This window comes from Edwardsiella piscicida (genome assembly GCF_001896205.1).
Lineage (GTDB): Bacteria > Pseudomonadota > Gammaproteobacteria > Enterobacterales > Enterobacteriaceae > Edwardsiella > Edwardsiella piscicida.
Genome location: NZ_MPNU01000001.1, coordinates 1,853,200 through 1,910,870, shown reverse-complemented (window position 1 = coordinate 1,910,870; position 57,671 = coordinate 1,853,200). Strand labels below are relative to the sequence as shown.

General features: G+C 64.0%; 41 protein-coding genes (1 of these 41 running past the window's edge). 16 read left to right on the top strand and 25 right to left on the bottom strand.

All coding sequences use genetic code 11. The annotated features are described in order from the left end of the window. The 3 genes in view from purR to BRD58_RS08795 are tightly spaced (at most 4 nt apart) and all read left to right on the top strand, a layout consistent with a single transcriptional unit that may run on beyond the window. On the top strand, positions 1-191 hold the 3' end of the coding sequence (purR, locus tag BRD58_RS08805; protein ID WP_012848516.1) for an HTH-type transcriptional repressor PurR. 835 nt of this gene lie to the left of the window's left edge; the window shows 191 of its 1,026 coding nt (coding positions 836-1,026); its start codon lies beyond the left edge, outside the window; its stop codon occupies positions 189-191. A gap of 4 nt (positions 192-195) precedes the next feature. Beyond that, on the top strand, positions 196-1,818 hold the full coding sequence (locus tag BRD58_RS08800; protein ID WP_073382413.1) for an ABC transporter permease family protein: 1,623 nt from the start codon (positions 196-198) through the stop codon (positions 1,816-1,818). Further along, on the top strand, positions 1,805-2,428 hold the full coding sequence (locus BRD58_RS08795) for an ATP-binding cassette domain-containing protein (protein WP_073382409.1): 624 nt from the start codon (positions 1,805-1,807) through the stop codon (positions 2,426-2,428). Before BRD58_RS08800 ends, BRD58_RS08795 begins: the two co-directional genes overlap by 14 nt. Here BRD58_RS08795 and punR read toward each other — a convergent pair. Continuing rightward, positions 2,409-3,323, bottom strand: a complete 915-nt coding sequence (gene punR / locus BRD58_RS08790) for a DNA-binding transcriptional activator PunR (RefSeq protein WP_012848513.1) — start codon at positions 3,321-3,323, stop codon at positions 2,409-2,411. The two genes, BRD58_RS08795 and punR, sit on opposite strands and share 20 nt — an antisense overlap. A gap of 139 nt (positions 3,324-3,462) precedes the next feature. Here punR and punC point away from each other — a divergent pair, with 139 nt between their 5' ends. Next, on the top strand, positions 3,463-4,677 hold the full coding sequence (gene punC / locus BRD58_RS08785) for a purine nucleoside transporter PunC (protein WP_012848512.1): 1,215 nt from the start codon (positions 3,463-3,465) through the stop codon (positions 4,675-4,677). A gap of 202 nt (positions 4,678-4,879) precedes the next feature. Continuing rightward, positions 4,880-6,031, top strand: coding sequence for a cyclopropane fatty acyl phospholipid synthase (gene cfa / locus BRD58_RS08780; RefSeq protein WP_012848511.1), 1,152 nt, complete (start codon positions 4,880-4,882; stop codon positions 6,029-6,031). 29 nt (positions 6,032-6,060) lie between these two features. Here cfa and BRD58_RS08775 read toward each other — a convergent pair whose 3' ends face one another. The 4 genes from BRD58_RS08775 to BRD58_RS08760 all read right to left on the bottom strand — a co-directional run bounded on the left by BRD58_RS08775 (position 6,061) and on the right by BRD58_RS08760 (position 12,394). Beyond that, entirely contained in the window at positions 6,061-9,228 is a 3,168-nt protein-coding gene (locus BRD58_RS08775) for a CusA/CzcA family heavy metal efflux RND transporter (RefSeq protein ID WP_073382405.1), read from the bottom strand. Next, entirely contained in the window at positions 9,221-10,534 is a 1,314-nt protein-coding gene (locus tag BRD58_RS08770) for an efflux RND transporter periplasmic adaptor subunit (RefSeq protein WP_073383889.1), read from the bottom strand. The genes BRD58_RS08775 and BRD58_RS08770 overlap by 8 nt, the downstream gene beginning before the upstream one ends. 97 nt (positions 10,535-10,631) lie before the next feature. After that, positions 10,632-10,979 carry a copper-binding protein gene (locus BRD58_RS08765; RefSeq protein ID WP_015461450.1) on the bottom strand — a complete coding sequence of 116 codons (348 nt, stop codon included), beginning with the start codon at positions 10,977-10,979 and terminating at the stop codon, positions 10,632-10,634. A 32-nt stretch (positions 10,980-11,011) separates the two neighbouring features. Continuing rightward, positions 11,012-12,394, bottom strand: a complete 1,383-nt coding sequence (locus BRD58_RS08760) for an efflux transporter outer membrane subunit (RefSeq protein ID WP_073382401.1) — start codon at positions 12,392-12,394, stop codon at positions 11,012-11,014. Between the two features lie 200 nt (positions 12,395-12,594). Between BRD58_RS08760 and BRD58_RS08755 the strand changes: the two genes are divergently transcribed. The 3 genes from BRD58_RS08755 (at position 12,595) to BRD58_RS08745 (ending at position 15,228) form a co-directional block, all read left to right on the top strand. Continuing rightward, on the top strand, positions 12,595-13,278 hold the full coding sequence (locus tag BRD58_RS08755) for a copper/silver response regulator transcription factor (protein ID WP_073382399.1): 684 nt from the start codon (positions 12,595-12,597) through the stop codon (positions 13,276-13,278). Next, entirely contained in the window at positions 13,268-14,731 is a 1,464-nt protein-coding gene (locus tag BRD58_RS08750) for a Cu(+)/Ag(+) sensor histidine kinase (protein ID WP_073382395.1), read from the top strand. The genes BRD58_RS08755 and BRD58_RS08750 overlap by 11 nt, the downstream gene beginning before the upstream one ends. 221 nt (positions 14,732-14,952) lie before the next feature. Beyond that, a complete protein-coding gene (locus BRD58_RS08745; protein ID WP_073382392.1) occupies positions 14,953-15,228 on the top strand; it encodes a silver resistance protein in 276 nt (91 codons plus the stop codon). A gap of 39 nt (positions 15,229-15,267) precedes the next feature. Here the strand turns inward: BRD58_RS08745 and putP are convergent, their stop codons facing one another. Then, entirely contained in the window at positions 15,268-16,782 is a 1,515-nt protein-coding gene (gene putP / locus BRD58_RS08740) for a sodium/proline symporter PutP (RefSeq protein WP_073382390.1), read from the bottom strand. A gap of 492 nt (positions 16,783-17,274) precedes the next feature. Between putP and putA the strand changes: the two genes are divergently transcribed. After that, entirely contained in the window at positions 17,275-21,204 is a 3,930-nt protein-coding gene (gene putA / locus BRD58_RS08735) for a trifunctional transcriptional regulator/proline dehydrogenase/L-glutamate gamma-semialdehyde dehydrogenase (RefSeq protein WP_073382387.1), read from the top strand. A gap of 96 nt (positions 21,205-21,300) precedes the next feature. Here putA and htpX read toward each other — a convergent pair whose 3' ends face one another. The 5 genes from htpX to BRD58_RS08710 form a co-directional block, all read right to left on the bottom strand. Beyond that, positions 21,301-22,188 carry a protease HtpX gene (htpX, locus tag BRD58_RS08730; RefSeq protein ID WP_012848501.1) on the bottom strand — a complete coding sequence of 296 codons (888 nt, stop codon included), beginning with the start codon at positions 22,186-22,188 and terminating at the stop codon, positions 21,301-21,303. Positions 22,189-22,407: 219 nt separating this feature from the next. Continuing rightward, entirely contained in the window at positions 22,408-24,441 is a 2,034-nt protein-coding gene (locus tag BRD58_RS08725; protein WP_069578594.1) for an alpha-amylase, read from the bottom strand. 144 nt (positions 24,442-24,585) lie between these two features. Then, a complete protein-coding gene (gene prc / locus BRD58_RS08720; protein WP_015461431.1) occupies positions 24,586-26,628 on the bottom strand; it encodes a carboxy terminal-processing peptidase in 2,043 nt (680 codons plus the stop codon). Positions 26,629-26,647: 19 nt separating this feature from the next. Continuing rightward, entirely contained in the window at positions 26,648-27,352 is a 705-nt protein-coding gene (proQ, locus tag BRD58_RS08715; RefSeq protein WP_012848497.1) for an RNA chaperone ProQ, read from the bottom strand. Positions 27,353-27,453: 101 nt separating this feature from the next. Next, positions 27,454-27,945, bottom strand: coding sequence for a GAF domain-containing protein (locus BRD58_RS08710; RefSeq protein WP_015461430.1), 492 nt, complete (start codon positions 27,943-27,945; stop codon positions 27,454-27,456). Between the two features lie 226 nt (positions 27,946-28,171). On the opposite strand from BRD58_RS08710, the gene yebS reads away from it, so the two are divergent. Then, a complete protein-coding gene (yebS, locus tag BRD58_RS08705) occupies positions 28,172-29,416 on the top strand; it encodes a membrane integrity lipid transport subunit YebS (protein ID WP_069578593.1) in 1,245 nt (414 codons plus the stop codon). Next, positions 29,376-32,015: a PqiB family protein gene (locus tag BRD58_RS08700; protein ID WP_073383886.1), complete on the top strand. Its 2,640-nt coding sequence runs from the start codon at positions 29,376-29,378 to the stop codon at positions 32,013-32,015. Before yebS ends, BRD58_RS08700 begins: the two co-directional genes overlap by 41 nt. 15 nt (positions 32,016-32,030) lie before the next feature. On the opposite strand, the gene BRD58_RS08695 is transcribed toward BRD58_RS08700, so the two are convergent. From BRD58_RS08695 to dsrO, 3 genes are read right to left on the bottom strand one after another with little or no spacing between them, the layout of a single operon-like run. Further along, positions 32,031-35,117, bottom strand: a complete 3,087-nt coding sequence (locus BRD58_RS08695) for a tetrathionate reductase subunit A (RefSeq protein ID WP_073382383.1) — start codon at positions 35,115-35,117, stop codon at positions 32,031-32,033. Beyond that, entirely contained in the window at positions 35,110-36,165 is a 1,056-nt protein-coding gene (nrfD, locus tag BRD58_RS08690; RefSeq protein WP_073382379.1) for an NrfD/PsrC family molybdoenzyme membrane anchor subunit, read from the bottom strand. The genes BRD58_RS08695 and nrfD overlap by 8 nt, the downstream gene beginning before the upstream one ends. Then, positions 36,162-36,926: a sulfate reduction electron transfer complex DsrMKJOP subunit DsrO gene (gene dsrO / locus BRD58_RS08685; protein ID WP_015461425.1), complete on the bottom strand. Its 765-nt coding sequence runs from the start codon at positions 36,924-36,926 to the stop codon at positions 36,162-36,164. Before dsrO ends, nrfD begins: the two co-directional genes overlap by 4 nt. Before the next feature lie 192 nt (positions 36,927-37,118). Here dsrO and BRD58_RS08680 point away from each other — a divergent pair, with 192 nt between their 5' ends. The 5 genes from BRD58_RS08680 to BRD58_RS08660 all read left to right on the top strand — a co-directional run bounded on the left by BRD58_RS08680 (position 37,119) and on the right by BRD58_RS08660 (position 41,213). Continuing rightward, the gene (locus BRD58_RS08680; RefSeq protein WP_073382375.1) at positions 37,119-38,891 is read left to right on the top strand and encodes a sensor histidine kinase; all 1,773 of its coding nucleotides are present in this window, start codon (positions 37,119-37,121) and stop codon (positions 38,889-38,891) included. After that, complete coding sequence (locus BRD58_RS08675; protein ID WP_012848489.1) at positions 38,888-39,511, top strand: response regulator transcription factor; 624 nt, start codon at positions 38,888-38,890, stop codon at positions 39,509-39,511. The genes BRD58_RS08680 and BRD58_RS08675 overlap by 4 nt, the downstream gene beginning before the upstream one ends. 57 nt (positions 39,512-39,568) lie before the next feature. After that, positions 39,569-39,847: a DUF134 domain-containing protein gene (locus BRD58_RS08670; RefSeq protein ID WP_015461422.1), complete on the top strand. Its 279-nt coding sequence runs from the start codon at positions 39,569-39,571 to the stop codon at positions 39,845-39,847. A gap of 10 nt (positions 39,848-39,857) precedes the next feature. Continuing rightward, positions 39,858-40,331, top strand: coding sequence for a NifB/NifX family molybdenum-iron cluster-binding protein (locus BRD58_RS08665; protein WP_012848486.1), 474 nt, complete (start codon positions 39,858-39,860; stop codon positions 40,329-40,331). Positions 40,332-40,403: 72 nt separating this feature from the next. Further along, positions 40,404-41,213 (top strand): hypothetical protein, encoded by an 810-nt coding sequence (locus BRD58_RS08660; protein ID WP_073382372.1) that lies wholly within the window; start codon positions 40,404-40,406, stop codon positions 41,211-41,213. Between the two features lie 26 nt (positions 41,214-41,239). Here the strand turns inward: BRD58_RS08660 and BRD58_RS08655 are convergent, their stop codons facing one another. The 11 genes from BRD58_RS08655 to BRD58_RS18375 all read right to left on the bottom strand — a co-directional run bounded on the left by BRD58_RS08655 (position 41,240) and on the right by BRD58_RS18375 (position 57,664). After that, positions 41,240-41,599, bottom strand: a complete 360-nt coding sequence (locus BRD58_RS08655; RefSeq protein WP_078057724.1) for a YcgJ family protein — start codon at positions 41,597-41,599, stop codon at positions 41,240-41,242. A gap of 87 nt (positions 41,600-41,686) precedes the next feature. Then, complete coding sequence (locus BRD58_RS08650) at positions 41,687-42,244, bottom strand: Ail/Lom family outer membrane beta-barrel protein (protein WP_012848483.1); 558 nt, start codon at positions 42,242-42,244, stop codon at positions 41,687-41,689. 1,210 nt (positions 42,245-43,454) lie between these two features. Further along, positions 43,455-50,819, bottom strand: a complete 7,365-nt coding sequence (locus BRD58_RS08645; protein ID WP_073382368.1) for an LPD38 domain-containing protein — start codon at positions 50,817-50,819, stop codon at positions 43,455-43,457. An 86-nt stretch (positions 50,820-50,905) separates the two neighbouring features. Further along, positions 50,906-52,333: a cytokinesis protein SepA gene (locus BRD58_RS08640; RefSeq protein WP_073382364.1), complete on the bottom strand. Its 1,428-nt coding sequence runs from the start codon at positions 52,331-52,333 to the stop codon at positions 50,906-50,908. 23 nt (positions 52,334-52,356) lie between these two features. Further along, a complete protein-coding gene (locus BRD58_RS08635; protein WP_073382359.1) occupies positions 52,357-52,617 on the bottom strand; it encodes a bacteriocin in 261 nt (86 codons plus the stop codon). Beyond that, a complete protein-coding gene (locus BRD58_RS08630; RefSeq protein WP_069578585.1) occupies positions 52,617-52,997 on the bottom strand; it encodes a hypothetical protein in 381 nt (126 codons plus the stop codon). Before BRD58_RS08630 ends, BRD58_RS08635 begins: the two co-directional genes overlap by 1 nt. A gap of 27 nt (positions 52,998-53,024) precedes the next feature. After that, a complete protein-coding gene (locus tag BRD58_RS08625) occupies positions 53,025-53,600 on the bottom strand; it encodes a hypothetical protein (RefSeq protein WP_073382355.1) in 576 nt (191 codons plus the stop codon). 10 nt (positions 53,601-53,610) lie between these two features. Continuing rightward, positions 53,611-53,982, bottom strand: coding sequence for a hypothetical protein (locus BRD58_RS08620; protein WP_069578582.1), 372 nt, complete (start codon positions 53,980-53,982; stop codon positions 53,611-53,613). Then, positions 53,979-55,529: a phage tail tip fiber protein gene (locus tag BRD58_RS08615; RefSeq protein WP_073382352.1), complete on the bottom strand. Its 1,551-nt coding sequence runs from the start codon at positions 55,527-55,529 to the stop codon at positions 53,979-53,981. Before BRD58_RS08615 ends, BRD58_RS08620 begins: the two co-directional genes overlap by 4 nt. Positions 55,530-55,572: 43 nt before the next feature. Then, complete coding sequence (locus tag BRD58_RS08610; RefSeq protein WP_073382350.1) at positions 55,573-57,201, bottom strand: hypothetical protein; 1,629 nt, start codon at positions 57,199-57,201, stop codon at positions 55,573-55,575. A 76-nt stretch (positions 57,202-57,277) separates the two neighbouring features. Continuing rightward, positions 57,278-57,664 carry a tail fiber protein gene (locus tag BRD58_RS18375; RefSeq protein ID WP_408731673.1) on the bottom strand — a complete coding sequence of 129 codons (387 nt, stop codon included), beginning with the start codon at positions 57,662-57,664 and terminating at the stop codon, positions 57,278-57,280. Positions 57,665-57,671: the final 7 nt, after the last annotated feature.

Genomic DNA, 57,671 nt, shown 5'->3' with positions numbered 1-57,671 from the left:
ACGCCCGCTACTTTACCCCGGCGCTGACCACCATTCATCAGCCCAAAGAGCGCCTTGGCGCCATGGCATTCGACATGCTGCTCGATCGCATCACCAGCAAGCGCGAAGACGCCCAAACCATCGAAGTGCATCCTAAGCTGGTTGAGCGTCGCTCCGTGGCCGACGGGCCGTTCATCGACTACCGCCGCTAAGCGCGTGTCCCGGCTGGTCCTGTTTCCCGCGCTGGTGCTGCTGTCCGGCGCGCTGCCGCTGGCGGCGATGGTTCCGGCGACCCTACTGCCGCTGACCGAGCAAAATGCGGGACAGGCGCTGCTGCAGCTGCTGCAGTGGCCCGCGCTGGGCCGCAGCCTGGCTCTGTCGCTGTGGATAGCGCTAGGCGCCTCCGGCGGCGCCCTGCTGCTGGCGCTGGCGCTGGCCGGGCTCACCCTACGGCGTCAGCGTCAGCACACGCTGGCGCCGGCGCTGCTGCTGGCAGCCCCCCACATCGCCCTGGCCACCGGCCTGCTGATGCTGCTGGCGCCAACCGGCCTGCTGTGGCGCCTGATGGCGCCGCTGTTTGACTGGCAGCAGCCGCCCGATCTGCCGCTTCCCAACGATCCCTACGGCCTGAGCCTCTCGCTGCTCCTGCTGTTAAAAGAGACCCCCTTTTTCTATCTGCTTACCCTGAATCTGGCCGCCCGCTGCGCCGCGCAGCGGCAGCTGCGCATCAGCGCCGCGCTGGGCTATCCCCCGGCGCAGGGCTGGTGGCGCATCGTGGTGCCGCAGCTGCTGCCGGGGCTACGCCTGCCCATGTTCTGCGTCCTGGCCTTTGCCCTGTCGGCGCTGGATCTGGCGCAGCTGCTCGGTCCGCAGCGGCCACTGCTGTTTGCGCAGCTGCTGTGGCAGTGGATTGCCGACGGTGGACAGACGGCGCTGGCGGCCCTCGGGGCGCTGCTGCTGATGCTCTTAAACGCGCTGGCGCTGCTGCTCTGGTATGGCATTGAACGCCTGTGGGTCGCCGTGGGTCACCGTCCCCCGCGACGGCGCGTCGCCCGCGGTGGGCCTGCGCCCTACGCCGCCTTTTGGCCTTTGGCGCTGGCGCTGGCCGCCGCGGCCTACCTGATGCTGGTGCTGATTTCCCTGGCTCAGCGCTGGCCCTTTGCGCAACGCTGGCCGCGGCAGTGGCGCTATGACAGCTGGCTGTACAGCGTCAGTGACTGGAGCGCCCCGCTGTGGCATACCCTGTGCATCGCGCTGGCGGTCAACCTGCTGGCGCTGATCCTGGCGCTCGGCACGCTGGAGTGGTATACCCTGAGGCGACGGGCCCCCGGCGCCTGGCTGCTGCTGCCGCTGCTGCTGCCGCAGATGGGGCTGATCTTCGGTCTACAGTATTTCGCCGCCCGCAGCCAACTGCTGGGCAGCTACCCGCTGGTTATCTATGGCCAGCTGCTGTTCGTCACCCCCTACTACCTGCTGACGCTGTCCGGTGCCTGGCTGCGTTTCGATACGCGTCAGACCCAGGTGGCGCTGGCGTTGGGTAAGACGCCCTGGCAGGCCTTTTACCGGATTAAGCTGCCGCAGATGCTGCCGGCGCTGCTGCTGGCGATGGCCTTTGGCCTCGCGGTCAGCGTCGGCATGTATCTGCCGACGCTGGGGCTGGGCGCCGGGCGGCTGCCGACGCTGGCCACGGAAACCGTCGCCTATGCCAGCGGCATCGATCGGCGCCTGGCCGCCATCGGCGCCCTATGGCAAACCCTGCTACCGCTGCCGGCATTTTTGCTGGCGCTATGGCTACCGCTGCGCGGTATACGAGGAGCAACGTCGCATGGCCACCCTTAATCTCAACCAGCTGCGCGTCGAACTGGCGGGGCGCCCCCTGCTGGCGCCGCTGACCTTGACGGTGTCGCCGGGGGAGCTCGTCACGCTGATGGGCCCCAGCGGCTGCGGCAAATCCACCCTGCTGGCCGGGATCGGCGGCCATCTACAGCCGCCGCTGTTCGTCCGCGGCGAGGTCTGGCTGGATCGGCGCAGCCTGAGCCGCCTGCCGCCCTGGCAGCGCGGGATCGGGCTGCTGTTTCAGGATGATGTTCTGTTCCCCCACCTGACGGTGGCGCAAAATCTGCATTTCGCCCTACCGCCGGGGGCGTCGAAGGCGGCGGTGACGCAAGCGCTGCAGCAGGCGGAGCTGACCGAGCGGGGCGACTGCTATCCCGCCGCCCTCTCCGGGGGACAGCGGGCGCGCATCAGCGTGCTGCGTACCCTGTTGGCCGCGCCCTCGGTCCTGCTGCTCGATGAGCCCTTCTCCCGTCTGGACGCCCCGCTGCGCCGCCGCTTTCGCCGCTGGGTCTATCAGCAGATCGCCGAACGCGCCATTCCCGCGATCCTGGTCACCCACGATCGCGCCGACGTTCCGCCCGGCGGACGGATCGTCACGCTGGCTGCGGCATAAGCCACTCCTGGTTCATGGTGCGGGTATCGCCCAGGTAGGCCAGCAGCCACTCTAGGGCCGGTGAGCGGCTGTGATCTTGCCAGGTCACGCAGCAGGCGCTGTCGGGAAACGACTGGCACAGCCGCAGCGCGTGCAGACGCCCCGCGGCAATCAGCGGCTCGGCGGCGTGGGCCGGCATCAGGCCGACGCAAAGCCCGGCCTCCAGACAGTCGATGGCGCACGGCCAGTCCGGCGCCACCAGACGCCGCTGATTATCGAGCAGCCAGGTATCCCGCTTGGGTAACGTCCGCGAGGTATCCTCGATGCTCAGCGCCGGAAAGGGGCGCAGGCGGTCGTCGTCCACCTCGCCGTCAAACGCGGCCAGCGGGTGGTCGGGGCTGACCACGCAGCGCCAGCGCAGAAAGCCCATATCGCGGAAAGCATAGCGCCCGCCGGCGGGCACCGCCCGCGTCGCCCCGATCGCCACCTCGACCCGCCCGTTGATCAGGGCATCCCACACACCGTTAAACACCTCGCTGTGGATCATCAGCTCCATATCGGGAAAGTGACGATAAAAGTCCACTACCAGCTGCTGGCAGCGCTGCGGACGCACGATGCGATCCACTGCGACGTGGAACTGACCGCGCCAACCGTTGGCGACCTGCTGACACTGACGTCGGGTGGCATGCATTTTTTTGATAATACTGCGGGCTTCATCGACAAAAAACGCCCCGGCCTCGGTCAACTCAACGTCACGGTGACGTCGTTCAAACAGCGGTACCGCCAGCCAGTTCTCCAGCTGACGTACGGTATAGCTGACGGCAGAGGGCACCCTATGCAGCTCCTGCGCTGCCGCGCTAAAGCTCCCGGTGCGGGCGACCGCATCCACGACCTCCAGCGAATATTCTGACCACATGCTCAGCCCCTCGCCATTCTGCTTTCAAAAATTTTCATCCATCATGCCAAATAATAGCGTTTCACAACGCTGACGTCAGCCCATAAACTCTCACTCGTCACATTCTCCGCCTGCAACATATTCATAACGAGTCAAAATAATGAGAAGTAAATCAGGTTTCATGGTCTATCTGGCTGGCCTCAGTATGCTGGGATATCTGGCCACCGATATGTATCTGCCCGCCTTTGGTGCCATGCGCCACGATCTGGGCGCCTCCGCCGGCGCCATCAGCGCCAGCCTGAGCATCTTTCTGGCCGGCTTTGCCTTTGCACAGCTGCTGTGGGGGCCGCTCTCCGATCGCATCGGACGCAAGCCGGTTCTGCTGCTAGGGCTGGGCATGTTCGCGCTGGCCTGCCTGGGGATGCTGTGGGTCGGCAATACGACCCAGCTGCTGATCCTGCGCTTCGTGCAGGCCGTCGGGGTCTGCTCCGCGGCGGTCACCTGGCAGGCTTTGGTTATCGATCGCTACAGCAAAGGGGTCGCGAACCGCGTCTTCGCGACGGTTATGCCGCTGGTGGCCCTCTCGCCGGCGCTGGCGCCGCTGCTCGGCGCCTGGCTGCTCAACCACTTTGAATGGCAGGCCATCTTCGCCGTGCTGTTCGCCATCACCCTGCTGCTGATGATCCCAACCCTGCGTCTGCAGGAGCACCGGGCGGCGGCGAACCGTCAGGCACCGCGCATCGGTTTCCTGCGCCTGATGCGCTCCAATATCTTTAGCGGCAACGTCCTGATCTACGCCGCCTGCTCCGCTGGCTTCTTCGCCTGGCTGACCGGCTCGCCGTTTATTCTGGGCGAGATGGGGTACAGCCCGAACGATATCGGCCTGAGCTATGTGCCGCAGACCATCGCCTTCCTGCTGGGTGGCTACGGCTGTCGGGCGCTGCTGAGCCGCATCGGCGGTACCCTGCTGCTGCCGTGGCTGCTGGTTATCTACTCGCTGAGCATGCTGGCGATGCTGGTGATGGCCCTCAGCTACCAGCCCGGTCTGCTGGCGCTGCTGGTACCGTTCTGCGTCATGGCGATGATGAACGGCGCTATCTATCCCATCGTGGTGGCCAGCGCCCTGACGCCCTTCCCGAACAACAGCGGCAAGGCGGCGGCGCTGCAGAACACGCTGCAGCTGGGCGTCTGCTTCCTGGCCAGCCTGCTGGTATCGGCGCTGATCCACATGCCGCTGCTGGCGACCACCGCCATCATGGCCGGCACCATTCCGCTGGTGGTGCTGGGGTATTGGCTTAAAAGTGACAGCGTCACTACCATGCTGGAAAAACGCCGCGAGATGCAGCAGGGCCAACACTCCCTCTCCCGCCGCTGATTTCCACGCCGGCGCGCTGGGGTCTCCCCGCGCGTCTGGCGATGTTTCCCGCCTCCCTTGAGCCCCCTTTCCCGCCGTCCTATACTGAACAGAATGTGACCAGTCCTGCGTTTTGCGCAGCCCGGCAACGGCAGCCCTCCGCTCGCTGAAGCCGGCGATACGATTAGGCTGACCGTCCATCTGATTTGGCAAGGGAGACACTATGAGTTCATCGTGCGTGGAGAGTAGCGGCGTGCAGCGCGATGCCGGGTACCGCATCGTCAGTGAGATGCTCAGTCGGGCCGGTATCCGGGTTAACGGTGATCGCCCATATGATATCCGCGTTAATCACCCCCTCTTTTTCAAGCGCGTGCTACAGCAGGGGTCGTTGGGGCTGGGCGAAAGCTATATGGACGGCTGGTGGCAGTGCGATCGACTCGATATCTTCTTTGATAAAGCGCTGCGCGCCGGTCTGCAGCAGCAAATGCCGCACCATTTCCGTGATACCCTGCGCGTCGTCGGCGCCAGGTTGGCTAACCTGCAGTCCCGGCGCCGGGCGTGGCAGGTCGGGCGTGAGCACTACGATCTGGGCAACGATCTGTTCAGCCTGATGCTCGACCCCGCGATGCAGTACTCCTGCGCCTACTGGAAACAGGCCGATACCCTGGAGCAGGCACAGCAGGATAAGCTGCACCTGATCTGTGAAAAGCTGCAGCTGCGACCGGGCATGACGCTGCTGGATATCGGCTGCGGCTGGGGTGGTCTGGCGGCCTACGCCGCTCGTCGGTACGGGGTGCGCGTGCACGGCGTGACCATCTCGGCCGAACAGCAAAAGCTGGCCGCCGCGCGTTGCCAGGGGCTGGAGGTACAGATCCTGCTGCAGGACTACCGCGATCTCCACGCCCGCTATGACCGCATCGTCTCCGTGGGCATGTTTGAGCACGTGGGGCCGAAGAACTACGACGCCTACTTCGCCGTGGCGCGGCGAAATCTGAAGGATGACGGGCTGTTCCTGCTGCACACCATCGGCGCCAACCACACCACCCCGGATGTCGATCCCTGGATCAATAAATACATTTTCCCCAACGGCTGTCTGCCGTCGCTGCGCCATATCGCCGACGCCAGCGAAGCGCGGTTCGTGATGGAGGACTGGCACAACCTCGGCGCCGACTACGATCGTACCCTGATGGCCTGGCAGCAGCGCTTCAACGCCGCCTGGCCCCAGCTGAAGGCGAACTACTCCGCGCGCTTCTTTCGCATGTTCAACTACTATCTTGCCGCCTGTGCGGGCGCATTCCGCGCCCGCGACATCCAGCTTTGGCAGGTGCTATTCTCCCCGCAGGGCGTCTGCGGCGGCCTGCGCGTCGCGCGCTAAACGCCCGAGCGACACGGCGGTGCGTCTATTCACTCGCGCGGATCGGCCGCGCAGGACGCGCCGAGGTGATGGCGACGCAGCCAGATCAGCTTATAGGCCGCCGGAATGATGAACAGCGACAGCAGCGGCGCGGTGATCATCCCGCCGATCATCGGCGCCGCGATGCGGCTCATCACCTCGGAGCCCGCCCCGCTTCCCCACAGAATCGGCAGCAGACCGGCGATGATCACCGCCACGGTCATCGCCTTGGGGCGCACCCGCAGCACCGCGCCGTGGTACAGCGCCTCATCCAGCGCGGCCGGGGTAAAGCGCTCGGCGTGGCTCAGCGCCGGATCCTGCTCGATGGCCTGGCGCAGGTACATCAGCATCACCACGCCAAACTCGGCGGCCACGCCGGCCAGGGCGATAAAGCCGGTGCCGGTGGCAACCGACAGATGGAACCCCTGCCAGTAGAGGAACCAGATGCCGCCCACCAGGGCGAAGGGCAGGCTCATCAGGATCAGCAGCGCCTCTTCTACCCGCCGAAAGGCCAGATAGAGCAGTACGAAGATGATCACCAGCGTCATCGGCACCATCAGCATCAGCTTGCGGTTGGCGTGCTCCAGCAGCTCGAACTGACCGGAGAAGCTAACGCTGGTGCCCGGCGCCAGAGTGACCTGGCGCTGGATCGCCGTCTTCAGATCCTCGACCACCGAGACCATATCGCGCCCGCGGGCATCGATATAGATCCAGCTGGCCGGACGGGCATTCTCCGTCTTCAGCATCGTCGGCCCGGAGACCACGCGCACCTCGGCCACATCCCCCAGGGTGATCTGTTGCTTTAGGGGCGTCAGGATCGGCAGCTGACGCAGCGCCTCGGGCGAGTTCCTCCACGCCTGGGGATAGCGGATCGCAATCGGGTAGCGCGCCACCCCTTCGACGGTCTCGCCGACCATCGCCCCGCCGATGGCCGATGAGACAAACAGCTGCACGTCGCCTACCGTCATCCCATAGCGGGCGGCCCGCTGGCGCTGGATCTGAATATCGATGTAGCGCCCTCCCTCCAAGCGCTCCGCCAGCGCCGAGACCACCCCGGGGACCCCCTTCGCCACCGCCTCGATACGCTGGGCCGTGGCGTCGATGTCGGCTAACACGGTGCCCGATACCTTGATGCCGATCGGGCTCTTGATGCCGGTGGAGAGCATGTCGATGCGGTTGCGGATCGGCGGAACCCACAGGTTGGCCAGCCCCGGCAGGCGCACCGTGGCGTCGAGCTCGGCGATGATCTTGTCCATCGTCATTCCCGGACGCCACTGACCCTGCGGCTTCAGCTGAATGGTGGTCTCGATCATTTCCAGCGGCGCCGAGTCGGTCGCGCTCTCCGCCTTCCCGCTCTTACCAAAGACGCTGGCCACCTCCGGCACCTGCCTGATCAGCTTATCCGTGGTCTGTAGCAGCTGCGCCGCCTGGGCCGGCGAGATCCCCGGCAGCGTCGAGGGCATGTACAGCAGATCGCCCTCATTGATGTTCGGCAAAAACTCGCCGCCGATGCGCTCCAGCGGCCAGATCACCGTCACCATCGACAGCGCCGCCGCCAGCAGGGTGAGCCGCGGCCAGCGCAGCACGGCAAGCAGCAGCGGGTGATAGACGCGGATCAGAAAACGGTTCAGGGGATTACGGCTCTCCGGCGGAATATCGCCCCGGATCCAGAACCCCATCAGGATCGGGATGACGACGATCGCCAGCGCCGCCGCGCCGGCCATGGCGTAGGTCTTGGTGAAGGCCAGCGGGCCGAACAGCCGCCCCTCCTGCCCTTCGAGGGTAAAGATCGGGATGAAGGAGAGCGTGATGATCAGCAGGCTGATAAACAGCGCCGGCCCCACCTCGACCGCGGCATCCGTGATCACCCGCCAGCGGGTCGCGTTGTCGATAGGCCGCTCGGGATGACGATGCGCCCACTCCTCCAGACGCTTATGGGCGTTCTCGATCATCACAATCGCCGCATCGACCATCGCCCCCACCGCGATGGCGATCCCCCCCAGCGACATGATATTGGCGTTCAGCCCCTGGTAACGCATGATGATAAAAGCGATGCACAGCCCCAGCGGTAGGGAGACGATCGCCACCAGCGCCGAGCGTACGTGCCACAGAAACAGGGCGCAGACCAGCGCCACCACGATAAACTCCTCGATCAGCTTGGCGCTCAGGTTATCGATGGCCCGATCGATCAGCTGGCTGCGGTCATAGGTTGTCACCACCTCCACCCCCGGCGGCAGACTGCCCTGCAGTGTGGCCAGCTTCGCCTTCACCGCCGTGATCACCTGACGGGCATTCTCACCCGAGCGAAGGATCACCACCCCGCCGGCCACCTCGCCCTCGCCATTCAGCTCGGCGATCCCCCGGCGCATCTCCGGCCCGATCTGGACCCGCGCGACGTCCTGCAGATAGACCGGCACGCCATCCGGGCCGCTCTTTAAGACGATGTGGTTCACATCGTCGAGGGTGCGCAGGTAGCCGCTGGCCCGCACCATATACTCCGCCTCGGCCAGCTCCAGCGACGCGCCGCCCGCCTCCTGGTTGGATGAGCCGACGGCCTGCTTCACCTCCGCCAGACGGATGCCGTACTGCGCCAGCTTCAGCGGATCGACCTGGATCTGATACTGCTTCACCACCCCACCGACCGAGGCGACCTCGGCGACGTTGGGGATGGTCTTCAGCTCATACTTCAGGAACCAATCCTGCAGCGAGCGCAGCTCGGCCAGATCGTGCCGCCCGTGCTTATCCAGCAGCGCATACTCGAAGATCCAGCCGACCCCGGTGGCATCGGGCCCGATCTCCGCGCTGACCCCCGCCGGCAGCTTGCCCTGCACCTGATTCAGGTACTCCAATACCCGCGAGCGCGCCCAGTAGAGGTCGGTGCCATCGGCGAAGATCACATAGACATAGGAGGTGCCGAACTGGGAGAAGCCGCGCACCGTCTTGGCGCCCGGCACCGACAGCATGGTGGTGCTCAGTGGATAGGTAACCTGATCCTCCACCAGCTGCGGGGCCTGCCCCGGGTAACTGGTCTTGATGATCACCTGGACGTCGGAGAGGTCGGGCAGCGCATCCACCGGCGTGTTAGCGATGGTCCAACCGCCCCAGAGGCTGAGGAACAGGACGCCCATCATCACCAGGAAACGGTTCGCCACCGAGCGTCGAATAATCCATTCAATCATGGCGTGCGTCTCCGTGTCCGACGTGCGACGCGATGGGCTCCGGTGCGACGGCGGATGAGGCGGTCTCCCCCGCGCTCGCCTGACGCATACGCGCCAGCGCCCCGCTGATGCTGGCCTCCGAGTCGATCAGGAACAGGCCGTTGACCACCACCGACTCTCCCTCCGTCAGCCCCGCGGCGATCCCCGCCTGCTGCTGCGCCTCCTGCGCCACCGCGACGCGCTTCGGCAGGAAGCGCCCGTCCTGCGTCACGGTGATCACATGCTGCTCGTCGCCGCTATCGACGATCGCCTGGGCGGGGATCAGCAGCAGCGGCGGGCTCTGCGTCTCAAGACGCAGCGTGGCGTTCATCCCGGGCTTCAGCCTGCCGTCGGGATTCGCCACCGCCAGGCGAATCTGCAGGGTGCGCGTCGTCGGATCGGCGCTGGGCAGCGTGCGCCAGTCGCGCACCGAGAAGCGCTGCTGTGGATAGGCCGGCACCGCCAGCTCGAAGCGGCTATCCGCGTTCAGCTGCGCGGCCATCGCCTCCGGCAGCGCGGCGCTGACCCAGACCGGGTCGATACCCTGGATCTGCGCCACCGTCTTATCCTTGGAGAAGTTCATCCCGGCGCGCAGATCGAAGGCGGTGATCACCCCGTCGATCGGCGCGCGCAGAGTAAAGCGCGTCTGGATGCGCCGCGCGGTGCGCAGGCGCTGAATATCCTCTTCCGGCATCCCGCTCAGGCGCAGGCGCTCCAGAACGCCCTGGCGCTGCGCCGCCTGATCCTCCCCCGATGGGCTCAGCAGCAGATATTCGCTCTGCGCCTCGACCCAGGCCGGGAGGGTGATATCGACCAGCGGGCTGCCGCGCGCGATACGATCGCCGTTGGTCAACGGGTAGACCTTCTCGACAAACCCCTCCGCTCGCGCCTGCACGATCGCGTATTGATACTCGTTAAAGCTGATGGTGGCGGGCAGCGTCAGGGCGTCGCGCAGCGTCCCCCGGCGCACCGTGGCCGTCTTCAGCCCCAGATTCTGCCGCTGGGCGGGATCGATGCGAACCCCGCTCTCTTGCCCCGCGTCGCCGCCCTCGTCGGCGTATCTCGGTACCAGATCCATGTCCATAAAGGGGGATTTACCCGGCTGATCGAATTTGACATCGGGCTTCATCGGGTCATACCAGAATAGTACGCGGCGTTCGGCGGGCGCCGACGTCGCGGTGGCTGACGACGTCAGATTCAGATATGGATACAGGGCAACGGTGATCGCCGCACCCAGAATAAGGCCGCCGGCAAGCGCCGCGGCATACTTTATATTTAGAGCAGGCATGACAATCCCCATTCGCGCGCCGGTCATTCACGACGGCCGCAGAGTCGAACGGCCGGTGCGCCCTCGAGGATCACCGGCATAAATAGCATCGCCGCGGTCAGATGACATGAATGGCGGTCAACCGAGAGATCGCGCCTTGCTGAACAAATGAAAACGTCACCCGATCGCCGACCTTTAGCCCCGCCACCTGGCTCTCCTGGTCGAACGTAAAGCGCATGGTCATCGCCGGCCAGTCCACTTCGGGTATCGCCGGATGGCTGAGAGTGATCTTGTTACTCTGCAGATCGATCGCCTTCACCTCGCCGCGGGTCGTGATCTGCGGCGCCGCAGAAAGATCGGCGGCCATCGCCTGGTCGTGCTGATGGGCGCTCTGCGCCGCCAGCGCCGGGGCACCGCTCGCCATGACCAACGCCGCGCATAAAGTTACTTTAATCATCGTTTTCATCGAGTTCACTCCATAGGATTAAGGGAAAAGGGTTATGCCTGCCAACCGCCGCCCAGGGCGGCAAAAAGCGCTATCTCGTTCGCCTGCTGGGCATAGCGCAGATCGAGCAGCGTCTGCTGGGTGGTAAATAACGCGCGCTCGGCGTCCAATACCTCGAGATAGCTCAGCGCGCCGTGGGCGTATAAGCCGCGGGCGCGCCCTACGGTCGCCTGCAGCGCGTCGAGATAGCGCTGCTGCGCCGTTAATTGCTCGGCGAGGCTCCGGCGCGTAGAGAGGGCATCGTCCACCTCCTTAAACGCCGCCTGGATCTTATTTTCATAGTTCACGATGGACTGCTGCTGGCGTAATTCGGCGAGCTGCAGAGTGGCGCGGTTACGCCCGCCGTTAAAGATGGGCAGCGTAATCTTGGGGACAAAGCTCCACATCCCACCTGCCGCGCTGAATAATCCGGCCAAATCGCTGCCGCTGGCGTTCAGGCCGCCGCTCAGCGAGATCGTGGGAAAGAACGCCGCCCGGGCCGCGCCGATATCGGCATCCGCCGCCCGCAGCTGATGCTCCGCCTCCATGATGTCGGGGCGCTGCAGCAGGATCGTCGATGGCAGCGGCACCGGCAGCGCAACCGGGCCGACCGAGATCTCCAGCCCGCGCCGATCGCGGGGCGCGCCGTCATAGACGCCGACGAGCCGCTGTATGGCATGGTTGGCCTGCGCCACGTCTCCCTCACGCCGCGCCAGCGTCGCCTGGGTGCTGTCGATCTGCCCACGCGCCTGCTCCAGCGCCAGCAGGTTGGCGCCGCCGGCCCGCACCTGCTGTTCGATCAGGGCGTAGGAGTGGCGATAGCTCTGCAGCGTCTCCTGCGCGATACGCCGCTGGGCGTAGGCCAACTGCTGGGTAAAATAGGCCTGCGCGACATTGGCGACCAACAGGATATGCACCGCGCGCTGCGCCTGCTGGCTGGCGAGAACGTTCTGCTGCTCCCGCGCGCTCATCGACTGGAGTCGGCCGAACAGATCCAGCTCAACCCCCAGCGCGCCGCCCAGCTGATATTCCCGATCGCTAGCGCCGCCCCGCAGCGGCGCGCGGGAGTTCGCCTGGGCGGCGGCATCGAGCTGGGGATAGCGGTCGGCCTCCTGCAGCGCCCACTGCGCGCGCGCCAGCCGCACAGAGATCACCGCCTGCCGCAGGTCGCGGTTGTTGCGCAGCGCATCGTCGATCAGCTGCCTAACCTGCGCATCGCGAAAGAACGGGCGCCAGCCCCGATCCTGATAGTGCGTCGTCGCCGCACCGGTGGCAGACGGCGACGATGAGAACTGCGCGCCTACCGGCAATGCCGGGCGCTGATACTCTGGCGCCAGGGAGACGCACCCCGTCAGAGCCAAGACCACGCTGACGCTTAACTGCTTTATCCTAACCATAACGCTGATCGCCCAAGCTCGCCGATGCCGATAAGGGGCGCCCATCGCGCCGCCCATCCATGAGAAGGGCACCTTAACAAACCGATACGGTTTGCCCGGTGACGGCTGAATGACAAAGCTGTCATTTTCCCGCGCATCGATTGATCTCGCCCGTTAGCCCTCTACAATGGCCGGGGCGTCACGAGATAACGGAGCAAAGGGTGAAGATACTGATCGTCGAGGATGAGGTGAAAACCGGGAAATACCTGTGTAAGGGGCTGACAGAGGCGGGATTTGTCGTCGATCTCGCCGACAACGGTTTAACGGGATACCACCTGGCGATGACCGCCGGCTATGATCTGATCATCCTTGATATCCTGCTGCCCGACGTCAACGGCTGGGAGATCGTCCGCATGCTGCGCAGCGCCAACCAGGGACTGCCGATCCTGCTGCTGAGCGCCCTCGGCACCATCGAGCAGCGGGTAAAGGGGCTGGAGCTCGGCGCCGACGACTACCTGGTCAAGCCCTTCGCCTTCGCCGAGCTCTTGGCGCGGGTGAGAACCCTACTGCGACGCGGCAGCCCTCCTATCCCCGAGAGCCAGTTTCACGTTGCCGATCTCACCGTGGAGCTCCTTTCCAGAAAGGTGACCCGCGGCGGTAAGCGCATCACGCTAACGGGGAAAGAGTTCACCCTGCTGACGTTTTTTATCCGTCACCAGGGCGAGGTGCTGCCCCGCTCCCTGATCGCCTCGCAGGTCTGGGACATGAACTTCGACAGCGACACCAACGCCATCGACGTGGCCGTGAAGCGGCTGCGGGCGAAGATCGACCTCGACTTCGAACCTAAGTTGATCCAGACGGTGCGCGGCGTGGGCTACCTGCTCGAGGTGCCGGATGTCGACTAAGCGCACGCCGCGCCCCATCTCCCTAGCGGCCCGCCTGACCCTCACCATCTCGTTGGCGACCAGCCTCGCCTTCGCCGCGTTCACCTGGATCATGATCTACTCCGTCGAACGCCATTTCGCCGAGCTGGACAACGCCACGCTCCAACAGGTGCGCAGCAGCGTCCTGCGCGTCTTGCAAGAGCCGCCCCGCGCCGGCGTCCAGCGCCTCGATACCCTCAGCCGCGTGCTGGCCGGCTACCCCAACATCAGCGTCGCGCTGCGCGCCGGCGACCACGGTTTTCGCTATCGCTATCGCGCGGACGCCGCCGCCGCCGATCTCGACGCGGTCTGGCAGCTGCCGACGCTGCCGCGCCATCTGCACAGCGGGCAGGTCTTTCTGTGGCCAAACGACGACCACGCCGCTGGCCCTCGCGAGGAGGCGGCTCAAAACGCCTACCGCCTCATCGCCACCACGGTCTACCCGGCGGGCGATCCGCGCACCCCCTATACCCTGCTGATCGCCCTCTCCATCAACGTACACCTGCACTATCTTGAGCAGCTGAAGAGCAATCTGATGATCTGCGCGGCCGTCATCAGCCTGCTGATCATTTTCATCGTGCTGCTCGCCGTTTACAGCGGACATCGACCGCTGCGCGATCTCAGCGGGAAGATCAAGGCCATCACCGCCGAGAATCTCGATACCCGCCTCGCCCCCGACGCGGTGCCGATCGAGCTGCGGCAGCTGGTGCTCTCCTTCAACCAGATGCTCGCCCGCATCGAGGACGTCTTCACCCGACAGGCAAACTTTTCTGCCGACATCGCCCACGAGATGCGCACCCCGATCACCAACCTGATCACCCAGAGCGAAATCGTGCTGAGCCAGACCCGGACCCAGAGTGAACTGGAGGAGGTAATCTATTCGAACCTTGAAGAGTATCAGCGGATGGCGAAGATGGTGAACGACATGCTGTTTCTGGCGCAGGCGGACAGTCAGCGCCTTCGCCTCAGCCGCGTCCCCCTCGACCTGCGCCAGGAGACCCTCAAGGTGTTTGACTTCTTCGAGGCCTGGGCGGAGGAGCGCCAGGTCACCCTGCGCATGGATGGCAAGGGGCCCGCCGCCTGGGGCGATCCCGCGATGCTGCGGCGGGTCATCAGCAATCTGCTGTCCAACGCCATTCGCCACACCCCGGCGGGCCACCGCGTGACCGTGCACCTCAGCGAGACGGCCGACGCGGTGCGGCTCTGCGTCGCCAATCCCGGCGCGCCCATCGCCGCGCGGCACCTGCCGCGCCTGTTCGACCGTTTCTACCGCGTCGACCCCGCGCGTCAGCGTAACGGCGAGGGGAGCGGCATCGGCCTGGCCATCGTCAAATCGATCATCGCCGCGCATCAGGGCCAGATCTGGGTTAGCTCGGACGCCGACGCCACCCGCTTTACCGTCTCCCTGCCTCGCGCCGCGGGTGGCGACAAGTAATATATTAATAATCAATGCGATAAATCATTACGCGATCGTCATTCTCCCGTCACGCGCGGCTGCGGATCCCCCCGGTATACTGGTGCGCATCGGGGGAGAGACGGCCGCGTACGGTCGTCCATCCCCCGCGCGCCGGGGCGTTTCCCGACGCACCACGCCCCCGTTCGCGTGACCGATGCCGCGGCATCGCACGCAGAGATGACCGATATGGAGCCATACCGATGAAGAGACTGATCTACACCGCCCTGCTCACCCTTGGCCTCAGCAGCGCGGCTCTGGCCGCCGACGGGCTGGATAGACCCCTGCAGGTGGATAGCCCTCAGCACCACGGCGCGACGGCGCCGTCACCGGAGCACGATAGCGCCCCCCTGGATCAGCATCAGCGGGCGATAATCGCCCACCAGGCCATGGACAACGGCAGCGCGGCCGCGCATCAGCAGATCATCCACGATCACCAGCGGATGCACGACGCCGAGACCCAGGGGCGCGCCAAGTAGCGCCAGGTCGGGACAGGCGCCCGGCCCGCGCGGGCGCCGTTACTCCAGCTCCGGCTGCAGCGCGCGCGGCGGCGGCGAGCGATACTCGGCATCGGCGGCGGCAAAGCGCCGCTGCACCGTCGGCGAGGGCGCGCGATCCAGCAGGCTGACCACCAGGATCCCGACGCTGGCGAACAGGAAGCCCGGAATGATCTCATACAGCCCCAGCCAGGCATACTGTTTCCAGACGATCACCGTGAGGGCGCCGATGACCATCCCGGCCAGCGCGCCGTTACGGGTCATCCGCGACCAGAGCACTGAGCCGATCACCACCGGGCCGAAGGCGGCCCCGAAGCCGGCCCAGGCATAGCTCACCAGCCCCAGCACCCGGTTTTCAGGATTGCTCGCCAGCGCGATGGCCACCAGCGCCACCAACAGCACCATCGCCCGCCCGACCCACACCAGCTCCCGCTGTCCGGCCCGCTGGCGCAGGAACGCCTTGTAGAGATCCTCCGTAATCGCGCTGGAGCATACCAACAGTTGGCAGCTGAGCGTCGACATCACCGCCGCCAGGATAGCGGACAGCAGGATCCCGGCAATCCACGGCGTAAACAGCAGCTGCGCCAGCGCGATAAAGACCCGCTCGGCGTTGCGATCCACCGCACCGGCCAGCCCGGGATGGTCGGTGAAGTAGGCGATGCCAAAAAAGCCGACGGCGACCGCGCCGAGCAGGCACAGAACCATCCAGGTCATGCTGATACGCCGGGCGTTGACCAGGCTGTAGTGCGAGTCGGCCGCCATAAAGCGCGCCAGGATATGCGGCTGACCAAAGTAGCCCAGCCCCCATCCCATCAGCGAGAGGATCGCCACCAGATTAAGCCCCTTCAGCATATCGACGCTGTCGAGGCTTTTCTGCCGGATCACCACCAGCGCATCGTCGAAGCCGCCGACGCTGATCATCACCATCACCGGCGTCAAGATCAGGGCGAAGATCATCAGGCTCGCCTGCACCGTATCGGTCCAGCTGACCGCCAGGAAGCCGCCGATAAAGGTATAGAGGATGGTCGCCGCCGCTCCGGCCCACAGCGCCGTCGAGTAACTCATGCCGAAGATGCTCTCAAACAGGCGGGCGCCGGCCACGATCCCGGAGGCGCAGTAGATGGTGAAAAACAGCAGGATCACCAGGGCGGAGAGGATACGCAGCAGGCGACTGTCATCGGCGAAGCGGGCGGTAAAGTAGTCCGGCAGGGTCAGGGCGTTATCGTTCGCCTCGGTGTGCACCCGCAGGCGCCCCGCTACCAGCCGCCAGTTCAGCCAGGCGCCCAGCGTCAGGCCGATGGCGATCCAGCTCTCCGAGATGCCGGCGACGAACACCGCGCCGGGCAGGCCCATCAGCAGCCAGCCGCTCATGTCCGATGCCCCGGCCGACAGCGCGGTCACGAAGGGGCCCAGGCGACGCCCGCCGAGAATATAGTCATCGAAGCTGTTCGTCGATCGCCAGGCCAGGAAACCGATCAGGATCATCCCCAGGATATAGATACAAAATGTCACCAACATGGGCGTGCTTATTACCATTATCGCTCTCCCGAAAGTCTCGTCTGGCGCACCGGGCCCGTCATGACGCCGCCGTTCCCGCCGCAGGTTCAAATTTCAACCATTAGTTAACACATCATTTACATAAAACCTATGCGGCGCGGCGAGAAAAATGAGCACAAACCGTACTGGATCACATTTACACCGGTTGCACCTTTTCATTTTGGGATAATTCGCACGGAAACCTGGCGCAGCCCGTTATCCATACTTTCTATAATGACATTAACGCCGGGAGAAATATCATTTTCAAACCTGTAGGCCGCGTCGCATTTAACAAGGTTGCACAAAGTTGCAACATAATGGATATTTTTTGCAACGCGGCGCAGCCATGAAACGGCGAGCGCCGGGATCCGAGCGCGGATCCCCGTCGCCGGCCTAGCGCGGCGGCCTATCCTTCACGCAGCGGCGCTGCTGTGCCATCCCAAACGGCTGGCCTCAACCGCGCGACAGACCGAGCCAAAAGGAGTAAATGCGATGGCAACGACAACCCTGGGCGTTAAGCTTGATGACGCCGCCCGCGAGCGCATCAAGGCGGCCGCCAGCCAGATTGACCGTACGCCGCACTGGCTGATCAAACAGGCCATCTTCAGCTACCTGGAGCGTCTGGAACAGGGCGAAACGCTGCCGGAGCTGGCGACCGCCGTCGATCCCCCCGCGTTAGAGACGGCGCCACCGCCGCAGGAGGGACACTCACCCTTCCTGGCGTTCGCCGAACAAATTCTGCCGCAGTCGGTGCTGCGGGCCAATATCACCGCAGCCTACCGCCGTGCGGAGAGCGACGCCGTCCCGATGCTGCTCGAACAGGCCCGCCTACCGCCCCCCCTGGCCGAGCAGGCATATCAGCTGGCCTACCGCCTGGCGAAGCAGCTGCGCGGCCAGAAGAACGCCGGCGGACGGGCCGGCATGGTACAGAGCCTGCTGCAGGAGTTCTCCCTCTCCTCGCAGGAGGGGGTCGCGCTGATGTGCCTGGCCGAGGCGCTGCTGCGCATTCCCGATAAGGCCACCCGCGATGCGCTGATCCGCGACAAGATCAGCGGCGGAGACTGGCAGTCGCATCTCGGTCACAGCCCCTCGCTGTTCGTCAACGCCGCCACCTGGGGGCTGCTGTTCACCGGCAGGCTGGTCGCGACCCACAGCGAGGCCCACCTCTCCCACGCGCTGAGCCGGATCATCGGCAAGCGCGGTGAGCCCCTGATCCGTAAGGGGGTGGATATGGCGATGCGCCTGATGGGGGAGCAGTTCGTCACCGGCGAGACCATCTCTGAGGCGCTGGCCAACGCGCATCGCCTGGAGGAGAAAGGCTTCCGCTACTCCTACGACATGCTGGGCGAGGCGGCGCTGACCGCCGCCGACGCGCAGGCCTATCTGCTCTCCTACCAGCAGGCGATCCACGCCATCGGCAAGGCGGCCAACGGGCGCGGCATCTATGAAGGACCGGGGATCTCGATCAAGCTCTCCGCCCTGCACCCGCGCTATAGCCGCGCCCAGTATGAACGCGTGATGGAGGAGCTGTATCCGACCCTTCGCGCCCTCACCCTGCTGGCGCGCCAGTACGACATCGGCATCAATATCGACGCCGAGGAGGCCGACCGCCTGGAGCTCTCTCTCGATCTGCTGGAGAGGCTGTGCCATGAGCCCGAGCTGAGCGGCTGGAACGGCATCGGCTTTGTGATCCAGGCCTACCAAAAGCGTTGCCCCGCGGTGATCGACTACCTGATCGATCTCGCCGCCCGCAGCCAGCGCCGTCTGATGATCCGCCTGGTGAAGGGGGCCTACTGGGACAGCGAGATCAAGCGCGCCCAGGTCGAAGGGCTGGAGGGGTATCCGGTCTACACCCGCAAGGTCTATACCGACGTCGCCTACCTGGCCTGCGCCAAGAAGCTGTTGAGCGTGCCTCGCCTGATCTACCCGCAGTTCGCCACCCATAACGCCCATACGCTGGCGGCCATCTATCAATTGGCCGGACAGAACTACTACCCGGGGCAGTATGAGTTCCAGTGCCTGCACGGCATGGGCGAGCCGCTATACCAGCAGGTGGTCGGCAAGGTCGCCGACGGCAAACTCAATCGCCCCTGCCGCATCTATGCGCCGGTCGGCACCCATGAGACGCTGCTGGCCTATCTGGTGCGCCGTCTGCTGGAGAATGGCGCCAACACCTCCTTCGTCAATCGCATCGCCGATGCCAGCCTGCCGCTGGAGGATCTGGTCGCCGACCCGGTCGCCGCCGTGGATAAGCTGACGGCGCAGGAGGGATGCCCCGGACTCCCCCATCCAAAGATCCCGCTGCCGCGCGATCTGTATGCCCCGGGGCGCGCCAACGCCGCCGGACTGGATCTGAGCAATGAGCAGCGCCTGGCCTCTCTCTCCTGCGCTCTGCTGAACGACACCCATCAGCGGTGGGTAGCCACGCCGCTGCTGGAGCAGCCCTGCGCCGAAGACGAGCTGTGCCCCCTGCCTAACCCCGCCGAGTCGGGCGATATCGTCGGCTATACGCGCGACGCCAGCGAGCAGGAAGTCGCGCAGGCGTTGGCGAACGCGCAGCGTAACGCCCCCATCTGGGGGGCCACGCCGCCGCAGGCCCGTGCCGCCATCCTGGCGCGCGCCGCCACCCTGATGGAGCGCCAGATGCCGACGCTGGTGGGGATTCTGATACGCGAGGCGGGCAAGACCTTCGCCAACGCCATCGCCGAGGTGCGCGAAGCCGTCGACTTCCTGCGCTACTATGCCGAACAGGTGCACGCCAGCTTCGACAACGAGACCCATCGCCCGCTGGGCTGCGTCGTCTGTATCAGCCCGTGGAACTTCCCGCTGGCCATCTTTACCGGCCAGATCGCCGCCGCGCTGGCCGCCGGCAACAGCGTACTGGCCAAGCCCGCCGAACAGACGCCGCTGATCGCCGCCCAGGCCATCGCCTTGCTGCACTGCGCCGGCGTCCCACCCGGCGCCGTGCAGCTGCTGCCGGGGCGCGGCGAAACCGTCGGCGCCCAGCTGGTCAACGACAGCCGGGTGCGCGGCGTCATGTTTACCGGCTCGACGGAGGTCGCCAAACGGCTGCAGCGCGCCGTCGCCGATCGACTCGATGCCCAGGGGCGCCCGACGCCGCTCATCGCCGAGACCGGGGGACTCAACGCGATGATCGTCGACTCATCGGCGCTGACCGAGCAGGTTGTAGGTGACGTTGTCACCTCCGCCTTCGACAGCGCCGGGCAGCGCTGCTCCGCCCTACGCCTCCTCTGCCTGCAGGAGGAGATCGCCGAGCAAACCCTGACCATGCTGCGCGGGGCCATGGCTGAATACCGCCTGGGTAACCCGGAGCGGCTGGCGTGCGACATCGGCCCGGTGATCGATAGCGAGGCCCAGAGCAATATCGAGCAGCATATCCTCGCCATGCGGGCCAAGGGACACCCGGTATTCCAGGCGGCGTGCGCCCAGGACGACGTCCAGCGCAACGCTCGGGGTAACTTTGTTCCGCCGACCCTGATCGAGCTGGACAGCCTCAATACGCTGCAGAGGGAAATCTTTGGCCCGGTGCTGCACGTGGTACGCTACCGTCGCGAGCAGCTGGATGCGCTGCTGGCCCAGATCAACGACGCCGGCTACGGCCTGACCCTCGGGGTGCATTCGCGCATCGACGAAACCATCGACCGCATCGCCGAGCGCGCCCACGTCGGCAATATCTACGTTAACCGCAATATCGTCGGGGCCGTCGTCGGCGTGCAGCCCTTCGGCGGCGAGGGGCTCTCCGGCACCGGACCCAAGGCCGGCGGCCCGCTCTACCTCTACCGCCTGCTGGCCCGCAGCCCGGAAAACGCGCTGACGTTCGGTGCCGATGCCGCCCACCGCCAGCCGGACAGCGCCGCATCGCCGCTGCAGGCCCTGAACGACTGGGCCGCCGATCGCCCGGCGCTTCAGATCTTGTGCCAGCGCTACGCCAGCCTGTACCCCGGCGCCGCCCCGCGCCTGCTGGGAGGGCCGACCGGGGAGCGTAATACCCTGCGCCTTGTCCCGCGCGAGCGGGTACTGTGCGTGGCGGAGCGCGAGGACGACGCGCTGATCCAGCTGGCGGCGGCCCTGGCGGTCGGCTGCCGCGTCCTGTGGCCGGAGACACCGCTGCACCGCGCGCTGCACAAGGATCTGCCGCCGGCGGTGGCGGCGCGCATCACGCTGAGCCCGGCAGAGACCCTAATGGCGCAGGCGTTCGACGCGGCAATCTACCACGGTGACAGCGATCGGCTACGCCTCCTCGGCGCGCAGATCGCCGCCCGCGACGGCGCCATCGTCACGCTGCAGGGCCTCGCGCCCGGCGATACGCGGCTGCGTCTGGCGCTGTTGGTCCACGAGCGCGCGCTGAGCGTGAATACCGCGGCGGCCGGCGGCAACGCCAGCCTGATGACCCTGAGCTAGCCCGCCCCCGCGCCCCACGCGGTGGGCGCAAAAAAAAGGCCGCCCACCCTTGGGTGAGCGGCACGATCCTCTTACCGCATCGGCGCGCAGCGCGCGTTACTTCAGGTACTGACCGCTGCGCAGCGCCTCGATGCGCTTATCCAGCGGCGGGTGTGACAGGAACAGCTCGCCAAAGGTGCGGTTACCGCGACCGTTGATACAGAAAGCCATCATGCTGCCGGCCTCCTGCGGCTCATAGCTGGTCTTCAGGCGCTGCAGAGCGGCGATCATCTTCTCGCGACCAACCAGCCCGGCTGACCCGGCATCGGCGCGGAACTCGCGGTAGCGCGAGAACCACATGGTAATGATGCTGGCCAGAATGCCAAACACCAGCTCCAACACCATGGAAACGGCAAAGTAGATCATCGGGTTACCGCTGCTCTCGCCTTCGCCCTCATCGCGATTGCCAGAGAGGAAACCCGCCGCCACCTGGGCTATCAGGCGGGAGATAAAGATCACGAAGGTGTTCACCACCCCCTGCACCAGCGTCATCGTCACCATGTCACCGTTGGCGACGTGGCTGATCTCATGCGCCAGCACCGCCTCGGCCTCATCGCGGCTCATGCTCTGCAGCAGACCGGTGCTCACCGCGACCAGCGAGGCGTCGCGCCGGGCGCCGGTGGCGAACGCGTTGATATCCGGTGCGTGATAGATGGCAACCTGCGGCATGCCGATACCGGCCTGCTGGGCCTGACGGCGTACCGTCTCAACCAGCCAGCGTTCGGTTTCATTGCGCGGCTGCTCAATCACCTCGCCGCCAACGGAGCGCAGCGCCATCCACTTGGACATCAGCAGCGAAACAATGGACCCGCCAAAACCGAACAGCAGTGCCATGATCATCAGTCCCTGCACGCTGCTGGACCGAATGCCCGTCAGGCTCAGCACCAGGCCGAACACCAGCATCACGGCCAGGTTGGTCAACAGGAACAAAGCAATACGCATCATATCGTTGTCAATCCTCTCAAACATATCGCACCATGCGATGATCAGATGGTAAGGCCATCTGCGCCGGTTTCAAGGGCTGTCGTGCGATAACGGGGTAAAGAAACAAAACTTTACATTTATGCTGCGCATGACGGCTACTTTTCACACCGCTCCGGCAAAAATCAAATAGTTGCCGCCACCGCGCCCCGGAAATTTTTGTAACAACTGGCGCGGCAGACGCTACTCCGACTGACCGGCCCAGACCACCATCACCCGATCCCGCCCATCATTGCGGATAAAGCCGTAGCCCTGCGGCATCGCGACGGTCGTCTGCTCCCCCTTGCCGATAGCGGGATGGCGGGCGCGGAACTGCCCCAGGCGCTGCCAGTGCGCGACCTGCGCCGCCGCCGGGCCGCGGATATCCTGCCAATTCATATCCGAACGGGTGCCCTGCAGCGGATCGGATCCCGTTGGCCCCAGCGGACGCCCCGACTCATCGCCGTAGAAAATCTGCACCGCGCCCGGCGCCAGCAGCAGCAGCGCCGCGGCGCCGCTGCCGTCGCTGCGAAACAAATGGGTATCATGGGACGACAGATAGCTCAGCACGTTAAAATCCTGCAGCTGCGCCGCCATCTGCTGCCACAGCGGATCGATATCGGCCAGACAGCCCTGCGCCCGTGCCGCCTGCTCCTGATAGTCAAAATTGATCATCGCATCGAAGCCGTGACGATAATAGGCGCTGCGCATCACGCCGTGCCCCCAGGCCTCGCCGGTCATCCAGAAGGGGGCATCGTCCAACGCCTGCTGCGGATTAGCCCGCTTCCATTCGGCTAAGGCCGCGCTGGCCTGCTGCTTCAGCTGTTGCCAGGCCGCCGGCTCTACGTGCTTTGCCGTGTCGATGCGAAAGCCATCGATGCCGTATTCACGCACCCACTGACTGAGCCAGTGGGTCAGGTAGTCTCGCGGCGTGTAGCCGGGGATCTCCCGGGCGCGGGTATCCGGCTTATGACGATAAAAGATCGGCAAACCGGACGCCGCGCTAGACTCGGTCTTCACATCCGGCAGAAAAGAGAGCGACAGCGTAACATCATCGAATCCCGGGGCATCATAGTCGCCGATATCGGTACGGATCCACCCCTTCCCCCACCAGCGCGCCCACGCCGCGCGATTGCCGAAATCAATATAGTCATTAAAGCTATGCCACGTCTGGCCGCGCCCCGGCCGCCAGTCGCGCCAATGGGTGCCCAGCGTTTGCCGCAGCGTCTCCCCCTGCAGGAACAGCGCGCCGAACTGGTACTGCTGCATATCCGCCAGCGTCGCATAGCCGGTATGGTTCATCACCACGTCGAACAGCACTCGGATACCGCGCCGGTGGGCCCCCTCCACCAGCGCCCGCAGATCCTGCTCGCTGCCCATATTGGCATCCAGCCGCGTCCAGTCCAGCGGGTAGTAACCATGATAGGCATAGTGCGGGAAGTCGCCCCGACTACCGCCCCCGACCCAGCCGTGGATCTGCTCAAGGGGCGAGCTGATCCACAGGACATTAACCCCCAGACGCTGGAGATAGTCGAGCTGGCCGGTCAGCCCGCGCAGATCGCCGCCGTGAAAGGTCCCGATCTCCTGCATCCCGTCCTTCTGGCGACCATAGCTATTATCGTTGCTGGGATCGCCGTTGGCGAAGCGATCGACCAGGACAAAATAGACCGTCGCGTTGTGCCAGTCGAACGGCGCCGGCCCCGCGGTTTCAGCCGATTCGAGCAGCAGCAGGCCATTGCTGCCCGGCGCCGGCTGCAGGGTCACCGTGCCCTGGGTGACGCGGGCGACCTCTCCACTGTAAAAATCGCGCACCAGGCTGCCTTCACTAAAGGCCCGATCGACCGGTACGCGCAGCGGACGCCCATCCCAACGTGGACAGCGCCGCGCCGCCGCCGCTGCCCGCTGCGCGGCCTCATCGTGTACGGACAGCGTCAGCGTCGGCGTTCCCGAGCGGGTATCGATCAGGGCCTGGTAGCGGCCATCCCGGAAGCGCCGCCATCGCGGCGCCTCGCCTTGGCACGGCATCAGCGAAAGCGTCTGATTCAGCCGGATCGCCCCGCTGGGCTGCCAGCAGCGATCGGCCTGATACAGCTGCAGCGGCGCCTCGCCTTTGGCCAGCGGCTGACTGGCGCTAAAGCGCCCCTCGTCCACGGCGACGAACTGGGGAAACGCGGGCGATCGCCAGTCGGCCCCGGCGGCCAACGGCAGCAATAGTGCGGCGAAAATGGCGTATTTCATCATCGGCTCCTGTGACTGTGACCATCGCAGTGTGCCACGGGGGCCGCGCCGGCGGCTCATCCCGCCGGGGGGAGGATCGCAAGACAAAAAAAAGCGCGACCGATGTCGCGCTTTTTTCAGTGAGCCGTTCGGCTCTGCTTACCCCTACTCCTGAGCCTGCTGTGCGTTTTTCTGCTCCAGCAGGGCCAGATCTTCGGCGATTTTCACCGTCTCATTCAGGTAGGGATCCGGCTCCTGATAATCCTTAGGAATATCATCCAGCGAGGCGATCGGCTTCTTGCCCTCCAGCTTCAGCCGGGCGTTGATCCGCTGCAGGCGAATCGCGTCGTCGTCCTTGTTCTCCTTTTCACGCTGAGCGTAGTTCAGAGAGACAATGTTACGACGCGCCTTGAGCGCCTTGTAGTGGGCGATATCCTGTTCGATGTACTGGAACTCGGGATCTTTGGCGATGCGCGCATCGTGTAGCACGATCAGCTGCGGATCAAAGCGCTGTACATCGCCAGCCTTATTATAGGCGGCGGCGTTGATGCTATCCCACGGCAGCGCGTTATCCTCAAAGCTCTCGCCGGTGTCCGCCGGATCGATACCGGTTGGCATCACGATGTCCGGCGTCACCCCTTTGCGCTGGGTGCTGCCGCCGTTGATGCGGTAAAACTTCTGGATGGTGTACTGCACCGAACCCAGATCCGGCCACTCTGGACGCAGCATCTGATCGTAAATGCGGTTCACTGAGCGGTACTGCTGTACCGTTCCCTTGCCGAAGGTGGGTTCACCCACGATCAGGGCGCGATCGTAGTCCTGCATGGCGGCGGCGAAAATCTCGGAGGCCGAGGCGCTAAAGCGATCGACCAGCACCACCAGCGGTCCTTTGTAGTAGACAACGCCGTCGGTATCGTCATCCTCACGCACCTTGCCGACGTTATCGCGCACCTGCACCACCGGCCCGCTGGGAATAAACAGACCCGACAGGGACACGGCCTCTGTCAGGGCACCGCCCCCGTTGCCGCGCAGATCGATGACGATGGCGCTCACGTGCTGTTTCTCCAGCTTCTGCAGCTGAACCTTGACGTCCTCCGTCAGGCCGACGTAGAAGCCGGGAATATCCAACACGCCGATTTTATGGCCGTCCACCGTTTTGACACTCATCTTCACGGCGCGATCTTCCAGGCGGATACGTTCGCGGGTCAGGGTGACGATACGGGTTTTGGTTCCTTTACCCGCCGGCAGGATCTCCAGGCGCACCTTGCTGCCCTTCGGCCCTTTGATCAGGGCGACCACGTCGTCCAGACGCCAGCCGATCACATCGACCATCGCCTTACCCGGCTGGCCGACCGCCACGATGCGATCGCCCACCTTCAGCACCTTGCTCTTGGCCGCCGGACCGCCGGCCACCAGAGAGTTAATCTGGGTGTAGTCATCCTCTGTCTGCTGCAGCACCGCGCCGATGCCCTCCAGCGACAGACTCATGTCCGTATTGAACTGCTCGGTATTGCGCGGCGACAGGTAGCTGGTATGGGGATCGATCTCTCGGGCAAACGCATTCATAAACAGCTGGAAGACATCCTCGCTGTTGCCCTGGGTCAGGCGCTTAATGGCGAACTGATAGCGTTTGGTCAGGATCTTCTGGATCTCCGGCCAGTCCTTACCGGCCAGCTTCAGGTTCAGCGCGTCATACTTCACCTTGGCGTACCAGAGCTTGTCCAGCTCGGCGACGCTGGTCGGCCACGGCGCCTTGCTGCGATCGACGTCGATGGTGTCGCTGCCGTCAAAGCTCATCGGCTTTTTCAGCAGCGTCAGGGCGTACTCATAACGCTCCAGGCGGCGCTGCTGAGACAGGTTAAACAGCGCATAGGCCGTATCCAGCTGACCGCTGCGCAGCTCATCGCCCAGCTTGCCTTCGCGATCGCGGAAGCGGGCGATATCCGATGCCAGAAACACGTTGTGGTTATAGTCCAGCATGTTCAGGTAGCGGTTGAAGATTTTCTTCGAGAAGTCTGCGTTGAGGTCAAACTGGCGGTAATGGGAGCGGGTGAAACGTGCGGTAACACGTTCACTGACCGTTGCATGCTGAGGTTCCTGATGCAACTGGGGCAGCTGGACGGCGCCGCTGACGGCGTCCTCCGCTGCAAAAACGGTACCTGCAAACAGCGACAGGGCGATTGCCGATACCCGGAAAAAATTGTTCATGCCTGGGTTGGCCTCCGTATCAGAACTGCAAGTGTTCTGTGCGTACAATCATTGCCAGACCGTTAGACAGCTGGACACGTACACCGTCTTTGGTGATCTCGAGTACGGATGCCTCCATGGCATGCTTACCGGCGCTGACCTTCACGGTTTGCCCCAGGTGCAGCTGCTCCAGCGAGGTCACCGGGGTGCTGCGCTGTTCCGTGGTCTCGCTCTTGGCGCGCGGTTTGCGCTCCTGCGTAGCCTTGGCGGCACGCGGTTTACGCACTTCTTTACTGCCCTGCTCAGCGTCACGGCGCACGGTGGGCTTTTTACCCGCCGGACGCGGACGGCGCGGCTCGCGCTTTTCGCCGTTTTCGGCGGCTTCGCGCTTGCGGGCGTCACGCTGTGCCTGGACCCGGGCCTTGGCCTCTTCCAGCTGCTGACGGGCATGCTCTACGTGCTGCTCGTCCAGCACGCCGCAGGCGTTGCCATCCAGATCGACACGCTCTGCACCCAGTTTTACCCCGTGCAGGTAGCGCCAGCTGGATGTGTAAAGGCGGAGTGCTGAACGTAGCTGAGTCTTGCTCAGGCCGTTTTCTTCCCCCTGCATCCGCGCAACCAGATCCTGAAAGATGCCGATCTTTAACGGGCGGGCTTCACCCTCGGTGCTGAAGCACTGAGGGAAACGTTGAGCCAAAAAGGCGATGACTTCTTTACTACTGTTCAACTTTGGTTGATTTTCCATGAAATTTCCTGATTACAACGGGTTTGCCAACCAGCGATGGCATGAACAGGCGACATTATAATGAGGCTACCGCCAAATGCCATGCCATCAGCACCACAACCTTAAGCAAAAGTCACAAATTTTGCCCAGTCGCAGCGCTCCAGATGCTGGCAGAGCGCGCCCACCACGCTTTTCAGGCCTTTTTCATCTTCTTCGTCGAAGCGCTCAAACTGTGTGCTATCGATATCCAGCACCCCGATCGTCCGCCCGTCGACCACCAGCGGCAGCACGATTTCCGCATTGCTCTCCGCGTCACAGGCGATATGGCCATCGAAGCGGTGCACATCCCCTACGCGCTGCACCTGCCCCGTAGCGCAGGCCGTACCGCAGACCCCTCTCCCCACGGGAATGCGTACGCAGGCCAGTTTGCCCTGAAACGGCCCCAGCACCAGCGTTTGCCCATCCAGAAAATAAAAACCGGCCCAGTTCACCGCGGGCAAGCGCTCATACAGCAGGGCGCTCACGTTGGACAGCGTGGCAATCGCGTTGAACTCACCGCTACACAGCGCGCTCAGATCGCGAGCCATATCGGTATAAAACGTCTCTTTACTCATGATTCTCTCAATGACGATAGGATCCCATTAGCCTGCGCGGGCGCGCCTCTCATAAAATAAGCATTAAATGCGACAACACACAAGCAAAAAGCCGAATAGCGTCGTCTTATCCGCTGACGCCATGTATATTTGCACCACTGTTGTACACAGCTTCTCCGCCAACCATGGGACGATAGATGCGCTATCCGCTAATCCGGCAACGCCACCCATTTCCGGTATTAATGGCATGACTCGCCGAGTCGGCGTCCCGACGCATCGTCTGCGCTGCCCGGAGTGCGATGCGCTGTGCCGTCTCCCGACCATCGGCGCACGCCAGTCCGCCTTTTGTCCGCGCTGCGACGCCCGCCTGTATGATGGCCGAGACTGGCCGCTGCCCCGCCTCGCGGCGCTATCGCTCACCCTGCTGGTACTCTTGCCGCTGGCCCTGTTTCAGCCGCTGCTGCAGATCCATCTGCTGGGCGTCACGGTGCAGGCCAGCGTCTGGCAGGGCATCGGACAGATGGCCATGCAGGGCGAGATCCTCACCGCTGGCATGGTCGCCTTCTGCGCCATCGTGGCGCCGCTGCTGCTGCCCTCGCTGCTGCTGGCGCTGTACCTCGGCCAGCGACTGCGCCTGAACCTGCGCCCGCTGCTGCTGCTGCTCACCCTGCTGCGCCCATGGATCATGCTGGATATCTACCTGATCGCGCTGGCCGTCGCCGCCATTAAGGTCCGCGAATATGCCGCCGTCGATCCCGGCCCCGCGCTGCTGGCCTATATCGTCGCCACCCTGCTGACCCTGCTGCTGCTGATCCATCTGAACCTCGAACAGCTGTGGCGCCGCCTGTACCCGCAGCCGCCCCAAACGGCGCCGGACAGCGCGCTGCTGCTATGCCACGCCTGTCGCCATACGGCCCCGCCGGACGCCCACGGACACTGCCGACGCTGCCGCCTACCGCTGCACCGCCGTCAACCCTACAGCCTGCAAAAAACCTGGGCCACCCTGATCGCCGCCGTGATCATCCTGCTGCCGGCCAACCTGCTGCCCATCTCGATCCTGTACGTCAACGGCGTGCGCATCGAGGACACCCTACTCTCGGGAACGCTCGCCTTGGCCAACGGGGGGAATCTGCCGATCGCCGCGATCGTCTTTATCGCCAGCATCCTGGTGCCCTTTATCAAGGTGGCGGTCATGCTGTTCCTGCTGCTGGGCATACACCTGCGCCGCGGGGGTGACCTGGTGCGGCGCATGCGCATGCTGCGGCTGGTCACCTGGATCGGTCGCTGGTCGATGCTGGACCTGTTTGTCATTGCGCTGATGATGTCGCTGATCGATCGCGACCAGCTGTTCTCGTTTACCATGGGCGCGGCGGCCTTTTATTTCGGCGCCGCGGTATTTCTGACGCTGCTGGCCGTGGAATGGCTGGACAGTCGACTGATATGGGATGCACATGCCACAACCGACGCCAACGACACAAAATACGCCCAATAACGCGATCGTCAGGCATAAACGTCGCCTGTCGCCCTTCTGGCTGCTGCCGCTGGTCGCGCTGCTGACCGCCGGCTGGATGGGCTATACCACCCTGCAGGGGCGCGGTGAAACGGTGGTGATCACCTTTCAATCCGCGCCTGGCCTGGTGGCCGGACGCACGCCGGTGCGCTTTCAAGGGGTCGAGGTGGGCACGGTTAGCAAGGTCAGCGTCACCCCGGATTTGAAGAGCATCGAGGTCTCCGTGAACATCCAGCGCAGCATGAGCAGCGCCCTGCGCCAGGGAACACAGTTCTGGCTGGTCACGCCCAAGGCCTCTCTGGCGGGGGTCTCCGGGCTGGACGCGCTGGTCGGCGGCAACTACATCGCCATGCAACCGGGCGACGGCGCGCCGCGCCAGCGCTTTATCGCCCGCGAGGAGCAACCCAGCCTCCATCCGGGGACCGATGAGCTGCTGCTGCACCTCCGCGCGCCGGACTTAGGGGCGCTCAGCAACGGCTCACCGGTCTATTACCGCAAGATACCGGTCGGCAGCGTCTATAACTATGCCATCGACGACGGGCAACAGGGGGTGCGTATCGATGTGCTGATCGAGCGGCGCTTTGCCCCGCTGGTCAAGGCGGAAAGCCGCTTTTGGAATGTCTCGGGGATCCGCGGCGACGTCAGCCTGTCCGGCATCTCGCTGCAGGTAGAGGGCCTCGCCGCGCTGGTCAACGGCGCCATCGCATTCGACTCCCCGCCGGCGTCCACCCCGGTACGCCCCGGCGCCAGCTTCACCCTCTACCCTAGCCTGGCCAGCAGCCAGCGCGGCGTCAGCGTCACGCTGGCGCTGCCCGGCGGCGAGGGACTGCAGGCCAACCGCACGCCGCTGCTGTATCAGGGCGTGCAGGTCGGCCTGCTCACCGCGCTGGATCTCAACGACGAGGGGCGGGTCAGCGGCACCCTGGCCGTCGATCCCAGCGTCAGCGACCTGCTGCGCAGCCAGAGCCGCATCAGCCTCAGCGCGCCCGGCCTCACGCTCAGCCGGCTTAACCTAAGCCAGCTGTTCAACGGCAGCGTCCTCGAACTTCACCCCGGCGACGGCGAGCCGCTGCGCCACTTTACCGTACTCCCCGCCGCCGAGGCGCTGCTGCAGGAGCCGGGGGCGCTGCGCCTGACCCTGAGCGCCCCCCAGGGCTACGGTATCGACGTCGGCCAGCCGCTGCGCCTCAAGGGGATCCGCGTTGGGCAGGTCACCGGGCGCGAACTGCGCGACGACGGCGTACAGTTTGAGGTCGTCATCGCGCCACCGTACCGGCACGCTATCCACGCCGACAGCCGCTTTGTGGTCAACAGCCGCCTCGGCCTACAGCTGGGCGTCAATGGCCTGGCGGTGACCGGCGCCGCCCCGCAGGAGTGGCTAGAGGGAGGGATTGCGATCCTGCCCGGCCAGCGCGGCAAGGCCCTGAGCCACTATCCGCTGTTCCGCGACGACGCCGCCGCCCGCGATGATATCCGCGGCGAACAGCCTCCGACGACCCTGACCCTGCGCGCCGCCGCCCTGCCGGATATCCAGCCCGGCTCGCCGGTGCTGTACCGTAAATTTCGCATCGGCGAAATCGCCGCCATCGCCCCCCGGCGCGACGGCTTCGATATCGCCCTGTATATCCAGCCCGCCTATCGCCATCTGGTGGGGGGACAGAGCGTATTCTGGGCCGAGGGCGGCGCACGGGTGCAGCTCAACGGCAGCGGTCTGACGGTGGAGGCCGCCCCCCTTGAACGCGCTCTGAAAGGCGCCATCAGCCTCGATAACCTCAGCGGCGTAACGCCCCCCGCGGGCGACCGACGCCCCCTCTACCCGAATGAAACCGCCGCCCGCGCCGTCGGCGGCCAGATCGTTCTCTCAACCTATGACGGCACCCGCCTCTCGCCGGGCATGCCGATTCGCTACCTGGGGATCGACATCGGTCAGTTGGCCTCGCTCAGCCTCAGCGCCGATCGCCGGCAGGTATTGGCGCAGGCGGTGCTCTACCCGGAGTATGTCGATGCCTTTGCCCGAGCGGGAACTCGCTTTTCGCTGGTGACGCCGCATATTTCCGCCGCCGGCGTGAACAACCTGGAGGCGCTGCTGCAGCCGTTCATCAACCTGGAGCCGGGCAGCGGCAACGCGACCCGACGTTTTGAGCTGCAGGATGCGACGCTGAGCGATGCGCGCTATCTGGACGGGATCAGTATCGCGGTCGATACCCAGGACGCCGGCTCGCTGCAGATCGGCACGCCAGTGCTGTACCGCGGTATGGAGGTGGGAACCGTCACCGGCCTAACCCTGGGCAGCCTGGGCGATCGGGTGCAGGTGGCGCTGCGCATTGGCCGCGCCTATCAACGTCTGGTGCGCACCAATAGCGTCTTCTGGCAGGCCTCTGGCTATAATCTGGCGTTCGGCCTGACCGGCGGCGTGGTCAAGACCGGCACGTTCCAGCAGTTTATCCGCGGCGGCATCGCCTTCGCTACGCCGCCCTCAACGCCGCTGGCGCCGGCGGCGCCGATGGGAACCCACTTTTTACTGCACGAGAGTCCCCCCGATGATTGGCAGCGCTGGGGAACCGCCATTCCCCTGCGCTGAGGCGCCCCGGCCGCCTTAGCTCGCCAGCCGCCGAATGCGGGCGGGCAGCCCCTGGCGGGCGGCCGAGCCGACCACCCAGTCCAGCAGCAGCCCCGGGCTCTGACGGGTCGGGTCAACCAGCCCCAGCTGGTTCAGGCTGACGCCCGCCAGCGTCACCGGCGGCGCGGGCTGCGCCCGTCCGTCGATGATATGCGACCGGGCGCCCAGCTCCCAGTGGCCATAGCCGTGCTCAACGGCGATCACCCCGGGCATCACGCTGTCCAAGATCATCGCCTGCGCCCGCAGGGCGCCGCCCGGCGTCGTCACCTCGACGGCGTCGCCGTTGCCGATCCCCAGCCGCTCGGCGTCCGTTGGGTGCAGGTAGATCGGGTTATCGCGCTTCACGGCGCACAGGCGCGGCGACAGCGCAGACACGGCGCTGTGAATATTGGACTTGTAGCTGGTCAGCTCAAAGGGCCACGCCTCCTGCGGCCAGCGCTCGCGCAGCGGCGTACCGTCCGCCAGACGCGGCGCCATCCAGGTTGGACAGCCGCAGTAGCGCTCGCCGGTCATGCTGTTGCGCGCCGCCGCCACCTGCGCATTCCACACGGCAAACGGGCGACGGTAGCGGTGGGCCATCATCTCTCCCTGATAGCGCAACGCCGCGTCCTCAAAACGACCGCCGCGCGCCAGTACGCTGGCCACCGGCCCCACCTCAGCCGCCGGCAGCGTCGCCTGCAGCAGCGGCAGCAGGCGATCGACCCCGCTCAGCGCCACGTCCTGCGCCGTCGCCGGCGCCACCGGCGTCTCCAGCTGCGCCAGGTTGGCCGTGGCGCGCAGGTAGTACTGCTCTCCGCTGTCGATCGCCAGCCACTCCCCCTGCGCATTCTGCTGCGCCCGGGCACCAAAGCCGGGCAGCGCCAGCCGCTTGGCCAGGTCGATCAGGAAATTCTCCAGGCTGATCGGACGACCGTCCGCCGTCCGCGCGCTCAGCGGCGTCACCGCCGGCCAGCGCACCGTCGCCGCCCGCGTCGGTACCCCTTGCCAGATCCCGGCGATCCCCCAGCTCTCATAGGTGACCGTATCCGGCACCAGATAGTCGGCCAGCGCCGAGGTCTCGTTGATAAAGGCATCGACCGCCACGATCAGCGGCAGCTGCGCCGGGGAGCGTAGGCGATCCTCCAGCAGGGCGCGCAGCCCCGGCACCCCGTACAGCGGGTTTGCGATGTGGCTGATCCACGCCTTCAGGCGGTAGGGATAGCCGTCCAGCGCGGCGCACAGCTGCTCGGTCAGCAGGGGCGCCGACAGCGGATACCACGGCGCCCGCGAGGGATAGGGCGAGACGCCCGCGGCGACCTTCTCACGGTACTCGCTGCTCTGCTCATAGTGCGCCTTGCTGCGCGACAGCATCAGGCCGCCGGGCTTGACCTTGCCCGGAAAGCGCTCGAAGTCATAGCACGGCCCGCGACCAAAGGCGGGATAGGCCGGCGGCTTGGCCATCATCCCCCCCTTCAGATTAATATTCCCGATCAGCACATTCAGCATCAGGATGGCATAGGCGGTATAGAAGCCGTTGGCATGCATGGTTCCGCCGTGGGTATCCACCGCCGCGCGCGTCCCGTGGGCGGTAAACTCCCGCGCCAGCGCAACGATATCCGCCTCGGGCACCCCACAGATGTCGCTGTACTGCGCCAACGTCAGCTTTTGCGCCTCGTCGCGCAAGCAGCTCAACGCGCTTTTTACCCGCAGAGGACCCTGAGCGCCGCTAAGCTCGGTATCCACCCACAGCTGGGCCGGCGCCGCGATCTCAGCGCTGACCAGCGCGCCGTCCGCCGCAGCCAGCACCAGCGCCGGAGGGTCCTGCGTCTCCGAAACGCCCCCCGGCAGATCCGAACGGCGCAAAAACTGCCCCTCGCGCGGGTGCCCGGGCTGACAAATCACCAGATGCGTCGCATTACACCAGTGGGCCTGGCCGGCCTGCATCATGGCCGCCTCGCCCGGCTGGCTGAGGTAAGCGGCGTTGTAACGCTGCTGCGCCAGGATCCAGCGGATCATCGCCAGCGCCAGCGCCGCATCGGTGCCGGGGCGGATCGGCAGCCAGCGGTTATTATCCCCGGCCGCCAGGCTGGTGCTCACCGGCTGCGACGGCGCTACCACCACGTAGCTAAATCCCGTCTGGGTTCGCGCGGCGGCCAGCTGGCGCGCCTGGCGCTTAAAGGGGTTTCCCGACTGCGCCGGTGAGGTGCCGATATACAGCACAAACTCCACCGCCTCCAGATCCGGCTTCATGTGCGCGTTCTTATCCAAATCGTGCATCAATGCGCCGGAGCCGGCGCGAAACGAATAGCCGCAGTACGAACCGTGATGGCCAAAGTTGCGGGTGCCGAAGCTGTTCAAGGCAAAGCGTTTAATGATGTGATCGCGCCCTTCATCGCTGGCGTTGGTCACCAGCAGCTGGTTGGCCCGCGGCCCGAACTCCGGGTGCGCCGCATCCAGCGGCGTGGTCAGGTCTCGCAGAGAACGCAGCCCCTCCACCGGCCCCTCGCCGAACAGATCGCCGCCATCGCAGATCTCCTGCAGCAGCTGCTCATAGCTGATGGTTTGCCAGCGCCCCTCGCCGCGTTTCCCCACCCGCTTCATCGGCTGGGTGATACGGTACGGGCTTTCACGGATCTCCAGCATCCCATTGCCGCGGGCGCAGGCGGTCGAACGCCCCATCAGCCCCGCCTCGCCCGCCAGAGAGCGCCAGGCCTGCGCCAGCGGCGTGGCGTAGGGGATCTGCTGCTGCTGAGAGAGCGGATGGTAGGGATTCCCGCCGATGCGCAGGATCCGTTCGCTGTTATTATCGATACGCAGGCGCACCCCACACAGGGTCCAGCAGCCAAAGCACATCCCATTGGCCAGGCGCTGCTGCGGGTTGACCGTCAGCCGCCCTCCGCCGTCGATACGCAGCTCCGGCTGCAGCGCGTTGCCAAACTGGGCGCTACGCGTCGGCTCACCGGCGCTGCCCTGCGTCACCTCGCGCGCCGCACGGCGCACCGTCGTGGCATAGCCGGCGGCGAACACGACGCCGCCGCCCGCGGACAGCCCCAGCTTCAGTAAATGACGTCTGCGTTTATCCATTTTGTTGCTCCACCGCGTCAGCGCGCGCCTCAATCAGTTCAGTCAGGATCGCCGCCAGGCAAACCCACAATCCCGCCATGGCCAGGATCCCCAGCCACCCCTCGCTGCCGATCGCCAGCGTGTAAGGGTAAATCCCCGCGTCATAGCGGGGGACCCGCTGTACGTCGATCAGGGTCAGCCAGCGCAGCGAGGCCGCCGCGCCGATGGCCAACAGGGCGACCGGCCAGCGCCGCTGCGCCAGCCACCGCGACGCCGCGAGCGTCAGCAGCAGCAACAGCGCGGCGGGCCACGCCTGTGCACGCATAAACGAAAGCCCCTCCGCCCCGACCCGCCCCGAGGGCCAGAATAGCCAGCAGGCCAGCAACAGCAGGCTCGCCAGCGCGGCGCTGCAGATCACTGCGCGCAGCAGACGCCGATCGGTCGCCGTGACCGGCTGATCCAGCAGGCCGCGCACCAGCGCCCACAGCCCCACGCTGGCCAACGGCGCGCTGCACAGCCACAGCCACGGCAGCATCCACTGGTGCCACAGCGGACGCGCCGCCACTATCCCGACCTCGCTGCCGGTATACAGGGCGATGCTGGCGCCGGACAGCACGGTCAACAGGGCGCAGAGGCGCACCAGCGCCGGCGCCGCAGACCAGCGCCCCGCAGCCAACAGGATCAGCAGGGGGCTCCAGCGCGTCCGCGCCGCCTCCTGCAGCGCGGGACGCAGGCAGAGCCACCCGGTGACGACGCCCAGCAGGGAGAACAGCGGCAGCAGCAGCGCGCCGCGCGACATCCATGAGCCGGGCGTTAGATAGGCAAAAAAGTGCCAGGCACGACCGGGCTGATGCAGATCGGCCGTCAGCGCCAGCGGCCCGACCACGCAGGAGATCAGCAGCACCAGCGCCATCGCGCGAATAAATGTGACACTGTAACTATCGCGACGCCGCAGCGCCAGCCACAGCAACAGCGCCGCGCCATAGGCACTGCCGATATAAAAAAAGTACTGCACCGCCCACGGCAGCCAGGCAACCGGCTGCGGCGCTACCAGGATCTCGCTGATCATTCGCCTATCTCCTCATCACCGTACAGCGCTGCCTGCCCGCTGACCTGGCTGACAAACGCGGCGTCGAGCCCCAGGTAGAACACCCGCGGCGCCGTATGCTGCTCCGGCTTCAGTACATAAACCGACGCCCGATGCTGCGCCAGCAGGCGGCTCAGGGTGCTGTCGGGATCGTGCATATCGCCGATGATGCGCGCCCCGCCGACGCAGGACTCGACGCAGGCGGGCAACAGCCCCGCCTCCAGACGGTGGGCGCAGAAGGTGCATTTATCGGCGGTCAGCGTCTGCTGATTGATAAAACGGGCATCGTACGGGCAGGCCTGAACACAGTAGGCGCAGCCGACGCAGCGCCGGTTATCCACCATCACGATGCCATCGTCGCGCTGATAGGTCGCCTGCACCGGGCAGACCGCGACGCAGGGCGGATTTTCACAGTGATTACACAGGCGCGGCAGCATGAACATCTGGCTGACGCCGTTTGCCGCGGCGCCGCTGACCTCATACTGCTTTACCGTGGTGCGAAACTGGCCGATGGGCGGCAGGTTCTCCATGCAGCAGGCAACCGTGCAGGCCTGGCAGCCGACGCACTTACGCAGGTCGATAATCATCGCCCAACGCTTACCGCGCATCCCCTGTCGCGACGCCGTCTCCGCCGGCGACTGCGCCGCCAGCGCCTCCCCCCACGGCAGCAGCGCCAGACCGGCGCTGACGCTGCCGATCCCTAACAGCAGGCGCCGCCGCTGTTGTTGTTTGTCATCCTGCATCACACTCTCCCCGCGCAGCGCATCTGCCCCGTAATGTCACAGTTCCACATATCTTCGCTCGCTTATTGATTGGCGTGATTTATTATGGGCGGCAGGGAAAAGACCTTCCTATTGTGGAAAACCACAATAGCGTTTGATTGCTGACCTATATCAAAATTAACCATCGACTGAATTTCTGAGCCTGAATACCCGATGACCCCGCTGATGCGCTACGGCAGCCCATGGCTGGCCCTGCTTTTGCTGCTCCCCGCCCGGGCGGCACCCACGCCGCCGCAGACGGTAACCATTGGCGTGCTGGCCACCCGCGGAACCCAGATGGCCGAGCGTCAGTGGCAGCCGCTGGCCGACTGGCTCAGTCAGCGACTGCCCGCCTATCGCTTCCACCTGCAACCCTATGACATCAGCGCGCTGGACAGCGCCGTGCGTCAGCAGCGGCTGGATTTCGTGATTACCAATCCTGGACAGGCGGTCACGTTGGGACGGCACTACCCGCTCTCTTGGCTGGCGACCCTGAAAAGCCCGCAGCGCCACGGCAATACCAACGTCATCGGATCTGCGCTGATCGTGCGCAGCGACAGCCGCCTGCGCCACCTGGCCGATCTGCGCGGCAAAAATATCAGCGCCGTCTCGCCCCAGGCCTTTGGCGGCTACCAGACGCTGCTCTACCGCCTGGCGCGCGAAGGCTATGACTACCGCCACTTCTTCGCCCAAACTCGCTTTGCCGGCTTTCCGCTGGATGCGCTGATCTACCGCCTGCGCGATGGTGAAACCGACGCCGTGATCGTGCCGGTCTGCCAGCTGGAAACCATGGTGGCCGAAGGACTGATCGCCCCCGGCGCCTTTCGGGTCATCGATAATATCGCCCCGCCCGACTTTCGCTGCCAGAGCAGCACCCTGTTGTACCCCAACTGGTCATTTGCCCGCACCGCGCAGGCCAGCCCCGCGCTGGCCAAACAGGTCGCCGGGGCGCTGTTGGCCCTGCCGGAACATCACCCGGCGGCCCAGGCCGCCGGATCGCGGGGCTGGAGTGCGCCGGAGAGCGCTTACAGCGTCGAACAGTTTTACCGGCGCCTGGAGGAGACCCATCCCCCCGGACTTACCCTGCGCGCCCTGCGCTGGCTACAGGAGAACCAGGCCTGGCTGTGGGGCGCGCTGGGGGTGCTGCTGCTGCTGACCCTGTACCACCTGTGGCTGGAGTGGCGCTTCCAGCGTACCCAGCGGCGCCTGCTGGACGCCGAGGCGGATCTCAACCGTAAGCGCCTGGCGTTAGAGCACGCTCAGCGCGTCGCCATCGTCGGAGAGCTGGGCACCAGTTTGGCCCATGAGCTCAACCAGCCGCTGGAGGCGATCAAAAACTATGCCGACGGCTGCCTGCTGCGGGCGGAGCGGCAGGCCCCCGTCGATACGCTGATCCCCGCGCTGGGACACATCCGCCAGCAGGTCAGCCGGGCCGACGCCATCGTCAAGCGCCTGCGCAGCCTGATCCGCCGCACGCCTGAGCCCAGCCAGATCCTGGCCCCCCATGACGTCATGGACGATACCATGACCCTGCTGACCAACGAGCGGCGCCGCCACGCTATCACGCTAGAGCGACAGCTCAGCGGAACGCCGATCCGCGGGCGCTACGACGCCGTTGGACTGCAGCAGCTGCTGCTTAACCTGCTGAAAAATGCCATTGAGGCGCTATCCACCCAGACGCCGCCGCGCCGCATCACGCTCGATCAGCGCTATCTTCCGCAGGCCTACCGGCTCACTATCGACGACAACGGCCCAGGTCTTCCCGGCGAGAGTCACCGCGTCCAGCAGGCCTTTTTTACCACCAAGCCCGATGGCCTCGGCCTGGGGCTCTCCATTTGCCAGCAGGTCACCGAGACGCTCGGCGGCACCCTGACGCTGGAGAACCGCCCGCAGGGCGGCTGTCGGGTCACCTTGACCCTTCCCTATCCGGCGGAGGAGACGCCATGAACACACCCGCTACGGTCTATATCGTCGACGATGACGCATCGGTGCGCGATTCGCTGGGATTCATTCTCGAAGGATACGGCATGGCGGTCGCCGCCTACGCCGACGGCAACGCGTTCCTGACGGGCGCCGATCTGACCCTGCCCGGCTGCGCGATCCTGGATCTGCGCATGCCGGGACTGTCCGGCATGCAGGTGCATCAGGCCCTGCGCGAACGAGAGAGCGTGCTCGGCGTTATCTTCCTGACCGGCCACGGCGATGTCCCCCAGGCGGTCGAGGCCCTGCGCCACGGCGCCTGCCATTTTCTGGAGAAGCCGGTGGAGAGCGATAGCCTGCTGCACGCCATCAGCGCCGCCCAGCGCGTCTCCCTTCAGCGCTCGCGCGCAGCTCTGATTCGACAACGCCTGGCGCGTCTGACGCAGCGGGAGCGGCAGACCTTCGATCTGCTGTGTCAGGGGTTAAAAAATCAGGCCGTCGCCGACCGCATGCACGTCTCGCTGCGCACGGTGGAGGTACACCGCGCCAATATCAGCCGTAAGCTGGAAACCGCCTCACTGATCGCGTTTATCTGTCAGCTGAACGCCGAGCCCGCGGGCGACATCTGTCCATCCGCCTCAAAATGAATATTGTATATGCCAATTACAGGGTGTATATATTGCATATGCCATTTAGGAGAACCTATGCCCAGACCCAAAATCCCGCGCCGGATCTGCAGTCATCCACAGCACCGCTGTTTTAAACCCAACGGTATGCCGCTGCAGCAGTTGGAACAGGTCACGCTGGCGCGCGATGAGTTTGAAGCCCTGCGGCTGGTCGATCGCGAGGGGTTACAGCAGCAGCAGGCCGCCGCAGAAATGGGCGTCTCTCGCCAGACGCTGGCCAATATTCTCAAGCGGGCGCGCTTTAAGCTGCTGGACTGTCTCAGTAATGGCAAGGCACTGATGATTGATGAGCTGTAAGGAGAAAACGATGCTAACGGCTATTCCCATGCACGGTAACCGTATCGCGGGCCACCTGGCCCGAGCGCCTCAGGTGGCGATCTTTGACCAACGGGGCTGCGAAATCGCCCGCTATGATAATCCCGCCGCCGCCGAGCACTGCGCCGGGAAAAAACAGCTGCTGGCCCTGCTGCGCCAGCATCAGGTACAGCGTCTGGTGGTACGTAACGTCGGCCAGCACATGGCGCAGCGTCTGTTGGCGATGGGGCTGGAGATCCGTCTGACCAAGGGGGGCGATCTCCAAAGCGCCTACTGCCAGGATCGCTGCCCGCTGCCGGCGCTCACCGATCCGGCGCAGGCCCGTCCGCCGCGCAAGGCGCACGACGGCGCGCACGGCTGCGGCGGTGGGTGCCACCACGGCGCGGAGCCAGCCACACCCTCGCTGCTGCAGCCGCGTCACAGCCAGAACGGCGCGCCGCACATCGTACGCTGCCAGCGTATCTAGCGCCTCATCGGCCGGACGCGAGCGCGCCCGGCTGCTCCATACGAATCTGGCATCGATATGAGGAAATAAAATTTGCGTAAGATCACTTTTATCGACGCCACACTATCATTAGCTATGCCGCTCCTCCACGCTATCCCGAGGCCGATCATCAAACATCACACGCTTTTTGCACGTTGTCTGTTGGGTTGCAGCGCCTTCGCGCCGACGTATGCCCTATCCGCAGCTGATGTCAGTGGCATCACCCATCATGTTGTGCAATTTCCCAAAGGCGGATCCAACGCGACGATAAAAAGCCGTATTAAAGGCGAAAACGTCCTGGATTACACGCTAATTGCCGCGAACGGACAGCATATTCGCATCACGCTTAACGGCGCTTCGTCGACCTACTTCAACCTGATGGCGCCCGGTAGCACAGGTGAGGCGCTCTTTAACGGCGCGATGGATGGCGATAGCTACCAAGGCATTCTACCGATGAAAGGACAATACACTGTACGGGTCTACCCGATGGGCGCTGCCAAGCAATCCAACACAGCGCACCCCTTTACCCTGAAGATCGCGATCGCGGGTGCCGCGACAGCGCAGGCAGCAAAGGCGACCGCGGCCAGCGGCAAACTACCCTGCGCACAGCAGCGCAGTCAGCCGATGGGACAGTGCCCTTTTAGCGTCACCCGCACCACACCGGGTGAGGCCACCGTCACTATCACCCTGCCAGATCATCGGCAACGGGTCCTGTTTTTCACCCACGGTAAACCGTTAACGGCCGATCTGAGCCAGGCCGACGGCGATATGACTTTTACTTGGCATCAAGAGGGCGATCTGTTCCTGATCCGCGCGGATCATGAGCGCTATGAGGTCCCCGACGCCGTCATCCGCGGTGGATAACCGGCTGTCGAGCCCCCCGCATAAACTCAGCGGGGAAACAGCAGCGCCGTATATTTTGCCGACACGGCGCCACTGTGCTTACCGTCAGGACCGTAGTAACGATCCGCTCGGCACAGGCGCTCGTGGGTATCGCAGAAGATCCCGTTGGCAAAGGTAAACTGGGTCAGGTCAAAATCGCCCTGCGCGAAGAGCCTCTGCGTCGCCGCTCGCCCCAGGTATTGCATCGTAAGCGCTCGGGAAATTCCCTGACTGTCCGCGCAGAGGTAGCGATCGCACAGCACGCCGGGGCGCGGCGATCGCAGCGCCTCCGGGGGCGCGGCATAGGCCGCCATCGCCGGCAAAGCCAGCAACAGCGCGCGGGAAAACCATCGACAAACGCGTCTCACTCTATTCTCCTTAGCATCTCAAACGGCGCCCGGCGCGGACATCGCCGGTGAGACACCGGCCGCTCGGCGAACGCCCTGCGGCCCAACCTAAAAACGGTAGCCGAGACCGACGTTAACCCCATTCACGTGACGACGCTGCCCCTGCACGCGAGTTTGCGACCCCTCATAGCCAAGGTTCGCCGTAACGTGCGCGCTCAGGTTGACCAGTACGCCGCCGCCATAGGCCAAGGCATTGACCGTATCGGCATAGTGAATCGGCGCCTGCCCCGCGCTACTGACGTAGTCCCGCGCCATCTGGCTGTGAGACATTCCGGCCGCCGCATACAGGCTGACGGCCTCATTCAGCCGCCAGGCCGGTCCTATCAGCAGAGAATTATAGCGCGCCTTCACGTGATCCTGCGAGGTGACGCCCCACCAGTGGGTCGTCGAATCCACATCATTTTGCAACACGCTCAGCGATGCCATCACGCTCAGCGCGGAGTCCCACTCATAGCGATACTGCAGATTCACGCCGGGCATGTTTTTAAAATTTTGTACCTTACTCTGCGCATAGCCCAGCGACAGCGTACTGCTCCCGGCCTGCGCCACCTGCGCAGTCAGGATCCCCACCGCGCCCAATACCAGTCCAGCGATCTGTTTTTTCATACCTGTTCTTCCGCATTACCCTTGGCCTCATCCCCTGCTTCGGCGGGGGGAGTCGCGCGTTCCCACGAGATGCGACGTCGCTCCCCCAATGGCCTCCTTTCCTGACGCCGTGTCGTATCACACACCATGCAACATCAACCGCAGTGAAATACCGCGCCGATCTGACGAAAATGAAGCCGGGCTGCGAGCGCTAACCGGGCCCGGTCGGGCGAGCCTCACGATGTATAAAAAGGGGAGATACGCACGCCGCGGGCGCTGAATAACCGTGCCGCCCGGCGACGGCTGAGCTGAGCCAAGCTGAGCTGAGCGACGCTAACGCCGGCGCGCACCGTGCAGATCACCGAGATAGTGCGAGTAGACGAGCCATCGTCAGCGGAATAGCGCGCGCCCAAGCCCCTCCCTAGGAATCGCGGGAACAGCTGACCCCCACCTCACCTACGCCGCGGGTTTGGACTCAGGGCAGCGCCGCCTGAAACCGCGGTCCATTGACGATCCGCACGCGGCGACGATCCGCACCGCCAAACCTGTTTTCCCCGACCATCCGCGCTGGCTGAGAAGCTATACCGCCGCACGCCTGCGCCCGCCCCCCTGCGCCCGCGCGATCAGACCCGATATGACGCGTCCGAGCCTCATCGCGGTTACCGCCGCCACAGCGTCGCCCTATACCATGGACGCCGATGCGGCGGAGAATCTGGCGCTGCGTGACGCGCAGTCTGAACAGGGTGAAGCAAAGCCGCGGAGAGTCGGTGGCGCACTGGGGGGATGTGATATTCGCGAAGCGCCCATTCTTGGGGGAAGGATAGCGTATCACGCTTTATATCTGGAACCTCTCAGGCCACATATAGGCTGGGTATAGGCGCGCGATAACAAGATATCAAACAAAATAGTGACGTTGCTGATTTGCTTTTATTTAGACTGTGTATTATCAGAGGTTTAGTCAGTATATTGGGGGAATTAACGGTAAAAGAGTCATTACACGCACAACCAAGGTGAGCTTGTAATACAATGATTATATTGAAATAAAAAAAGACCTAACACGATTCCTGTGTCAGGTCTAGGGGAATGGCTCTTTTGGAGAGCCGTGCGCTAAAAGTTGGCATTATGCAGGCATTGAGTGCCTTGCTCTATAATCGTAGCCCATCTGCGCCGTTTTGCCAGTTTCACCCTGGCACCGGTTACGTGGGTAGGATTATAGAACCACGGGGAGAGGTCAATCAAACCACCGGTTCACCCGCATCACCGCCTGCTGCACGATGCGGTTGCGGCGCGCCAGTAGCCTGTCGATGCGCTGACGCTTTTCCTCGGCGCTGAGGCTGGTGTGCAGCTGCACCAGCTGGATCTGGCTGTTCAGCTGGCGCACCTCCCGCTGCGTCCGGTTGAGCCGGCGCCGGCTGGCCAATACCCCGCGCTTCTCCACGCTCAGCGCTCGGCTATCCTGAATGCGGTGCTCTCGTTTCCAGCGCTGAACCGTGCCATAAACCTGATTCGCCTGCTGCATCATGCGGTAGAAATCGTCGCTGTACTGGGTCGATTTAGCCGGTGCTGCCCCCCGCAGAAACGACCTGATCACCGGCAGCTCATCCAGCCGCAGCGCCGGGCGCTCGCCGTACTCGCCCATCCCCCGCAGCACGATATCCATCGCCCCCAGCACGTAGGCGCCCAGGGTGCCGGTATAGCCGGTGATCAGGTGATCTATCTTTTTCGGTGACCAGCCAAGCTGTTCACCGACCTGGCGCGCCAGCAGGCTGGTACGCTGATCATAGCGGGCACCGGCCAGCAGGTTCGCGTCCGCCATCCCCTCGATAGGGTTACCGCTGAAGAAGTCGTAGTTCACCAGGTTCTCGGCCAGCGGCAGCGCGATCTGCGGGATCGGGTTAAACGCCAGCTGCTCCATGAAATTATGCGCCACCAGCTTGGCGAATTTTTTCCCGCTCTCTTTTCCGCCGATGGCGCGGATCATCCGCTCCGGCAGCGTCGCGAACATCAGCCCAATTTCGAACGGCTTCGGCAGGCGGAAGTGCTGATCGCCGATGAAAAAATGCCAGTAGATATCCTTGTCCCAGTCTGGCAACGCCTCATAGCGCTCGTCATCCCAGTTGGCCGCCAGCAGCGCCACGGAGGCGGCGGCGATCAGACCGCCCCGCGTCACCACCGCCTGCGGGTTAGCTTTCACCGCGCGCGCCAACTTGCCCACCCCCTGCATACGGGCGTTGAAGAAGGGCAGCATGTCCGTCAGCGCGATCATGCTCTTTGCCGCCCCCTGCATACTGAAGTCCATCAGGTCGCGCGCCTCAAAGGCCGCCTGCGCGCTGCCCTTACCCGCCGTTAACGCCGCCTGATACGTCGCGACGCGGTTGGCATTCTCTGCCGCCTCGCTCAGGTGGCGATAGCGCGACCAGACTCCGCCTAACCGACGCAGTGCGTCCTGTCCATCGCGGAGAATGCTGGATTCAAACCGGCGCACCTGGCTGTCGCTGTAGCCCTTGCGGCGCAGGATAGCCCGCATGCTCTGCGCGGTACTGGCCGGATCATAGGCATTGGCATAGCCGCCGCCAAAGGTGGCGCCGGCGAACATCATCTCGATCAGCGTATCATCCTGGCGATAGGCTTTTTTCAGCCCGCCCCAGGCGCTGGTGACCGCACGCACCCCATCCTGATTGATGGCCCAGGAATGCAGCGAGTCGCGCATAAAGTTACGGATGATAAAATCCGGCATACTGGTGGTGCCGATGGTCAGAATGCGTTTGGCCTGACGCGCGGCCCGCATAAACAGGGCATTACTGCGCTCCACATCCATCATGGTGATGGCCCGGAATAATGCCGGATCGCTCACCTCGACCAGCTGCTCCTCACCCTCTAGATAGACTTTGGCAACGCCTTGGCGTTTGCCCAGACGCTGGTAATCGATGCGATTGGGCTTCTCGATCGTCTCAATCACCCCGCTATCCGCCAGATTGACCACCATCCGGCGCATCGCCTCGTTCTTCATCGCTGCATCGATGGCGCGCGCGGCGTAGTTCACCAGATTCTCGACCGGATCGTTAATCGCCTGTTCGCTCCCTTTCAGGCGCCGCACCGTGCTGCGCTGGTTGGCTATCCCGCGGGTAGACCAAGGGCCCACGACACGCCCATCCTCCGTCTGGCGGAAATAGGGTAAATACCACGCATCCTCCCACGTGGCACGGCGCTCGGGAGAGATGAGCCCGGTGGCCTGCTGTAAGTCCAGCAGGGATTTAACCAGCGCGTCATACTTCACCTTCTGCCGGGCAAAGAGCGTCTCCTTGCCGCGATCCCGCGCCTTCATATGGCGAATTTCATCGGTGCTGAACAGCTTCTCTCGCCCCTCTTGCATCAGGCGTTCGGAGCGATGCCCGGCGATCCAAATAAAGAAGTCCTCGCGGTGTTTCCCCAGCGCATCCAAGATCCCCAGCAGCGCATCCGATTTGCCGCTGCCCGCCTTGCGTTCAATGACGCCGCTCTGCGGGTTGTAGACCGGCAGGCCATGCTCCAGCGTCGCCGCCATCACCGTATTGGCGCCGGCGGCCAGGCGGGCGGCAATATAGGCCGAACTGGCCGCCTCCGCTTTGCCTTGGCTCTCCTCGGCATACTTGATCGGCGCCAGACCGTCGAAGGTGGCGGTATTCAGCCGCCGCCCCAGATCACGCAGCCATCCCTTACGCGCCGACGGGCTCTGCGCTGTCCAATCGCGATAGACATCGTGCGCCTTATCGCCCCAGCCGCGCTCCGGCTCTAACCCCATTTTGCGCCGTATCGTCTGCTCAAGGGCGGTGCCCTCTCGCGAGTAACGGGCCTGACTATTGCGCACATCCTCAGCGGAACGTATCGTTGGCTCAGGTGAAGGATGCGTGTCCGACCTATCGGGCTGATCCCTTGCCGACGGCTCCGGGTAAGAATGCTCCCCTTTGGGCAATTGAAGCCCACTGTGCAGAGGGTTACCGGGGGCTTCTTTTTCCCGCCGATAACGTACCGAACCATCACTACCGCTTGCTGGGAATCCTTGGCGTAGCCGCTGCCCCAGGGTGCGTAAGGTATCCCGTAGATAGATGCGATTCTCGGCATCGACCGTGGGCAACAACCCGATGCGGTTAAGGAGCGTTTTAATCAGCGAGACGACCCGATCCCACAGCGCGCTAAAGCGGCCCGGCATCTGTTTTTCTGCCATGTGGGCCAGAAACTCCCCGGCCTGTACCGCGACCGGCTCCTGTCCATAGGCGGCATCGATTCGGCGCCAAATCTGTTGGATAACCGCATCTCGGCTGGCGCGGGTCTCCATCACCCGGTCAATGATGCGTTGGTACTCCTCGGGCGTAATCACCTGCTCTAAGGCGTGATGGATCACTTCATGGCGCAGCTTTTCCCGCACCATGCGCGGCGTCGGGAGATTGTCGGCGATCAGCACGATTTCCTGCGACTGCGGGCGGTAGAAGGCGTGAACCTTACCGTACTGCGCCAGCGGTTCACCGGCTAAGGGCTCGGCCTCTTTCTGTGTCTGCACGACCCGCACCTGCAGCGATGGCGCATTCAGCTTGCGCAGGACGCCCCGCACGATGGCATTAATCTGTGGGATCGGGTTATTCCCGCTGGCGACTTCTGGGCTGTGCCCCGTCTCCGTCAGTCGGTTGCCGTCGCCCAAAACAGAAACGCCTCCGTGGGGGGAGGCGTTTTGCGCGGCGCGGTGGGTTACATCAGGTGGGAGAGATCCATCTCCTTCAGGGCGCTCTGATTGCGCAGATGCGTCTCCCGTTTGTCGCGCTGCAAGGAGGCGATCTCGGATGGCGTCAGCGTCCCCGGCGCGAAGGAGGTAGTTGGCTTCAGACTCGGTGAGTCCGCTGAAGCCGTAGCCAAATTGTTGCTTCCACCAGTTTTCAAGGTTGCTCCCTCCTAAATGGGTGCGCAGGCGCGCCAGCGTCGCGGCCGATAGCGCCATTTTTGCTGAATACTTTTTCCCCGTCAACGCCGAGGCGCCGATCACCTGTCCCCCCTGCGCCTCGATATACCCCCGCAGCCCGGCCAAGGTGCCCCCTTGCGTCAGGGTATCGTCCAAGATGAAATAGGGCACATCGCGCCGCACCTCGCCGGCGAAGCCGGGCTGATTGGCCAGGCGGCCAAAGCCATCCAGTCCACTGCGCCCCACCCGCATGGCTTGCACAATGTTGTCATCAACGTGTTGGTGCAAAATATGCCCCAACATATCCGCCATCGCTTGTGGAATTTTATTGCGCCCGCTCGCCTCCTCGGCATGAACGGCGGTCAGCAACACTTTACGGCTATCAATAATTCTCCGAATGTTATCTATCGCGGCCTTATTCAATACGTCCGAGACTAGGCGCCGAGCGGCAAATTCATCCCCGCCTTTTGCCGCCGCATAGTCAGGGTGCGCCGTTGCATCCCCCAGCCGAGCATGCAGCACCACATCGGGAAAATCGGCGGGCCAAGGCGGGCGCTGAGCCGGAAGCGGCATCATCCGCCCGTCTGCAACGTCAGCCTCCTCCCGCGTAAACTGGGCCTGATCATTCGCAGGGAAGATCTGTTGCTGACGATGGCCATGGCGAATACCATCGGAAATTGCGTCCACGGCGTCGTACAGTTCGCCGAGCCTCATGCCTCCCGTCACCAGCCCAGCGCGGCGCAACCCGCTCTGCACCGCGTGTAAAACGCGGGCCGGAATAATACGTCGCCCAGAACGGGCACCACGCTCCTTTCGCTCCTGCTCGGCGGCTAAGGCAAAGACCTCTTCAGCCTGGATAGACCCAGACTTATCCGCGTACCTCCGCCTGACACGCGCCCAAAATGGCGCTAGCGCACTCTCTCCTTGCGCCGCCATAATCGCGTCAAAAATCTGTCTTTTATCCGCTGGCGTAAAGGTGTTGAGGCCGAAGTGGCCGAGGATTTCGTGTCGCAGGGTGCGTCTTGCATCGGCTTCGTCTCGGATGCTAGCCGCGTTGACCAATACAAAGGAGGGTCGCGTAACGTTATCAGTTCGGGGATCTCCAGATACTTGCCCTCCCCCTCCGTGGGGGGCGCCGGCGGTGGTTCGAAGCGCGTTATTCGCATCGGGATATCGAGATACTGTCCTTCCTCCTGTCCCTCCGTGGAAGGCGCCGGCAATACGTCCGCCGTTTTCTCTGGTGGCTTGTGGTCCATAAGCATCCTCCTGACGCCGATAAACCCTAATCTCTATGGGAATATTACCCTTATACGCCTGTTCAAAATCTTGGACAATCTGCGATACCCGCTCAAAAGATAAGCTGCCGCTTGGGCGATCGGGCTGGTGTGAATAAAACGTCTTCGGGCGGGGTTCCGGCGCGATCTCGGTCGATGCTGGGATAGCCTGCTCGACGTGCTCCCCCTTATTGTCCGGCGGTGCCACATGCAAAGGCAGCCCGCTAGCCTGCGATGCCATGGACATGGGCGAGACCTCTGCGGCCGGCGTTGGCGCAGGCGCTGTTGAGGATTGCGTAGCCCTCTGTGCCGAGACGGGCAACACCGCCTCATCAGGGCGTAAAACCGTGCGAACACCCGCAGAAAACGCGGGCCCTGGCCCCGTTGGCCTATCGTCCACCCGTACCACCGGGCCCGGCATCGGGAACCCCCGCCCCAGAGAAATATCCCCCGGTGCGGGTAACCGCGGAGCCCGCTGCTGGCGGGAGTCTTCCGCCTGTAATTGCGTCTCCCATTCATCAGGCGTCAGTCCCTGCTCACCGCGCCGTATTTGCGCCTGGACCAGCGCGGTAGCCGAAGGTGCCCCAGGCTGAGACAACGCCTGCTGCAGCGGGCTGTCCTCCGCAAACCCCTGAATGCGCGGATCCTGTCGCAAATAGGCCGGCTGCAAGGAAAGATCAACCGTTTTCTCCTCATCGTCTGGCGCTCTCGCCCTAAATGGATCGGATGTCCCCCCCAACGCCCGTCCCTCGCCGGTCATATACTCAGGGAGCCCGGCACCCGTACTGATATCTGCTTTCGGTAACGGCGCAGCCTGCCATGTCCGCAAGGCCTCCCGTTCAGGGTTCGCCTGTTCCTCACCCTTCCCCGATGAGGCATCCTCCGCAGGACGTGGGGTCGCCGTAGCTATCCTCTGCCCTAGGATCTGGCGGGCAGCCTCCCACTGCAGCTGTTCCGCCGCCGTGCGCGTCGCCTTTTCATTCAGCGTATGGTACTGCGCCAGCAGATCGCGTCGAGGTAGCCTGCGCAGCTGCAGCGCCGCTGCCTTGACCTCATCGTCATGCTCCAGCGCCTGCAGCCGCTCATGGGCCGCCCGTTTTTTCTCTGCCGCATCCGGCGCCTCGGACAGATCGGCATCGACGTAATGCTGCAAGAGCGCATCGCGATCCAACGGCGCAAACTGGGTTTGATAGCGCTGATACGCCTCCGGCGTCTGCGCTTCTGCCGCCTCTGCGGCAGCGTCGGCCGTCGTGTTATCATTTTCAGCCTGTGGCGCGTCTTCAGCCTGTGGCGCGTCGCTTGGCGCCTGCCACCGCCCCGGGCGACTCGCTCCCGCCAGCGTCCCCCCCATCACGCCGCCGATGGCCACGCCGCCGAGCGCCTGGTTCATCACCGCCTCAGAAAGTGGGCGCTGCGGATCGGCCGTCTGCAGAGCGTAGTTTTCCGCCATCTGGCTCAGGGCGGACTGCGGCATCTCCTCCAAGATACCCTCTGCTACGGCGCCCTTGGCAATACGCTTCACGATCCCCTGTTTCAGCTGACCGGTCATGATTTTGGCGAGCACCGTATCACCTTGACCGCCGAACAGGCCGGTCGCTACGCCCGACATGAGAAACGCCTTGGTCGAGGCATCCTCCGCCAGCGCCCGGCGTATCGCCTCCACGCTCATCCCGGAGGCCAACAGGTTCTGCGCCGCCTCCGAATGCTGCAGCACATCATCCGGCAGGGCATAAATGGCCTCTTTAACCGCACGGGATGACGCGCCTCCGGCCAGCACCCCCTCCGAGATGGATCCGGTCAGCCTGGCGACCCGCGCCGCGCTGGCCGCTGCCTCTCTGGCCGCGACCCCCTGCGCCACCTTCGCGCTGTAGGTAAGCTTAGCCAGCCTCATGGCCGGTATCATGGACACCACCATACCCGGCAGCGACTCGACGGCCCCGGCAAAATAGCTGCGCGGATCGCCCCAGGCCTCCCCAAAGCCCTGACCGCTCTCCCAGAACGTCTTGTCCCGCGCCTGCTGCATATCCGCAGACAAACGGCCCACGGCCTTCTGCTGAGCGTCGCGCCAAAATGTCGCTTCATCAAAACCGGGCACTTGATTCGCCAGCAGATCGGTGGCGACAGACACCACGCTGTCTGGCATCGCCTTTCTCGCTACCTCCCGCAGACTGGCGGCCGTCGAGACCGCACCACTCAGAAGCAGGTTGCCGGTATCAGAGAAAAGAGTGCCGCTGTCTTCCTCTAACGCATCAGAAAACCCGGCGTATTTCTGGGGATCATAGCTGTCCCAGTAAGCCGACAGGCCTTCATCCGGCCGCTGGATATTCAAGGACTGCCGCTCGGCGGCGGATCGTTGCTGTTCAGGGCGCAGATCTTGGGGGGCGTTCGCCACGGGATGCCTCCTGCTAAAGAGAGATGCCTGTATTCAGACGAAAAAAAACCGCCTATCAGCGGTTCGGGGAAGGAAAGGAGACGCCATCAATGGTCCTCAAGCGGCGTGGACAATGCGCCTGCCTGCGGGGGCTCCTGGTGCGCCCGCGGGTCAGGTTTGCTCTGACTGCGCGTTAACGCCCGCTCCATCGCCATCAACTCCCCCGCGATACGCGCGCGGCTTTCTGGCGAGGTGGCCTGCTGCAGATCACGGCGCAGAGCGGAAACCTTAAGCTTCAGCGCCTCACCCCCCTCAGCAGACCGCGCTTTCCCGGCAGGGCTCTGCCCCCGAGCATCGGCATACATGGCATCCAATTGACGCGCTGTCACCGCTGCCGGCAGCACTCCCCGCCGGCTCCCCTCACGGACAAACGCCTGCTTGTCGGTATCCTTCCCCGCCCAGCGCTGGAGAGCAGCAGGCAAGGTTTGCCCGCCCGGATCATCCGCGGCGCCATAGCCGAAACGCTGATCAAGCCGTTCCCGCAGCCCATCATAATAAGCCTGCGTTTCTGCCCGTTTGCCCGGCTTCTCAATACCGTACAATGCGTCGGCCTCCTCTTTGTCCAGCTCATAGGCATAACGCTGGTAGTCACGAATCATGCTGTTATCCCCTTGATTAACCGACTCGGGGTTAACCAAACGATGCATAAACTCGACCTGCTGGGGCTGGTTCATGAATCCCACGGTGCGGACGTAGTTATACATTCCCCCCAGCAACGCCTCTACGGGGATCACTGGCACGGTATCCCGCGGATCGGCGGAGCCATGGCGGGTCAACGGCTTTTCAGCTGACGAGCCATCATCGTAGGTGACCTGCAGGGTTCCGATAAATCCCTTATGATCGGCGCTGCGCCCCAAGTGTATCAGTCGGGTATCCGTAATCGTCTTACCGCTTGCGGGATCCCTCTGCCCGACGCTGCGCTTCAGATCGGCATCGAATGCCTGATTCAGTATCGCCATCGCCTCGGGGCCGTTGTAATCCAGCTCACCCGCCAGCACCCGAGGCACCTCCTGAATGATCGCTTTGGCGACGCCGAGCGGCTGCTCGCCAAAATAGTGTGCGGGGTGCAGTGGGCTGTCCGCTGACACCTGTGAAAATATCCGATTGGCCTGCTCATACTGTCCGTTATGTAGAGCATCATAGCCCGCTTTAACCAGCGGCATCTCCTGTCGCAGACGCTGCTCACGTTCATTCTGCCCTCGCTGATACGCGTGCTCATCCCTCTCCTGATTGAATCGTTCCTGCGCTAACGCCTGCCCCATCGTCCAGCGCTTATCCTGTACGGCATCCCGCTGTTGCTGGTACTCCCGGTTCCACCGGTTCTGCTCCTGCGTCTGGTTGAACAGACGATCGGTGTTATCCTGCTGGCGCTGATTCTCCTGCTCGCGCAGCTTCAGTGCATCACGGCGGCTCAGCGCGGTGTCTGCCACGTTGAACCCGGCTAACAGCCCCTCAGCCAGCCCCTGGATCCCCATCGTTTCATCCTCCCGTCACACGCTCAGGAAAACAGCGCCGAGGCCAGCAGCCCCAAAACGCCACCAATCACGGCGCCGACGGGACCGCCAACCGACGTCCCCGCCCCCACATAGGCCCCCACGCCGGCGCCGGCGCCCGCAGAATTCAAGCGGGCAGCCTGCTGCTGCTGTTGGATCTGCTTATTCGCCATCTCTCGCTGCCTCTCGCGCTCAGAGCTCTGCTTTACACCCTGCACGGCCTGGCTACGGGCCTGGCTGCCCACATCGATTAATCCATATCCCATTAAGTGCTGCCCCCCACCCTCATCTGCTCACGTACGCCCGCGGAACCGCCAGTCAGGATATTCAGCTGACGATCCTCTGCCGCACCGCGAATACTGTTTTTAGCACCGGCATGGGCCAGCGCCGTGCGCAGTCCCAAACTGTTGTCCTGCGGATCTCGGGCCGCCGGCGCGCCATAGCGGGCCATCTGATTGACCTGCCCGCTCAATGCCGAGCGCAGCGAGTTCTGGGTATGCCTATCGGCCCGGGAAAGCTGATCGCTTAACAGTCGATCGCCCGCGGCATAATCCATCATTTTTTTCAGCTGCGGATAAAACCGTTTTTTCCAGTCCTGATATTGTTGCCGGGTCAAATCGGCATAGGTATCGGATGCCCATCCCATCGCGTCCTCCTGTCAGCCCTCCACACCTTACGCATCCTTTTTCTCGGGTGCGCCGTAGCTACGCGTTGCGATACCGATACCGGTTCCGACGGCGCCCCCCAGCGCCAGCCGATCATTGATATGGGTATAGGCATCGCTGGCCGCGCGGCTTTGTGCCGCCCCGGCGATATCGTTAAACCCGCTCAGCGCATCGGCCTTTTGCCCCGTACCGATAGCGGCGACGTCCTGCAGGCCGGCGATATAGCGGTCCTGTTGGCTGCTCTGCGCCCGATTCGCGGTGTCGATCTGTCCAACCACCTGATCGCTGACGCTATCCCGCAGCGCTGCCCGAAACTTGCCGCTGCCCGGATCGACGCCCGATGCGCTCAGGGCATCTGCCGTTTGCTTTCTGGCGTGGCCAAATGCCTGCTGATACCCTAAGTTCACCTCACCGGCCAACTGGTCATAGCGCGACGGCGCGTTCAGCTCCCCGACCTGCCGTATAAACAGATCTTCGAAGGGCCGTAATTCCTGCTGGTACAGTTTCCACTGCTCCAGCGCCACCTCCGCGGCGGCCTTTTCCTGTGAGGTTTCCTTAATCTCCGTGCTGCCACCCTTTCCCATCGTCGCCCCCTTAAAGCGGAATTTTAAATCGCAGAAACGCCCCCTCATCCGCCAACCGTTCAAATCCCAGCCGTCCCGCCAGCCGGACAAACCCACGCCGACGGGTCGCGAACTCTGCCCAGTGTCCCCCGACCTGGCGGGTCATCATCTTGACCAGCGGGGTGTAACGCCGCAGACCATCGGGCAAGGTGCTGGCGGCCAGCCAAACGACGACATACGGCACCCCGTCACGCAGCCTCAGCCGCAGGACGAGCCGAACCTGCTCAGAGCCAAGGCACAGCGCCTCTCCCCGCCGGCATGTCCGGTTGATGTCATCAAGCAGGGATTGGCCTCCGTCATCGGCGGCGGCGCGGATAAGCTGGTGATAGAGGGCGGGCGTCACGCTTTAAACGCCATTAATAGCAGTGAATCGGGGTAATATTGCTTATCTTTATTGCTATTTTTGCTGTGGTTTCCCCCATCGTATCCAATGGAAACCGCTGTATCTCGAGGTAGCGATGACATCCATTGACCCGCGCTGACCCCATCGCCGGACTGGGTACACAGCCGCACTGTGGCGCCATCGACAACCAAATTGACGTATCCCCCATCATATGAGAACGATCGCCGCTCATTGCCATCACCGTGGGAGCTGGTGCTTTCAAACGTCGCCCCGGAAACCACACAGGCGGGGATCACTAACCGCCGCTCAAAGGGGGCCGGCTCAACCACAATCGTCTGGCCATTCAGAAGGGTCCAACATCTGACGATATCGCCCTTAATCGACTCGGCGCGGATCTCTTTGACGTCACAGGTTTCATCGATTGTGACCCGGCTCAGGGTGCCACTGGTGGCGTGAATAGTGCCGCTAATGTCCGCATGACGCGCGCTGAGTACGCCATCGGTCGTCAGGGAAAAGGTCGGCGGCTCTCCAAGGCTGATTATCTCTGACGCGTAGATCTGCGCGGCGCTGATATACGGAGCGCTGATCCGAATGCCGGCCATTACCTCATCGGCCACGATACGCTGTGCCTGCAAAATCTGGATGGTTGCCTGCTCGATCGCCGCCTTTGTCATGACGACGCGGCCGCTGTTGCCATCCACCACAAACGGGAATGAGTAGGTGCCGTCATCGTTGGGATTATTGGGGTCAAAAATAAAGAATTGCGTGGCTGCAATCGCCACCTGGCTCAAGACGTTGCCCTGAGGATCGCTGCCGGCGACGATGCCGATGCCTGCGCTGATGTCTCCGACGTGGTTTTTCTGGCGCCACAGCGACTGAAATGCCTGGCTCCCCGCCCGATCGATATCGCGGAGATTTTCCCGCGTTTCGCTCAGCGCTTGCTGTTCCGCCTCCTGCTCTAAGGCCAGCGCGGTAATCAGCGGAGAGCCATTAATTTCACGCGCAATCAGTGACACGACGGCATCGATCTCTGGATGAGTCTGCGCCGCCGTCCCCGCTGGCGCATTGAACGGCCCGGGCACACCGGCCGTATTGACGAAGCGTATCCAGTAAAATCCCTGCCATCCCGGATCAACCGGGTCACCGTAGATCACCGATGCCGACGTCGCCACCAGCACGGCATCGGCCAAATTATCCTGCGTATGGCGGTAAATCTCTGTCAGGGCATGGCCGCCATACGTCGGCGCACGCCACTCCAAGAGCACGGCGCTAAATCCGCCGCTGACCTGCAGCCCCTGCGGCGCCTGCGGCGCCTGCGGAAAATCGACCCGGCGGCGATCGTCGGGCCAGGCCTGTCCCCCCAGGCCCGGCCGCAGCTGCAGGCTCCCCCCCTGTCCACGGAGGGGGCGCGCCAGCCCCAGCGCGACCAACTCCCGGGCGGTAATGGCCTTATCCTGCCCGTCACCGCGCTGTCCGGTCATCAGCTCAACGTTTTCATACAGCGAATCCAGGCTGCGTCCGGCGCGAAACGCATGGCGTTTACTCATCAGAATGCCTCCGGGAAACCTCGGCCTTGAGGGAAGCGCGCCGTCAAGGTGGCAGCGTATCCATCGATGTGCTCAGCGTCAGGCGCTCGACCGATGCCGTACCAAAGCACGCGATCTGCCAGCGACGGCCGGACAGTATCGGCAGCTTCACGCAGGGCTCCGTCAGTGCGCCAGGCGGCAGACTGAATGCCACCTCTCCGTCAATCACAATCTGGATCCCCACCCGCAGCAGCTGGGGGCTGAGCACCCGCAGACACGCAAACGACACGGCGGCGTGGGCCAAAAACACCCGGGATCGCCACTGCATCTGACGAGGCTGTGTCCCCTGCTGCAGCTGATATAACTGCCGCCGCCTCACCACATACAGCTGTTCGTTCTCCAGTCGATAGCCGGCGCACGCAAAGTCGGTATCCACACGGCGAAGATCCATCGCCCGCGGATCGAAAACAAATCCCGCGGGACGATCCCGCGCATCCCGGTACAGGGCAAAATACTCGCCCTCCACCCGCCATGCGCGGATAGTTTCAGGCTGAAAACGCTGGCGCCACTGGCGCGGCTCAACAATCGCCTCCGTTGCCACCAACGCATTGCCGGCAGCATCGACAGACACCAGCCCATTGGCCGCGGCATACAGCACAAAGCCATCCATCTCGACCATGCTGTCTGCGCTGAGACACGCCTGCATAATCGGCAGCTTGCTGCTGGTCATACTGCCCGGCGAGACGCCGCTGAACAGATAGGCGTACCCTTGTGTCGCCACAACCAGAGCGGTACCCAGCGCGGCAATAGCCACAATATTGTGCTCAATACTCTGTCGATAGGCACTCGGCCAGGCATAGGGTAAATAGGGCGCAGAAAACATCACCTCATTGCCGGCAAACGCCGCCGCAATGCCGTTCGCCATCAAACACAGCCCCACCATATTGTCCGGCGGCATCAGGTAGTCATAGGTTTCCAACGCACCGCCCAACGCCGCAGAGGACAAGCCATCGACATACTCCTTCTGGGTGAGAGCCAACTCTGCGACCAATAGATAGTCCGCCGCCCCGCCCCCCGTAACCGAGCGGTAAAGCCGACGGCGGGTAAGGTTGTGGTTTTGGATAACCGGCGAAGTCAGATGCAGGGTGACCCGGCAGTCGGGGGTCGGAATGGTCACCTCGCGAGAGACCGGCCCCGGCGGCCCCTCCTCCCCATAGGCCGTGACATAGGTTTCGACATAAAAACGGGTTTCATCATCCAGCGGGTCGTTTCTCTCCTCCCCGTTCGGATTCGTAATTTCACCGATGCCAGGGGGATGTCCCGGCGCCGGAACACCGAGCCGGTAGCTGGCCGCCGGGTAATGCCCGGCCCCCTGAGTCGCTATCTGGGCACTGGTCACCCGGGGCGCCTGACCATCGGTAAAATAGACCCGCCCATACTTATCCTGTGCCACCGGGCTGCGTATGGCCTGAACCCGCCCCACCCAGGCAAACCAGACATCATCCCGGTAATGAAACAGCGTCTGGGGATCGAGAGAAAAGGAGATCTCCGCATCTTTATCCGCATAGAGCGGCGTAATGACGCCGTGCCGGAAATGACAGTTTTGAGCCAGGGTGGCATTGGTTTCAGGCAACAGGTGGCTAACGATCCGGGGCTGTTCACCGCGCATCAGAGAGATATCAATTGTAGTCATATATCTTTTTAGAAAGACCTATCAGACATATTGATGGGGGGACACGCCAATGCGCATATGCTTACCGAATTGAAAATTAACGATCATTCCCGGGGCTATCACGGCCACTCCCCCCGGATGACCCCTGAGGTCCCTGTGGGCCTGTGGGGCCTGTGGGACCAGGAGGGCCAGGAGGGCCTGGGGGGCCAGGGAGCCGAGACAGTGCCTCTATCTGCTGAAGGGCTTGCTGTGCCAACGTAGTAGCATTAACCGCTTTCTCAAACGCTATCCTCACCGCATTCGGCGTCGCTGCCTGCATAGTGGTGGTGCTGCCGAGGCTGTCGTTGAGCTGCACAATCCCCGCCCGCGTGATGCTGGCCTCAGGAAGCGGCGGAGGTGGCTGCATAAGAAAGGCATCTGCTCGCTCGTACGCTTTACGCACCGCATTGGCCGTCGCCGCCTGCGTAGTGCTGGTGCTGCTGATGCTGTCG

Coding starts and splice junctions, on each gene's coding strand:
- BRD58_RS08795 (WP_073382409.1), top strand. CDS start 1,805: ATGGCCACCCTTAATCTCAACCAGCTGCGCGTCGAACTGGCGGGGCGC.
- punR (WP_012848513.1), bottom strand. CDS start 3,323: ATGTGGTCAGAATATTCGCTGGAGGTCGTGGATGCGGTCGCCCGCACC.
- punC (WP_012848512.1), top strand. CDS start 3,463: ATGAGAAGTAAATCAGGTTTCATGGTCTATCTGGCTGGCCTCAGTATG.
- cfa (WP_012848511.1), top strand. CDS start 4,880: ATGAGTTCATCGTGCGTGGAGAGTAGCGGCGTGCAGCGCGATGCCGGG.
- BRD58_RS08775 (WP_073382405.1), bottom strand. CDS start 9,228: ATGATTGAATGGATTATTCGACGCTCGGTGGCGAACCGTTTCCTGGTG.
- BRD58_RS08770 (WP_073383889.1), bottom strand. CDS start 10,534: ATGCCTGCTCTAAATATAAAGTATGCCGCGGCGCTTGCCGGCGGCCTT.
- BRD58_RS08765 (WP_015461450.1), bottom strand. CDS start 10,979: ATGAAAACGATGATTAAAGTAACTTTATGCGCGGCGTTGGTCATGGCG.
- BRD58_RS08760 (WP_073382401.1), bottom strand. CDS start 12,394: ATGGTTAGGATAAAGCAGTTAAGCGTCAGCGTGGTCTTGGCTCTGACG.
- BRD58_RS08750 (WP_073382395.1), top strand. CDS start 13,268: ATGTCGACTAAGCGCACGCCGCGCCCCATCTCCCTAGCGGCCCGCCTG.
- BRD58_RS08745 (WP_073382392.1), top strand. CDS start 14,953: ATGAAGAGACTGATCTACACCGCCCTGCTCACCCTTGGCCTCAGCAGC.
- putP (WP_073382390.1), bottom strand. CDS start 16,782: ATGGTAATAAGCACGCCCATGTTGGTGACATTTTGTATCTATATCCTG.
- putA (WP_073382387.1), top strand. CDS start 17,275: ATGGCAACGACAACCCTGGGCGTTAAGCTTGATGACGCCGCCCGCGAG.
- htpX (WP_012848501.1), bottom strand. CDS start 22,188: ATGATGCGTATTGCTTTGTTCCTGTTGACCAACCTGGCCGTGATGCTG.
- BRD58_RS08725 (WP_069578594.1), bottom strand. CDS start 24,441: ATGAAATACGCCATTTTCGCCGCACTATTGCTGCCGTTGGCCGCCGGG.
- prc (WP_015461431.1), bottom strand. CDS start 26,628: ATGAACAATTTTTTCCGGGTATCGGCAATCGCCCTGTCGCTGTTTGCA.
- proQ (WP_012848497.1), bottom strand. CDS start 27,352: ATGGAAAATCAACCAAAGTTGAACAGTAGTAAAGAAGTCATCGCCTTT.
- BRD58_RS08710 (WP_015461430.1), bottom strand. CDS start 27,945: ATGAGTAAAGAGACGTTTTATACCGATATGGCTCGCGATCTGAGCGCG.
- yebS (WP_069578593.1), top strand. CDS start 28,172: ATGACTCGCCGAGTCGGCGTCCCGACGCATCGTCTGCGCTGCCCGGAG.
- BRD58_RS08700 (WP_073383886.1), top strand. CDS start 29,376: ATGCCACAACCGACGCCAACGACACAAAATACGCCCAATAACGCGATC.
- BRD58_RS08695 (WP_073382383.1), bottom strand. CDS start 35,117: ATGGATAAACGCAGACGTCATTTACTGAAGCTGGGGCTGTCCGCGGGC.
- nrfD (WP_073382379.1), bottom strand. CDS start 36,165: ATGATCAGCGAGATCCTGGTAGCGCCGCAGCCGGTTGCCTGGCTGCCG.
- dsrO (WP_015461425.1), bottom strand. CDS start 36,926: ATGCAGGATGACAAACAACAACAGCGGCGGCGCCTGCTGTTAGGGATC.
- BRD58_RS08680 (WP_073382375.1), top strand. CDS start 37,119: ATGACCCCGCTGATGCGCTACGGCAGCCCATGGCTGGCCCTGCTTTTG.
- BRD58_RS08675 (WP_012848489.1), top strand. CDS start 38,888: ATGAACACACCCGCTACGGTCTATATCGTCGACGATGACGCATCGGTG.
- BRD58_RS08670 (WP_015461422.1), top strand. CDS start 39,569: ATGCCCAGACCCAAAATCCCGCGCCGGATCTGCAGTCATCCACAGCAC.
- BRD58_RS08665 (WP_012848486.1), top strand. CDS start 39,858: ATGCTAACGGCTATTCCCATGCACGGTAACCGTATCGCGGGCCACCTG.
- BRD58_RS08650 (WP_012848483.1), bottom strand. CDS start 42,244: ATGAAAAAACAGATCGCTGGACTGGTATTGGGCGCGGTGGGGATCCTG.
- BRD58_RS08640 (WP_073382364.1), bottom strand. CDS start 52,333: ATGGGGATCCAGGGGCTGGCTGAGGGGCTGTTAGCCGGGTTCAACGTG.
- BRD58_RS08635 (WP_073382359.1), bottom strand. CDS start 52,617: ATGGGATATGGATTAATCGATGTGGGCAGCCAGGCCCGTAGCCAGGCC.
- BRD58_RS08630 (WP_069578585.1), bottom strand. CDS start 52,997: ATGGGATGGGCATCCGATACCTATGCCGATTTGACCCGGCAACAATAT.
- BRD58_RS08625 (WP_073382355.1), bottom strand. CDS start 53,600: ATGGGAAAGGGTGGCAGCACGGAGATTAAGGAAACCTCACAGGAAAAG.
- BRD58_RS08615 (WP_073382352.1), bottom strand. CDS start 55,529: ATGAGTAAACGCCATGCGTTTCGCGCCGGACGCAGCCTGGATTCGCTG.
- BRD58_RS08610 (WP_073382350.1), bottom strand. CDS start 57,201: ATGACTACAATTGATATCTCTCTGATGCGCGGTGAACAGCCCCGGATC.